This is a genomic window from Streptomyces actinomycinicus, assembly GCF_016741775.1.
Classification (GTDB): domain Bacteria; phylum Actinomycetota; class Actinomycetes; order Streptomycetales; family Streptomycetaceae; genus Streptomyces; species Streptomyces actinomycinicus.
The window spans coordinates 114,059-169,763 of the sequence record NZ_JAERRK010000006.1 but is presented as its reverse complement, the minus strand read 5'-3'; the positions used below and the strand labels follow the sequence as shown (position 1 = coordinate 169,763).

Below are 55,705 nucleotides of genomic sequence, written 5' to 3'. Positions count from 1 at the left end.
CCCGCCTCGTCCTCGGCGGAGAGGCGGGCGCTGCCGGTGTCGGGGCCCATGTCGCGGTCGATCTCGAGGCTGCTGACCCTCCACCCCCGGCCGCCCTTGTCGGCGAGGATCTTCGCCGCCTCCCGCCGCGACCAGGGTGCGTCCTGCACGCCGCCGGTCCGGATGAGGCCGGTCGCGCTGCGTGTGTTGAGCGCGGAGAGATAGGCGTCGACGGCCCGGCGCGCACCGTCGGCCGGGGAGCTGTGGGGCTTCGGCCCGGCCTCCTCGCTCCCCTGTTCCACCGCGCAACCGGACAGGGCCAGCAACGCGAGCGCGGCGACGGCCATGTGGCGAGGGTTCACGGCGGGCTCCTTCTCTCCCTGGGGGAGGCGGGTGTTTCTCCTGTGGGCAGGCGCGTGCTTGTCCGCCGGGGGGTGTGTGCTTCTCCCGCCGGGAGGTGGGTGCTTCTCCTGCCAGGGGGGTGTGTTTCTCCTGCCGGGAGGTGTGCGAGGTGAGGCACACCGCGGTACTGCCCGGGCGGGTCGGTGCGGGGCCGCTCTCGGTGCCGGCCCCCTGATCACGGGCCGACCGGTCGTGGTCAGCCTGCATGAGAGGAGATCAGATCCGGCCGGAGCGTTCCCTTCTGGCTGCATTTGTGTGTGGGAATGTCTGATTCCTCACCGTGTGCCGCTCGGGTCGGGAGTGATGCCCTCGATCGCCGCCTCGGGGGACGGCGCGGGTGCTGCCGAGAGCGTCCTGGTGGCGAACTCCGCCAGCCGGGCCCGCATTTCGTCGCGCGGCAGTCCCTTCTCGCCGGCCAGGTACGTGACGAGGTCGGCCCGGGTGGCGGCCAGCAGGGCGTGCGCGGTGAAGTCGCCGTCGGGCAGGCCCGGGATCCGGTCGAGCAGATCCCGGAGCAGGGCGTGCCAGCGCTCGTAGTGCTCCGTGCGGTACGGGCTGTCGCTGCCCGTCTGTTCCAGGGCCAGGGCGAGGTGGCGGTTGTCGAGCTTGAAGCACAGGACCGCGTCGAGCACGGCGAGCACGCGCCGCAGCGGCTGTGCCGCCGGCCCGAGCGGCGACGGGCCCTCCTCGAGACTTCGCCGGACCGGTTCGAGCCGCGCCTCGTACAGGGCGCGGATCAGGCCGGTGCGGTCGCCGAAGGCGCGGAAGAGCGTTCCCTTGCCGACGCCCGCCGCCGCCGCGATGTCGGCCATGGTCACGTCGTCGGGGTGCTCGCAGGTGGTGAAGAGGGTGTCGGCGGCGGCGAGGACGGCCGCGCGGTTGCGGGCGGCGTCCTTGCGTGGGCTGCGCTCGGCCACGTGGTTCCTCCGTTGCGATCCGGACCGGCGGTCCGTATTGTCATCAGTGAAGCGGACCGCTGGTCCGCATCGTACTGGAACGGAGAGAGCCATGTCTGCGCACGGTCATGCGAACGCCGCACCGGCCGATCTGTACCGCCACAGCCTGCGGCTGCTGCTGGACAAGGACATCGCGGCCTGGGTGGGTCTGTGGGCCGAGGACGCCGTGATGGAGTTCCCCTTCGCCCCACCCGGCCGGCCCCGGCGGCTGGAGGGCCGGGACGCCGTCGCCGCGTACATGCGCCACTACCCCGACCACATCGACCTGCACGGCTTCCCCGACGTGCGGATCCACCGGACCACCGACGCGGAGACCATCGTGGTCGAGATGCGCGGTGTCGGCCGTGTGGTCGCGACGGGAGCCCCCTTCGACATGACCTACATCGCCGTCGTCTCCGTCCGGGACGGACGGTTCACCTCGTACCGCGACTACTGGAACCCCCTCGCCGTCCAGGAACTCGGCCTGGACCTCGCGGCGAGCGACGCCCGGTGAACCCGCCCGGCACCACCTTGGTCACCGGCGCCACCGGCACCACCGGGAGCCGTACGGCCGCCCGGCTGATCGCCGCCGGACACCGTGTCAAGGCCGCCAGCCGGCACGCCACTTCGGTCCCGGGTGCCGAACCGGTCCGCTTCGACTGGTACGACCCCGCCTGCTTCGGCGGCGCCCTCGCCGGAGCCGACCGCGTCTACCTCGTCCCGCCCGTGGGCGAGCCGGACCCCGCCCCGGTCATGCTGCCCTTCCTCCGGCAGGCCCGCGCCGCCGGAGTACGCCGTGCGGTGCTGCTCAGCGCGTCGGCCATCCCCGAGGGAGGCCCGGGCGTGGGTGCGGTGCACCGGGTCCTGCCCGGACTGTTCGACGGGTGGGCGGTGCTGCGGCCCTCCTGGTTCATGCAGAACTTCACCGGCACGCACACGCATGCCCGGAGCATCCGTGAGCACGGCGAGATCCTGACCGCGGCCGGCACCGGCAGGGTCGGTTTCGTCGACGCCGACGACATCGCCGCCGTCGCCGTGCACGCCCTGACCGACGAGCGGGCCCCGGGCACCGACCTCGTCCTGACCGGGCCGGAGGCGCTCAGCCACGACGAGATCGCCGCCGTCGTCACGGAGGTCACCGGGCGGCCCGTGGTCCACCGCCCGCTGACCTACGAGCAGATGCGGGACCGTCTGGCCGCCCAGGTCCCGCTGGAGTTCGCCACGATGCTGGCCGGCATGGACCGCGCCATCGCCGAGGGGGCCGAGGACCGCACCACCGGCACCGTCCGGCAGGTCACCGGCCGCCCGCCGCACAGCTTCCGCGCGGTCGCGGCACGGGAGCTGTCCCGGCACCGGTGACACCCACCGGTACCGGCCGGCGGGTGCGGCGCCCCGGGGCCGGCCGGCGACGGGCAGGGCCGAGTCGGGCACGGGGTGGGGTGCAGAGCCGAGTCGGGCACGGGGTGGGATGCGGGGGGAGTGAGTCGGGCATGGGGTGGGATGCGGGCGGGGCGAGTCGGGTACGGGGTCTGACGTCTTTCGGCCACCGGCTGTACGGTCTCCGAGTTGATGTTCGTACCGGCGCCTGCCACGGCGGGTGCGCGGGGAGTACGGGGGAGGCGGTCGCGGTGACCGGAACCGGTGTGGGTGTGGCGGACGCGGCGGGCCGGGGCACGGGCCGGCTGCCCCGGGTGCGCGGCTTCGGCCAGTGGCCGGTGCAGGGCTCGCCGAAGGAGGAGGGCAAGGCGCTCAGGCAGAGCGTGCCGCGCAGCGCACACCGCACCCTCGACCTGGACGCCGCCCGCCCCGACGCCGTCGCCGCGGTGACCGAGTCCAACGCGGGCCGGCTTCCGGAGCTGACCCCGATCCGGGTGGGCCGGATGGCCGCCACCCCGTTCGCCTTCCTGCGCGGCTCGGCCGGACTCATGGCCCACGACCTCGCCCGCACCCCCATGACCAGGATCGCCGCCCAGATCTGCGGTGACGCCCACGCGGCCAACTTCGGCCTCTACGGCGACGCCCGCGGGGACCTGGTCATCGACCTCAACGACTTCGACGAGACCGTGCAGGGTCCCTGGGAGTGGGACCTGAAGCGGCTCGCGGCCTCGCTCGTTCTCGCCGGACGCGAGGCCGGCGCCGACGAGGACACCTGCCGGGCGGCCGCCCATGACGCGGTCGGCGCCTACCGCCGCACCATGCGTCTGCTCGCCAAGCTGCCGGTCCTCGACGCCTGGAACGCCATCGCCGACGAGGAACTCGTCTCCCACACCGACGCCCACGACCTGCTCGGAACCCTGCAGAGGGTCTCGGAGAAGGCCCGCGCCAACACCAGCGGCCGGTTCGCCGCGAAGTCGACGGAGACGGCGGCGGACGGCGGACGGCGCTTCGTGGACGCCCCGCCGGTGCTGCGGCGGATCCCGGACGCCGAGGCCGCCGCGGTCGCCGCGTCCCTGGAGTCGTACGTCCACACGCTCAGCGAGGACCGGCACCCGCTGCTCGGCCGGCACGCGGTGCACGACGTCGCCTTCCGCGTGGTCGGTACCGGCAGCGTCGGCACCCGGTCGTACGTCGTCCTGCTCCTCGACCACCGTGAGCAGCCGCTGGTGCTCCAGGTGAAGGAGGCCCGCCCCTCCGCGCTCGTCCCGCACCTGGCCACGGCCGGCTTCGAGACGCCGACGGTGGACCACGAGGGGCGCCGGGTGGTGCTCGGACAGAAGCGGATGCAGGTGGTCAGCGACATCCTGCTGGGCTGGACCACCGTCGAGGGGCGCCCCTACCAGGTCCGCCAGTTCCGCAACCGCAAGGGCAGCGTCGACCCGGCCGCCCTCGCCGCCGACCAGGTCGACGACTACGCCCGCATGACCGGTGCGCTCCTGGCCCGCGCGCACTCCCACAGCGCCGACCCGCGCCTGATCGCCGGCTACTGCGGCAAGAACGAGGAACTGGACGAGGCGATCGCCGCCTTCGCCGTCACCTACGCCGACCGCACGGAAGCGGACCACGCAGACCTGGTCAAAGCCATCAGTGCGGGCCACCTCGAGGCGGAACTGGGCGTGTAGCCCGGATCGGGGCGCAAGCCGGGGCGCCGAGCGGGGCCGGGGCTGATCGGGCGGGGCCGGGACCGATCGGGCGGGGCGGGGCTGATCGGGCGGGGCTGGGGCTGATCGGCGGGGCCGGGGCTGATCGGGCGGGGCCGGGGCTGCAAGGGCGCTCGCCGCAACGCCCTGAGGGGCGCGGGGAACTGCGCGAACAACCACGACGGCCCCGCACCCGGCCCACGACCGGCAGCCCCACGGCGAGTCACCGAACCCGGCACCACACCCGTGCGGCAAGCCACCCCACACCGCTGCCCAGGTGTACCCCGGCCGAGCCGAGCGCAGCGGCTACGCTGAGCGGGTGACGCCCCCGAACCCCGAGCCGCCCCAGCCGCCCCGCCCCGAGGAACGTCTGGAACAGGCCGTACGGGCCGCCGAGCAGGCGCTGATCGAGTACGAGATCGCCGTGGAGACCTTCCGCGTCGAGGTCGAGAACTTCTCCCGCCTGCACGAGCAGCGCCTCGGCCCGCTCTACACCCGCATCGAGGAACTGGACGCGGAGATCGCCGAGGCCAGGGCCGCCCGCACCGGTGACCCCGAGGACGCCCGCCGCGCCGCGGAGGCACGCGCCCGCGTGCAGCCCATGCCGGGCGTGGAGGACCTGCTGCACGGCTGGATGGACGGCGACGGCCTGTTCCCGGAGGCCGCAGCGATGCTCACCGACCAGCCCGTACGGCCTCCGCAGCGGGTCCGGCCCAGCGAGGAGGCCCGCAGGCTCTTCCGCGAGCTGGCCCGCAAGGCCCACCCCGACCTCGCGCAGGAGGAAGAGGAGCGCAAGCGGCGCGAGGAGTTCATCACCCGCGTCAACGCCGCCTACGCCCGCGGCGACGAGACCCTCCTGAAGGAGCTGGCCGAGGAGTGGGCGGCCGGCCCGGTACCGCCCGAGCGCCGGCCGAGCCCCGCCGAGGAGCTGTACGCCCGCCTGGAATGGCTGGCCCAGCGCAAGGAACTGCTCAACCTCGTCGCCCGCGAGCTGGAGGAGAGCGCGATCGCCGGCATGCTGCGCCTCGCCCCCGACGACCCCGACGCCCTGCTCGAGGAGATCGCCGGCCGGCTGCACGCCGACATCGCCGGGCGGGAGGCGGAACTGGCGGCCCTGCTGGCACGGGACTGAGCCACGCCGCGCTTCGGGTAGCGTCGGGGACATGAATTTCGGAGCTGGTGTGCCCACGGTCCCGGTCACGGACCTCAAGGACGGCGACTTCCTGCTGGACGTGCGCGAGGACGACGAGTGGCAGGCGGGCCACGCCGCGGGAGCGCTGCACATTCCCGTCAGCGAGTTCGTGGCCCGCTACGGCGAGCTGACCGAGGCGGCGCCGCAGGACGGCCGCGTCCACGTCATCTGCCGCTCCGGCGGCCGCTCGGCCCAGGTGACCATGTACCTGGTCCAGCAGGGCATCGACGCCGTGAACGTCGACGGCGGCATGCAGCACTGGCACGCCACCGGCCGCCCGGTGATCACCGAGGACGGCAAGCCGGGCTTCGTCCTGTAGTCCGGAGCCGCTCCGGTGCGTCAGCCGAGGGGGTGGGCGGCCAGCAGGTCGCCGAGCCTCTCCTCGTACGCCGCCGCCGGCCCGAGCGCCAGCTCCAGCTGCTTGGCCCAGGCGTGGTACCGGTGCAGCGGGTAGTCGGTGTCCGCGCCGAACCCGCCGTGCAGATGCTGCGCCGTCTGCACCACCCGCCGTACGCCCTCCGCCGCCCAGATCTTCGCCACGGCGACGTCCCCGGCGGCGGGCAGCGCCCCCGGCGCGCCCGACGCGATCCGCCAGGCGGCCTGCCACAGGGTGGCCTCCATGGCCCGCAGATCGATGTACCGGTCCGCGGCCTGCACCGCCACCGCCTGGAACGTCGCGATCGGGTACCCGAACTGCTCCCGCTTGCCGGTGTAGTCCCCGGTCATGCGCAGCACCTGCTCGCCCAGCCCCAGCGCCAGCGCGCAGGTGCCGGTCACGAGCAGCGCGTGCAGCCACTCCCAGGCCCCGTCGGCCTCGATCACCTCGTCGGCGTCGATGCGGACGGACTCCAGCCGCAGCTCGGCCAGCCGCTCGCCACTGGTGGAGACCTGCTCGGCGAGCACGAGACCGGCCGTCTCGCGCGGCACCAGCGCGAGCACGGTCCGGTCGGCGGCCTCCTCCTCGGCCCGCGCCGGTACGACGATCAGGTCCGCGTCGTAAGCCCACGGCACCGCCGTCTGCACCCCGTCCAGCAGCCACACCCGGCCGTCCCGTCGCGCGGTGACGGCCCGCTCGGCCGGCTCGTGTCCGGTACGGCCCTGCGCCGCGACGGTCAGCACCAGCTCCCCGCGCCCCGCCCGGGCCAGCAGCCGCTCCGCCTGCTCCTTGCCGCCGTGCGCCCGGACGGCCGCCGCGGCGGCGCTGTGTTCCAGCAGCGGCACCCGGGCGAGCACCCTGCCGGCCTCGCGCAGCACCAGACACAGTGCGATCGCGTCGAGGCCCGCCCCGCCGTGCGCCTCGTCGAGCAGCAGACTCAGCAGGTCGGCGTCGGCCAGCCGCGCCCACAGCGCCCGGTCGAACCCCTCGGCCACGGCGCCGGTGGTGAGCGCCGGACTGGGCACCGCGTCCGGAGCGACACCGGAGAACACCCCCCGCGCCGCCTCGGCCGCCGCCTGCTGCTCCTCGCTGAAGGTGAAGTCCACGGCCTGTCCTCCCGGAGGGTCCAGTCGATCTGACGGACCGTCAAGATAGAACAGGTTCTAGGAGAACGGAACGCCCGCGGAGCGCGCGGATGCTCCGGGAGGGCAACCGCGCGGCGCCGCGACTGCCGGTGGGCCGGGTGTGCCGGGCGCCGCAGGGCCGCTCCGGCCGGGGCGCCGGGTGTTCCGGCTGCCGCGCGGGGCTGCCGCGACCGACGCACCGGGGGTGCCGGTGTGCCGGGTGCGCACGGTGGTGGTGCCTCAGCGGTCGAAGTCCAGTTCCACCTTCTCCGTCAGAGGATGCGACTGGCAGGCCAGGACATAGCCGGCCTCCGTCTCCTCCGCCTCCAGCGCGAAGTTGCGGTCCATGCGGACCTCGCCCGAGACCAGGAAGGCCCGGCACGTCCCGCACACCCCGCCCTTGCAGGCGTAGGGCGCGTCGGGGCGGTTGCGCAGGACCGTGTCCAGCAGGGACTCGCCCTCCTGCACCGGCCAGCTGCCGCCGCGGCCGTCCAGCCGGGCGGTGACGGTGCTGTGCGCCGGTGCCGCGGTGGTGGTCGCCGGGGCCGATCCCCCGTCCACGTGGAAGATCTCCTGGTGGATCCGCGTCCGCTCCACGCCCAGCTCGCGCAGCGCCTGTTCCGCGCCCTGCACCAGCCCGTAGGGCCCGCACAGGAACCAGCCCGCCACCTGCTCCACCGGCAGCAGCGCGGGCAGCAGCCCTGTGAGCCGCTCCCCGTCGAGCCGGCCCGACGGCAGTCCCGCCTGCTGTTCCTCCCGGGAGAGCGCGGTCACCAGCTGAAGCCGCTCCGGGTAGCGGTCCTTCAGATCCGCGACCTCCTCCAGGAACATCGTCGAGGCTGCCGTACGGTCGCTGCGTATCAGGCAGAACCGGGCCCCAGGCTCGCGCGCCAGCAGCGTGGAGACGATGGACAGCACCGGGGTGATGCCGCTGCCGCCGGCCACCGCCGCGTACAGGCCCGGCGCCGGTTCCAGCGTGAAGCGGCCGGCCGGGGTCATGACCTCCAGCTCGTCCCCGACGTTGATCTCCTTCAGCGCGTACGCCGAGAAGGCCCCGTTCTCGACCAGCCGCACCCCCACCCGCAGCGTGCTCGGGCCCTCGCCGGCCGGGTCGGGGGCGGGGGAGCAGATCGAGTAGGTGCGCCGGATCTCCGTGCCGTCGACCCGGCGGCGCAGCGCGAGGTGCTGGCCGGGCGCATGCCGGTACTCCTCACGCAGCTCGGGCGGGACGCTGAAGGTGAGGGCGACGGAGTCGTCGGTGAGCCGGTCGACCGCGGCCACCGGGAGCGGGTGGAAGCGCGCCATCACAACTCCTTGAAGTGGTCGAACGGTTCACGGCAGGCCAGGCAGCGGCGCAGCGCCTTGCACGCGGTGGACGAGAACCGGCTCAGCAGCTCGGTGTCGGCCGAGCCGCAGTGCGGGCAGCGGACCGGTTCGGACCCGGGCCCGCTCTCCGGTGCGTGCGTGCGCGTCGGACCGAGCGTCAGCGGGACCGGTCCGGCGGCGGCCGCACGCGGGGGAGCGATGCCGAACTCCCGGAGCTTACGACGGCCTTCGGCGGTGATGTCGTCGGTCGACCAGGCGGGCGTGAGCACCGTGCGGACGGTGACCTCGCGCATGCCGTGGGCGCGCAGCACCCGCTGGATGTCCAGGCTCATCGTCTCGAGGGCGGGGCAGCCGGTGTAGGTCGGGGTCAGGTCGACCTCCACCGTGTCCGTGCCGTGGACGTGCACCGCACGCAGCACGCCCAGCTCCTGCAGGGTGAGCACGGGCAGCTCGGGGTCGGGAACCGCGCCGGCCAGCTCCAGCAGCTCCGCCTCCAGGGCGGTGGCGGTCACCATGCCGCCCCCGGGTGGCTGCGGTGCAGGTGCTGCATCTCGGCGAGCATCCGCCCGAACGACTCGGTGTGCACGCCTTCCCGGCCGGCGCCCGCCGACCAGGCGCCGGTGCGCGGCCCCTCCGGGACGGTGAGGGTCGCCCGGCCCAGTACGTCGCCGATGTACTCCAGCCAACGGGCCTCCAGGGACGGCCAGTCGGCGTCCAGGCCCTCCACCGGCTGGAACATCTCCCCGGTGAACCGCCACAGCGCGTCGCAGGCCTGCTGCATCCGCTCGCGGCTGGTCTCCGTGCCGTCACCGAGGCGCAGTGTCCACTGCTCGGCGTGGTCGCGGTGGTAGGCGACCTCCTTGACGGCCTTGGCGGCGAGCGGCGCGAACGGGCCGTCACCGGCCGCGAGTTCGGTGTGCAGCAGCTGCTGGTAGACGGAGAAGTACAGCTGGCGGGCGATGGTGTGCGCGAAGTCGCCGTTCGGCTGCTCGACCAGCTGGAGGTTGCGGAAGGCGCGTTCCTCGCGCAGGAAGGCCAGCTCGTCCTCGTCACCGGCCAGCGACAGCAGCACCCGGGCCTGGCCGAGCAGGTCCAGGGCGATGTTGGCGAGGGCGACCTCCTCCTCCAGGGCGGGGGCGTGCCCGGCCCACTCCCCCAGGCGGTGGGAGAGCACCAGGGCGTCGTCGCCGAGGGCGAGTGCGGCGGTCACCGGGACGGTGGCGGGGCCGGTGGCGGTCACAGGTGCTTCACCCCTTCCGGGATCTCGTAGAAGGTCGGGTGCCGGTAGGGCTTGTCGGCGGCCGGCTCGAAGAACGGGTCCTTCTCGTCCGGCGAGGAGGCGGTGATCGCCGTGGCCGGGACGACCCAGATGGAGACGCCCTCGCCGCGCCGGGTGTACAGGTCGCGGGCGTTGCGCAGGGCCAGTTCCGCGTCGGGTGCGTGCAGGCTGCCGGCGTGGGTGTGGGAGAGGCCGCGCCGGGAGCGCACGAAGACCTCCCACAGGGGCCAGTCGGTGGTGCTCATGCTCGCGTCGCTCCCGTCTCACCGGCGCTGCCGGTGTGCTTGGCCGCGTAGGCCGCGGCCGCTTCCCGTACCCACGCGCCCTCGTCGTGCGCGCGCCTGCGCTGGGTGATGCGCTGTTCGTTGCACGGGCCGTTGCCCTTGAGGACCTCGCGGAACTCCGACCAGTCGATCGGTCCGAAGTCGTAGTGCCCCCGCTCCTCGTTCCACCGCAGGTCCGGGTCGGGCAGGGTGAGGCCCAGGGACTCGGCCTGCGGGACGCAGATGTCCACGAAGCGCTGGCGCAGCTCGTCGTTGGAGTGGCGCTTGATCTTCCACTCCATGGACTGCGCGGAGTGCTGGGACTCGTCGTCGGGCGGGCCGAACATCATCAGCGAGGGCCACCACCAGCGGTCCACCGCGTCCTGGGCCATGGCGTGCTGGGCGGGGGTGCCCTTGCTGAGGGCCAGCAGCAGTTCGTAGCCCTGGCGCTGGTGGAAGGACTCCTCCTTGCAGATCCGCACCATCGCGCGGGCGTAGGGCCCGTAGGAGCAGCGGCACAGGGGGACCTGGTTGGTGATCGCCGCGCCGTCCACGAGCCAGCCGATCGCGCCCACGTCGGCCCAGGTCAGGGTCGGGTAGTTGAAGATCGAGGAGTACTTCTGGCGGCCGCTGTGCAGCTTGTCGAGCAGCTCGTCGCGGCTGGTGCCGAGCGTCTCGGCCGCGCTGTACAGGTACAGGCCGTGGCCGGCCTCGTCCTGGACCTTGGCCATCAGGATCGCCTTGCGCCGGAGGGAGGGCGCGCGGGTGATCCAGTTGGCCTCCGGCTGCATTCCGATGATCTCGGAGTGCGCGTGCTGGGCGATCTGCCGGACCAGGGTGGCGCGGTAGGCGTCGGGCATCCAGTCGCGCGGTTCGATGCGCTCGTCGGCGGCCACGGCCGCGTCGAAGGCGTGCTGGTAGGCCGTCGTGTCGACGGTGTCCGGAGCGCCGTCCGCCTCCGTACGGGCCGTGCGCTGCGCGGCTGCTGTCGCCATGCGGTCCCCCTGACCTCGGGCTCTGCTGTTGAACACTGTCCCGACCGATCGTTCGGTCCGTGCGCATCCATGGTGTGCCGGGCCGCCGCGGGGTGTCAACCGCTGTGGAAAACTCCCCGCGCCGCCTGTGGACGAGCCACGGCGGGGGAGGCGGTGCACGGGCCGGGGACGGTGCCGGAGCCGTACGGCGTGGCGAGGACCACCGACGCCGGCCCGTACCCGGGGCTGCGCCCGGGGCCCGTGGCTGAGTACCGTTCCGTGCGGGCGCCCGCACGTGGCGCTCGTGAAGCGTGCGGCGCCTGCGACGGAAGACCGCGCGTCGGAGCCGACCCGCCCGGCCGAGTCACCGGGGCAGGGACGGCGCGCCGAACGACCGAGTAGCACGACCGCGCTGAACGACCGAGCTGAACGCATGAGCCGAAACGGGGGACGGGACGGAATGGACGCGTACGACGAGGACTCGCGGGGCCCACAGGGCCCGGTCGGGTCGGCCGGGACGCGTCTCCCGGAAGAACCCCCGGAAACCCCGGCCTCCGCCCCGCCGGATCCGCCCCGCACCGGCGTCGCCGCGCTCTCCCTGCGCTACCAGGTCGGCGCGGCGCTGGCGCTCGCGGTGGTCGCCGTCGGCGCGGTCGTGCACGTGCTCATGGTGTTCCTCAGCGTCGCCCCCGCCAACACCGTCACCAAACAGCACGGCAAGGCGGTCGAGGAGTGGGTGTACCCGGAGTTCGAGCAGAACTGGAAACTGTTCGCGCCGAACCCGCTCCAGCAGAACATCGCCGTCCAGGTGCGCGCGGAGGTGCGGATGAACGACGGCGGCCTGCGCACCACCGGCTGGACCGACCTGTCCGCCCAGGACGGCGCCGCCATCGACGGCAACCCGCTGCCGAGCCACACCCAGCAGAACGAGCTGCGCCGGGCCTGGGACTTCTTCTCGGCCACGCACAGCACTGACAACCGTCCCGTGGGCATGCGCGGGTCCCTGTCCGAGCAGTACCTGCGCCGGATCGTGGTCATGCGCCTGTACCGGGACGACCCGACGAGCCGGGAAGGCCGGATACGACGCGTGCAGGTCCGATCCAGCACCACCAATGTGCAGCCGCCGGCATGGAGCGGTGAGCGGGTGTCCGACAAGCCCGTCTACCGGCTGCTGCCCTGGTGGTCGCTGACGGCCGACGAGACGGCGGGGGGCGTGCGGTGAACCGGTTCTCCCTAGCGGTGTCGCGCGGTGTCGCCCGGGTCACCGAGGCGGCCCTCGGCCCGTACCAGACGGCCGTGATCAGGATCGGCTTCGCCGCGACCTGGCTGCTGTTCCTGCTGCGCGAGTTCCCGCACCGCCAGGAGCTGTACGGCCCCTCCGGCCCGTGGGGCTGGAACCTCGCCCGGCAGCTGACCCGGGACAACCACGCCTTCACGGCGCTGCTGTGGTCCGACGGGCAGCTGTGGTTCGAGTGCTTCTACACCCTGGCGATCCTCGCGAGCGCGGCGCTGCTGCTGGGCTGGCGCACCCGGACCGCTTCCGTGCTGTTCATGGTGGGCGTGCTGTCGTTGCAGAACCGCAGCGTCTTCATCGGCGACGGCGGCGACAACGTGCTGCACCTGATGTCCATCTACCTGGTCTTCACGCGCTGCGGCCAGGTGTGGTCCCTCGACGCCCGGCGCGCGGCACGGCACGAGGCGGCAAGGGCGCGCGGGGAGCACGTGCCCGCCGACCGGGTCGGCCCGGTGCTGTGGGCGGTGCTGGGGGCGGCGCTCGGCGTCGTCACGCTGACCGGCCGCTTCGACAACGGCAGGCTCGTCCCGGTGCTGCTGTGGACGGCCTGGGTGGTGCTCGGCCTGTGGTGGGCCGTCGGACGCCGGGCGGCCTGGCGGGAGCCGCGGATCCTGCTGGACGTCGTCACCAACGTCCTGCACAACGGCGCCCTGGCCGTGATCATGGCAGAGGCATGTCTGATCTACGCCACGGCCGGCTGGTACAAGATCCAGGGCTCCCGCTGGCAGGACGGCACGGCCGTCTACTACCCGCTCCACCTGGACTACTTCTCGCCCTGGCCGGCCCTCGCCGACCTGATGTCCTCCAGCGGCACGATCATGATGATCGCGGCCTACGTGACGGTGATGGCCCAGGTCGCCTTCCCCTTCACCCTGTTCAACCGGCGGGTCAAGAACGTCCTGCTGGTGCTGATGATGACCGAGCACGCGGTGATCGCGGTCGTCCTCGGCCTGCCGTTCTTCTCGCTGGCGATGATCGCCGCGGACGCCGTCTTCCTGCCGACGTCCTTCCTGCGCAGACTGGGCGCCCTGGCGGAACGTGCGCGCGGGCGGTTCGAGCGGCGCGGCGGCCGTGCGGTGCCCCCGCCGCGCTCCCCGGAGGAGAGCGGTGCGGGCCGCGTAGGGTTCACCGCATGACCGACCCCCTGATCCGCTGGCGCGCGCACGCGGCGGACGCCGTGCTGCTCGACGGCTTCCACGCGCTGAAGCACGCGCTGCGCTTCGGGGCCGAGGTGCCGGTCGCGGTCGCCACCGACCGGGAGGCCGCGCTCGCCCTGGCCGAGCACCTGGCGGGGGACGTACGCGACGCCCTGGACGCCCTCCTGACGGAGGTGCCCGGGCCGGTGTACGACTCCCTCGTCCCGCGTCCCCATCCGACGGGCGTGGCCGCGCTCGCCGTACGGCCGTCCCGCGCGGCCAACCTGCGGACGCTGGCCCGTACGCCGCGCACCGCACCCGTCGTCGTCCTCGACGACCCGCGCAACCTCGGCAACGCGGGCGCCGTGATCCGGCTGGCCGCCGGCTTCGGGGCGACGGGAGTGGTCACCACGGGCACGCTCGACCCCTGGCACCCGACCGTCGTCCGCGGCGGCGCAGGGCTGCACTTCGCCACCGCCGTGGAGCGGCTCGAAGCCGGCGAGCTGCCCGCGGGGCCGATGTTCGCGCTCGATCCGGAAGGCGAAGACATCCGGGGCGTCACGTTGCCGGACGACGCCGTGCTGGCCTTCGGCTCGGAGCGCACCGGCCTGTCGGCCGAGCTGCGCGCGCGTGCCGACCATCTGTTGCGGCTGCCGATGCGCCCCCAGGTCTCCAGCTACAACCTGGCCACGAGCGTGGCCATGACGCTGTACCACTGGAGCGCCGATCCGGGGGCGCACGGCGCCCCGTGAGGGGCGCGCTGCGGTGTCCGGCACGGCGCCCCTCGGGAGAGGGCGTCACGCCTCCCGGCGCACCTCCACCACCCGGAAGCGGTTGGCCACGAACGCGCCGTCGGTGAGGGCCGCGTTGGCCGCCGGGTTGCCGCCCGAACCGTGGAAGTCGGAGAACGCGGCCGTCTGGTTGACGTAGACCCCGCCGGTCAGGTTGAGCGAGAGCTGGGCCGCCTCCTCCAGGCAGACCTCCTCGACGGCCCGCTCGGTCTCGGCGTCCGTGGTGTAGGCGCCGACCGTCATCGCGCCCTTCTCCCGGACCGTGCGGCGCAGCAGCTCCACCGCGTCGCCCACGGAGTCGACCGCGACGGCGAAGGACACCGGGCCGAAGCACTCGCTCATGTAGGCCGCCTCGTCGTCCGGCTTGGCGCCGTCCAGCTTGACGATGACGGGGGTGCGGACCGCCGCGCCCGGGAACTCCGGGTTGGTGATCTCTCGGGAGGCGAGCGCGACTTCGCCGAGCCCGGCCGCGGCCTCCAGGCGGGCCTTGACGTCCGGGTTGACGATCGCGCCCAGCAGGGCGTTCGCGCGCGCGTCGTCACCGAGCAGGCCGTCGACCGCGCGGGCGAGGTCGGCGGTGACCTCGTCGAAGGTCTTGGGGCCCTGGTCGGTGCTGATGCCGTCGCGGGGGACGAGCAGGTTCTGCGGAGTGGTGCACATCTGGCCGCTGTACAGGGACAGCGAGAACGCCAGGTTGGACAGCATGCCCTTGTAGTCGTCGGTGGAGTGCACGATCACCGTGTTGACGCCGGCCTTCTCCGTGTAGACCTGCGCCTGGCGGGCGTTGGCCTCCAGCCAGTCGCCGAAGGACGTCGACCCGGTGTAGTCGATGATCCGGATCTCCGGGCGGGTGGCCAGGGTCTTGGCGATGCCCTCGCCGGGGGTCTCGGCGGCCAGGGCCACCAGGTTCGGGTCGAAGCCCGCCGCGGTCAGCACGTCCCGGGCGACCTGGACGGTCAGTGCGAGCGGCAGCACCGCGCGCGGGTGGGGCTTGACCAGGACCGCGTTGCCGGTGGCGAGGGAGGCGAACAGGCCGGGGTAGCCGTTCCACGTCGGGAAGGTGTTGCAGCCGATGACCAGGCCGATGCCGCGGGGGACCGCGGTGAACGTCTTGCTGAGGGCCAGCGGGTCGCGCTTGCCCTGCGGCTTGGTCCACTCCGCCGTGCCCGGCGTGCGGACCTGCTCCGCGTACGCGTAGGCCACCGCCTCCAGGCCGCGGTCCTGGGCGTGCGGCCCGCCCGCCTGGAACGCCATCATGAACGCCTGGCCGCTGGTGTGCATCACCGCGTGCGCGAACTCGTGCGTCCGGTCGCTGATCCGCTTGAGGATCTCGATGCAGAGCGCCGCCCGGACCTCGGGGCCGGCGTCCCGCCAGGCCCGCTGCCCGGCCTGCATCGCCGGGAGGAGCACGTCGATGTCCGCGTGGGGATAGGTCACGCCCAGTTCGACGCCGTACGGCGAGACCTCACCGCCCACCCAGTCGTCCGTGCCGGGCTGGCCGAGGTCGATGCGGGTGCCCAGCAGAGCGTCGAAGGCGGCCTTCCCCGCAGCCGCGTCCAGGCTGCCGTTCTCGCCGTAGGCCTTGGGGTGTTCGGGGTGCGGGGACCAGTACGCGCGCGTGCGGATCGCTTCCAGGGCCTGGTCGAGCGTGGGCCGATGCTTCTCGATCAGCTCGTGCGTGGTCAGTTCGGCGGCCATGCGGGACCAACTCCTCGTCTGGAGAACTCTTCGTCGAGTTCGGGACCTGGCAGAAAGAGCAGCGGGATGAGACGGTCAGAGCTAGAGTAACCGAACGATCGGTCGGGACAAGAGGGTCCGCCGCATCTGTGGAAAACGTCGTGCGGGAGGATCGCGCACATGACAGCACTCGACCTCAGCAGCCCCGTGGCCGTCGTCGGCACCGGCACCATGGGCCAGGGAATCGCCCAGGTCGCGCTGGTCGCCGGCCACCCGGTGCGGCTGTACGACGCCATACCCGGGCGCGTCCGGGAGGCCGCCGAAGCGATCGGCGCCCGTCTCGACCGGCTCGTGGCGAAGGACCGGCTCACCCCTGACGCCCGGGACGCGGCCCGCGCCCGCTTGGTGCCCGTGGACAGCATGACGGAGCTGGCCGGCTGCGGGCTGGTCGTGGAGGCCGTCCTGGAGCGGCTGGACGTCAAGCAGCGGCTCTTCGCCGAACTCGAGGAGTTCGTCGCCGAGGACTGCCTGCTCGCCACGAACACCTCCTCCCTGTCCGTGACGGCCATCGGCGGCGCCCTGCGCCACCCTGGCCGCTTCGTGGGCCTGCACTTCTTCAACCCGGCGCCGCTGCTGCCGCTGGTCGAGGTGGTCTCCGGGTTCGCCACCGACGTCACGTCGGCCACGCGCGCGTACGAGACCGCCCGGGCCTGGGGCAAGACCCCCGTGGCCTGCGCGGACACCCCTGGCTTCATCGTCAACCGCATCGCCCGCCCCTTCTACGCCGAGGCGTTCGCCGTCCTGGAGGCCCAGGCCGCCGACCCCGCGACCATCGACGCGGTGCTGCGCGACTGCGGCGGCTTCCGGATGGGCGCCTTCGAGCTGACCGACCTGATCGGCCAGGACGTCAACGAGTCCGTCACCCACTCGGTGTGGCAGTCCTTCTTCCAGGACGTGCGCTTCACCCCGTCCCTGGCCCAGCGCCGGCTGGTGGAGTCCGGCCGGCTCGGCCGCAAGAGCGGGCGTGGCTGGTACGACTACGCCGAGGACGCCGAGCGGCCCGAACCGCACACCGCCGACAAGGAGCAGCCGCCCGCCCACGTCGTCGTCGAGGGCGACCTGGGCCCGGCGGCCGAGCTGCTCGCGCTGATCCGTGAGGCGGGCATCCAGGTCCGTGAGGAGGACGAGGACAACGGCACCCGCCTGGTGCTGCCCGGCGGCGGCCGGCTGGTCCTCGCCGACGGCCGGATCTCCGCCGAGTTCCGGGACGTCGTGTACTTCGACCTCGCCCTGGACTACCGCGCGGCCGGCCGTGTCGCCCTGTCCGCCTCCCAGGACACCTCCCCACAGACCCTCGCCGAGGCCACGGGCCTGTTCCAGGCGCTCGGCAAGGAGGTCAGCGTCATCGGTGACGTCCCCGGCATGATCGTGGCCCGCACGGTCGCACGGATCATCGACCTCGCCCACGACGCCGTCGCCAAGGGCGTGGCCACCGAGGAGGACATCGACACCGCGATGCGCCTCGGCGTCAACTACCCGGTCGGCCCCTTCGCATGGGACCGCAGGCTCGGCCGCGAGTTCGCCTTCGACGTCCTGGACGAGATGCACGAGCGCGACCCCTCCGGACGCTACGCCCCCTCCCTCGCGCTCTACCGGCACGCGTACGCCATCGACAAGCGGGAGGGCACCTCATGACCACGGTCAGGCGCGACACGTACACCCCCGAGACGCTGCTCTCGGTCGCCGTGCGGGTCTTCAACGAGCGCGGCTACGACGGCACCTCCATGGAGCACCTGTCCAAGGCGGCCGGCATCTCCAAGTCGTCGATATACCACCACGTCAGCGGCAAGGAGGAACTGCTCCGGCGGGCCGTCAGCCGCGCCCTGGACGGCCTGTTCGCCATCCTGGACGAGGAGCACGCGCGCGCGGGCAGATCCGTGGACCGGCTGGAGCACGTCGTGCGCCGCATGGTCGAGGTGCTCATAGCCGAGCTGCCCTACGTGACGCTGCTGCTCCGTGTGCGGGGCAACACGGAGACCGAGCGCTGGGCGCTGGAGCGCCGACGCGACTTCGACCACCGGGTCGCCGAGCTGCTGAAGGCGGCGGCGGCCGACGGGGACGTACGCGGCGACGTGGAGGTCCGCCTGGCCACCCGGCTGGTCTTCGGCATGATCAACTCGATCGTGGAGTGGTACCGGCCGGACGCGCGGGGCGCGAGCGACCGGGAAGTGGCCGACGCCGTCGTCCGGCTGGTCTTCGCGGGGCTGCGCCGGGACTGACCCCAGCCGCCCGGCCGTCCTCGCGTGGCTGTACGGACCCACTTCAGCCGTCCGGCCGGTCCTTGCGGGGCTGCGCCGGGCCCGCCTCAGCCGTCCGGCTCCAGGTCCTCCTCCTCGAACACCAGCAGCGTGCGGGTGCTGAGCACCTCCGGGATCGCCTGGAGCCGCGTCAGCACCAGCTCGCGCAGCGCCTTGTTGTCGGGCGTGTGCACCAGCAGCAGCACATCGAAGTCGCCCCCCACCAGCGCGATGTGGGAGGCGCCGGGCAGCTGCCTGAGCTGCTCGCGCACCGTCCGCCAGGTGTTCTGGACGATCTTCAGCGTGATGTACGCCGACGTGCCGTGGCCCGCCCGCTCGTGGTCCACGCGCGCGCTGAAGCCACGGATCACCCCGTCCTCGACGAGCCGGTTGATGCGCGCATAGGCGTTGGCCCGCGAGACGTGGACGCGTTCGGCGACGGACCGTACCGAGGCGCGCCCGTCGGCCTGGAGGATCTTCAGGATGTCCTGGTCGATGGCGTCCAGCGGGCGAGGCGGCAGGACGGCGCGCTCCGGTGATCCGTCGGCCATTTGTTCAGGTCCCATGTCCCCCCGCTTCATCGCCGTGGACGTCCTGCGTTCATTGCAGGCTGTGGAGAACCGTTTGTCCACAGCCTGAAGGGGCCTGTAGCCAAAATGTGCCGACGACCGAACAATCGGTAGGTGAGGCGGGTCACAGCCGACACGCCTCCCGTAGCCGCTCCCACGAGGAGGTGCCGTCATGACGGTTCTGGAGCAGCGAGGCGCGTACCGGCCGTCGCCGCCGCCCGCCTGGCAGCCCCGGATGGACCCCGCGCCGCTGCTGCCCGACGCCGAGCCGTACCGCGTCCTCGGCACCGAAGCAGCCGGCAAGGCCGACCCGGACCTGTTGCGCAGGCTCTACGCCCAGCTGGTGCGTGGCCGCCGCTACAACGCCCAGGCCACCGCCCTGACCAAGCAGGGCCGGCTCGCCGTCTACCCGTCCAGCACCGGTCAGGAGGCCTGCGAGGTCGCCGCCGCCCTGGCGCTGGAGGAGCGCGACTGGCTCTTCCCCAGCTACCGCGACACCCTCGCCGTCGTCGCCCGGGGGGTGGACCCCGCGGAGGCGCTCACCCTGCTGCGCGGCGACTGGCACAGCGGCTACGACCCCTACGCCCACCGCGTGGCCCCCCTCAGCACCCCGCTGGCCACCCAGCTGCCGCACGCCGTGGGCCTCGCGCACGCGGCCCGCCTCAAGGGCGACGACGTGGTGGCGCTCGCCATGGTCGGCGACGGCGGCACCAGCGAGGGCGACTTCCACGAGGCGCTGAACTTCGCCGCGGTCTGGCAGGCGCCGGTCGTCTTCCTGGTGCAGAACAACGGCTTCGCCATCTCCGTCCCGCTCGCCAAGCAGACCGCCGCCCCCTCCCTGGCCCACAAGGCCGTCGGGTACGGCATGCCGGGCCGGCTGGTCGACGGCAACGACGCGGCGGCCGTGCACGAGGTCCTCAGCGACGCCGTACGGCACGCGCGCGCCGGCGGCGGCCCGACCCTGATCGAGGCGGTGACGTACCGCATCGACGCCCACACCAACGCCGACGACGCCACCCGCTACCGGGGCGACGCCGAGATCGAGGCCTGGCGCGCCCACGACCCGATCGCACTGCTGGAACGCGAACTCACCACGCGCGGACTGCTCGACGAGGACGGCATCGAGGCCGCCCGGCAGGACGCCGAGACGATGGCCGCCTCCTTGCGGGAACGCATGAACAAGGACCCCGAACTCGACCCCATGGACCTCTTCGACCACGTCTACGCCGAGACCACCGCGCAACTGCGCGAGCAGCGCGCCCTGTTGCGGGCCGAGCTGGAGGCCGAGCAGGAGCAGCACGGCGAGCCCGGCGCACAGGAAGGCGGGGCCCGATGACCACCGTCGCCGTCAAGCCCGCCACCATGGCGCAGGCCCTCACGCGGGCGATGCGGGACGCGATGGCCGCCGACCCGACCGTGCACGTCATGGGCGAGGACGTCGGCACCCTCGGCGGTGTCTTCCGCGTCACCGACGGCCTCGCCAAGGAGTTCGGCGAGGACCGCTGCACCGACACCCCGCTTGCCGAGGCCGGCATCCTGGGCACCGCCGTCGGCATGGCCATGTACGGTCTGCGGCCCGTGGTCGAGATGCAGTTCGACGCCTTCGCCTATCCGGCGTTCGAGCAGCTGATCAGCCACGTCTCCCGGATGCGCAACCGCACCCGCGGCCGGATGCCACTCCCGATCACCGTCCGCGTCCCCTACGGCGGCGGCATCGGCGGCGTCGAGCACCACAGCGACTCCTCCGAGGCCTACTACATCGCGACCCCCGGCCTCCACGTCGTCACCCCCGCCACCGTCGCCGACGCCTACGGACTGCTGCGCCAGGCCATCGCCTCCGACGACCCGGTCGTCTTCCTCGAGCCCAAGCGGCTCTACTGGTCCAAGGACACCTGGAACCCCGAGCAGCCGACGGACGTCGAGCCCATCGGCCGGGCCGTGGTCCGGCGCCCCGGCAGCAGCGCCACGCTCATCACCTACGGCCCGTCGCTGCCGGTCTGCCTGGAGGCGGCCGAGGCCGCCCGGGCCGAGGGCTGGGACCTGGAGGTCCTCGACCTGCGCTCCCTGGTGCCGTTCGACGACGAGACGGTCTGCGCGGCCGTCCGGCGCACCGGCCGCGCGGTCGTCGTCCACGAGTCCACCGGCTTCGGCGGCCCGGGCGGCGAGATCGCCGCCCGCATCACCGAGCGCTGCTTCCACCACCTGGAGGCCCCGGTGCTGCGCGTGGCCGGCTTCGACATCCCCTACCCGCCGCCCATGCTGGAGCGGCACCACCTGCCCGGCGTCGACCGCATCCTGGACGCCGTGGCCCGCCTGCAGTGGGAGGCCGAGGGCTGATGGCTCAGGTGCTGGAGTTCAAGCTGCCCGACCTCGGCGAAGGGCTCACCGAGGCGGAGATCGTCCGCTGGCTGGTCCAGGTCGGTGACGTGGTCACCGTCGACCAGCCGGTGGTCGAGGTGGAGACGGCCAAGGCGATGGTCGAGGTGCCCTGCCCCTACGGCGGTGTGGTCACCGCCCGCTACGGCGAGGAGGGCAGTGAACTGCCCGTCGGCGCCCCGCTGCTGACGGTGGCCGTGGGCGAACCGTCGGCGGAGCCGGAGGGCTCCGGGAACGTCCTGGTGGGCTACGGCACCCAGGCTCCCGCGGCCCGGCGCCGCCGGGTCCGCTCCGCACCGGCGGGCACGGCGGCCGGCACCGGCCCGGCCGACCGGACCGCCGCCCCCCGCAACGGGCACGCCGTACAGCCCGCGGCGGCCCCCGCGACCGCCCACGCACGTGTGACGGCACCGGCAGCCGCACGGCCGCAGGCAACCGCCCCGGCACCCGCCGAGGGCCCGGTGCCCGTGATCTCCCCCCTGGTGCGCAAGCTCGCCCGAGACAACGGCCTGGACCTGCGACAACTGGCCGGTTCCGGGCCGGACGGCCTCATCCTGCGCGCGGACGTCGAGGGTGCGCTGCTGACCGGCACCGCGCCGGCCCGCACGGCCGAGGAGACAGTCGTACGGACCCCCGTGGCGCCCGCTGCCGGGGACGGGACCCGGATCCCGCTCAAGGGCGTGCGCGGCGCCGTCGCCGACAAGCTCTCCCGCAGCCGCCGGGAGATCCCGGACGCGACCTGCTGGGTCGACGCCGACGCGACCGAACTCATGCGCGCGCGGGCCGCGATGAACGCGGCCGGAGGACCGAAGATCTCCGTCCTCGCCATGCTCGCCCGGATCTGCACGGCCGCCCTGGCCCGGTTCCCCGAGCTGAACTCCTACGTCGACACCGAGGCCCGCGAGGTCGTCCGGCTCGACCACGTCCACCTCGGGTTCGCCGCGCAGACCGAACGCGGCCTCGTCGTGCCGGTCGTACGGGACGCCCACGCCCGCGACACCGAGTCGCTGACCGCCGAGTTCGCCCGGCTCACCGAGTCGGCACGCGGCGGGACCCTCACCCCCGGAGAACTCACCGGCGGGACCTTCACGTTGAACAACTACGGAGTCTTCGGCGTCGACGGGTCCACTCCGATCATCAACCACCCCGAAGCGGCCATGCTCGGCGTCGGCCGCATCGTCCCCAGGCCGTGGGTGCACGAGGGCGAGCTGGCCGTGCGCCAGGTCGTGCAGCTCTCGCTCACCTTCGACCACCGGGTATGCGACGGCGGCACGGCGGGCGGCTTCCTTCGGTACGTGGCGGACTGCGTGGAACAGCCGGCGGTGCTGCTGCGCACGATGTGAGGGACGAGCCCGCGCACTCTGTGATGTACGTCGGGTCCGCGAGGCGGGCCCGACGGGACATACTCGGAGGATGACCGACACCGCCCCCGCCGCGACCGCGGCACCCGTGCCGTACGACGCCGTCGTACTGGCCGGCGGCGCCGCGCGGCGGCTCGGCGGTGCCGACAAGCCCGGCCTGCGGATCGGCGGCCGCGCACTGCTCGACCGGGTGCTGGCGGCCTGCGCCGGCGCCCGGACGACCGTCGTCGTCGCCGCGCCCCGGCCCACCGCCCGGCCGGTGCGCTGGGCGCACGAGGAGCCGCCCGGTGGCGGACCGGTCGCCGCGCTGGAGGCCGGCCTGCGGCTCACCACCACCGCACACACCGTCGTCCTCTCCGCCGATCTGCCCTTCCTCCGGCAGGGCACACTCCAGCGACTGCTGACCACCCTTCAGGACACCGGCTGCGAAGGCGTGCTGCTCACCGACGCCGAAGGCCGCGACCAGCCGCTCGTCGCCGCCTACCGCACCGCCGCGCTGCGCCGCGAACTGACCGCCCTCGCCGCCGCGCACGACGGCCTCACCGGGCTGCCCCTGCGCCGGCTCACCGGAACCCTCCGCCTCACCCGTGTCCCGGACCCCCTCGCGTCCTTCGACTGCGACACCTGGGACGACATCGCCGACGCCAGGGCACGCATCAGGGAGCATGGACACGTGCTGGATGAATGGATCTCCGCAGTCAAGGACGAGCTGGGCATCGATCTGGACGTCGACACCGGCGTCCTGCTCGACCTGGCCAGGGACGCCGCGCACGGCGTGGCCCGGCCCGCTGCCCCGCTGACCACCTTCCTGGTCGGCTACGCCGCGGCCCAGGGCGAGGGCGGCCCCGAGGCCGTCGCCGAGGCCGCCCGCAGAGCCGCCGCGCTGGCCCTGCGGTGGGAAGAGGAGGACAACGCGGGCAAGGCCCACAGCAGCGGGGGCCCGAGCGCCCCGGACGCCGGATGACCGCCCCCGGCACCCGGGCCCAGGCGCCCGCCGAGGACACCGACGACCTCGATGTCGAGGAGGCCCTGGCACTGGTGAGGGACGCCCACAGGGAGAACCGGGGCGACGGTGCGGGCGACGGTACGGGCCAGGTCCCGGTACCCGCCGCGCAGACACCCGGCGAACGGCCCGCGGCGCGGCACCGGGCCACCCCTTGGCCCCAGGCCCGCGAGACCGCCGCCCGGGCCGCACGTACCCGCACCCGCCGCGCCCCCGTCTCCGTACCGCTCGGAGAGGCCCTCGGGCTGGTGCTGGCCGCCCCCCTCGACGCGCTCACCGACCTGCCCTCCTTCGACACCTCGGCGATGGACGGCTGGGCCGTCGCCGGTCCCGGCCCCTGGCACGTCCGGGAGGAGGGCGTGCTCGCCGGGCACGCCCAGCCCGAACCGCTCACCGACGGCGAGGCGGTCCGTATCGCCACCGGTGCCCGCATCCCCGCCGACACCACCGCCGTCCTGCGCAGCGAGCACGGGCGTACCGACGCCCAGGGCCGGCTCCACGCCACCCGCGACATGCTCCACGGCCAGGACATCCGCCCACGCGGCCAGGAGTGCCGCAGCGGCGACCAGCTGCTGCCCGTCGGCACCCTGGTCACCCCCGCCGTGCTGGGCCTCGCCGCGGCGGCGGGCTACGACACCGTCACCGCCGTGCCCCGGCCCCGGACCGAAGTCCTGGTCCTCGGCGACGAGTTGCTGACCGAGGGCCTGCCCCACGACGGACTGATCCGGGACGCGCTCGGTCCCATGCTTCCGCCCTGGCTGCGTGCGCTGGGCGCCGACGTCATCGCCGTACGCCGGATCGGTGACGACGCCCGCGCCCTCCACAAAGCGGTCACCGGCTCCACCGCGGACCTGATCATCACCACCGGCGGCACCGCGGCCGGACCCGTCGACCACGTGCACCCGACCCTGGCACGCATCGGTGCCGAACTCCTCGTCGACGGCGTCAAGGTGCGCCCCGGCCACCCCATGCTGCTGGCCCGCACCAAGGACGACCAGCATCTCGTCGGGCTGCCCGGCAACCCCCTCGCGGCCGTCTCCGGCCTGCTGACGCTCGCCGAGCCGCTGCTGCGCACCCTCGCCGCCCACCCCGCGCCCGAGCCGTACACGCTGCCGCTCAAGGAGGCGGTGCAGGGGCATCCGTACGACACCCGGCTCGTCCCCGTGGTGCTGCGCGGCGACCTTGCCGTGCCGCTGCACTACAACGGCCCGGCCATGCTGCGCGGAATCGCCGCAGCCGACGCGCTGGCCGTCGTACCGCCGGGCGGGGCCCGGCAGGGCGAGGAGACGGAACTGCTGGACCTGCCCTGGGCGACGGCCGGAATCGGGGTGTGTTTCACGTGAAACATCCGGGCCATGACGCCATCGCCCGCCAAGCGGACGAGCATCTGGTGACCCATCGGGTGAAACTCCCGAGGAAAGTGGTGGAGCGCCCGATCCGCCAGGTCGTCAAACGGCTGATCATGGCCCTGGTGGTGCTGGTCGTCACCGCGCTGGTCGTCTACGCCGACCGCGACGGCTACGACGACAACGCCGACGGCACCATCGACCTGCTGGACGCCTTCTACTACGCGACCGTCACCCTCTCCACCACCGGATACGGCGACATCACCCCGGTCAGCGACGGCGCCCGGCTCGCCAACATCTTCGTGATCACGCCCCTGCGCGTGCTGTTCCTGATCATCCTGGTCGGCACCACGCTGGAGGTCCTCACCGAACGCACCCGTGAGGAATGGCGCCTGAACCGCTGGAGGTCCACCTTGCGCGATCACACCGTCGTCGTCGGCTTCGGTACGAAGGGGCGGTCGGCCATCCAGACCGTCTGCGGGACCGGGCTCAAGAAGGAGCAGGTGGTCGTGGTCGACCCCAGCTCCAAGGTGATCGACGCGGCGACCGCGGACGGCTACGCCGGGGTCATAGGCGACGCCACTCGCAGCGAGGTGCTGAAACGGGCCGAGGTGCACAAGGCCCGGCAGATCATCGTCGCCCCGCAGCGCGACGACACCGCCGTCCTGGTCACGCTGACCGCCCGCCAGCTCAACCGCGGTGCGAAGATCGTGGCCGCGGTACGCGAGGAGGAGAACGCCCCACTGCTCAAGCAGTCCGGCGCCGACGCGGTCGTCACCAGTTCCGGTGCCGCCGGCCGGCTGCTCGGGCTCTCCGTGCTCAGCCCCGCCGCCGGCATGGTCATGGAGGACCTGATCCAGCAGGGCAGCGGGCTGGACATCGTCGAGCGCCCGGTGGTCCGCAGCGAGGCGGGCAAGAAGCCCCGCGAGACGGACGACCTGGTGGTGAGCGTCGTCCGCGGGCACCGTGTGCTCGGATACGACGATCCGTCCATCGGCACCCTCCAGCTGACGGACCGGCTCATCACCATCGTCCGCGTCACCCCCGGCGCCCATGTCACCCCGGACATCCGCCCCATGTCGCGCGAGTGACCGCCGACCCGGGGAGTAGCGTCACCGGCATGCATGCGATCACGATTCCCCAACCTGGTGGTCCCGAGGCGCTGGTGTGGGACGAGGTCCCCGATCCCGTACCCGGCGAGGGCGAAGTGCTGGTCGAGGTGGTGGCCAGCGCCGTCAACCGCGCTGATGTCCTGCAACGGCAGGGCTTCTACAACCCGCCGCCCGGCGCCTCCCCCTACCCCGGCCTGGAATGCTCCGGCAGGATCGCCGCGCTCGGCTCCGGGGTGTCCGGCTGGGCCGTCGGCGACGAGGTGTGCGCACTGCTCGCGGGCGGCGGCTACGCCGAGAAGGTCGCCGTACCGGCCGGGCAACTGCTGCCCGTGCCCGAGGGCGTCGGCCTGGAGCAGGCGGCGGCACTGCCCGAGGTCGTCTGCACGGTCTGGTCCAACGTGTTCATGGTCTCCCATCTGCGCCCCGGCGAGACCCTGCTGGTGCACGGGGGCTCCAGCGGCATCGGCACCATGGCGATCCAGCTCGCCAAGGCCGTCGGCGTCAAGGTGGCGGTGACCGCCGGCACCAAGGAGAAGCTGGAGCGCTGCGCCGAACTGGGCGCGGACGTGCTCATCAACTACCGCGAGCAGGACTTCGTCGCCGAGATCAAGCAGGCCACCGACGGTGCCGGGGCCGATGTCATCCTCGACAACATGGGCGCCAAGTACCTGGACCGCAACGTCCAGGCCCTCGCCGTCAACGGACGTCTAGCGATCATCGGCATGCAGGGCGGGGCCAAGGGGGAGCTGAACATCGGCGCGCTGCTCAGCAAGCGGGCCGCCATCAGCGCGACCTCGCTGCGCGCCCGGCCGCTGGAGGAGAAGGCGGCCATCGTCGCCGCCGTACGCGAGCATGTGTGGCCGCTGTTCACCGGTGGTCATGTGCGACCGGTGGTCGACCGCGCTCTGCCGATGCCTCAGGCGGCCGAGGGACACCGCCTGGTGGAGGAGAGCGGTCACATCGGCAAGGTGCTGCTGGTGGCGCCGTAGCGCGGGGCGAACCGGTCAGTTCTCCCAGTGCGGGCAGTTCTCCCGGTGCGGCCAGTTCTCGAGGCGGTCAGTTCTCGTGGGCGGGCAGTCCTTGTGGGCGGTCAGTTCTCGTGGGCGGTCAGTTCTTGCGGAGTCTCAGACCGAGGAGGGCCAGACCGAGGCCCAGGCCTATGAGAACCAGGCCGCTGCCCAGCGGGAGGATGCGCAGGACGGGTTCCGTGGCGGTCTCGTCCTGCTGGGCCGCCTGCTGGGCCCCCTGCTGGTCCGCGGGCTGCGCCGGGGGCTGCGCGGGGTCGAGACCGGCCTCAGCGGGCGGCTGGGAGGCCGCCGGCGTCTCCGCGGTCTCCGGCTCCTGCGGCTGCACGGTGGCGGGGACCGGGTCGTCGTCGCCCTCCACCTCGGCCGCGGGCCCGTCCGGCCGTCCCGGCCGCATCCGTCCCTCTCCGGCCCTGCTGCCCGCCCGGGAGGGCTCGGCGACAGCGACGGAGGCATAGGGGCGGACGGACGCCGATGCGGAGTCGGACGGCATGGGCAGGCCGGGGGGCGAGTCCCGCTGCGCGGGGTCGGCGAAGGCCGAGGGCCCCTGATCCGGGCGGTCGTGGCCGGGGTGCCCCGGCTCCGGCTCGGGGGCGTGCGCCGGTGACGCGCCGTGGGCGACCGGGCCGGCGTGGGTGACACGGCTGGTGTGGGCGGCGGTGCTGCCGTGGGTGACAGAGCTGTCGTGGGTGACAGGGCTGTCGTGGGCGGCGGTGCTGCCGCGCGCGACGGTGCTTCCGTACACGGGCAGGGCCGCCGCCGCGAGGACGAGCAGCAGTCCGATGCAGCGCGGTGTGAGTCTCAGGCGTGGAGCCACGTCGGCGACCTCCCGGAGCCAGGTGACATGACCGATGGATGACCGACGGGAATAAGCCTCACATTCGCCGATCAATCGGGCATTCCGGATTGGGCCGTCGGGTCTAAACGGTGGATCAGCCCCACGAGGGGGCACCACGGTGATGAGGTGGTGGCGTGCGAGAGAATGGCGGCATGGAGATGCCGAGGAACGAACGGTCGCCGGAGAATCCCCAGATCCTCGTCGTGGGTCAGGACGGGATGGCGCTCGGCGGCGGCGGGGACGAGGACTTCCGTGAGACCCCGGTGACGGAGCAGGTGGAACAGCCGGCCAAGGTCATGCGGATCGGCAGCATGATCAAGCAGCTTCTGGAGGAGGTGCGTGTAGCTCCCCTGGACGAAGCCAGCCGGGTGCGGCTGAAGGAGATCCACGCCAGCTCGGTGAAGGAGCTGGAGGACGGGCTGGCCCCGGAGCTGGTCGAGGAACTGGAGCGGCTCTCCCTGCCCTTCACCGACGAGGTGACCCCGAGCGACGCGGAACTGCGGATCGCCCAGGCACAGTTGGTGGGGTGGCTGGAAGGACTCTTCCACGGGATCCAGACGACGCTCTTCGCCCAGCAGATGGCGGCGCGGGCCCAGCTGGAACAGATGCGCCGCGCGCTCCCGCCGGGCATGTCCGGTCACGAGGGCGGCGACGAACACCACCCGGGCGGTCGCTCGGGCGGCCCGTACCTGTAGGCCCAACCCTCTCGTCCCGCCGCGAGGCGACGAGGTAACGAAGCGAAGTCACGAGGCCACGAAGTCACGAGGCCACGAAACCACGGGGCCACGAAACCACGGGGCCACGACAAACGAGGGGCCCGGCGGTCACCCGCCGGGCCCTCACTGCGTCCGTCGCCGATTCACTGCGTCCGTCACCGGTTCACTGCGTCCGTCACCGCGTCACTGTGTCTGCCGTCGCAGCACAGGCCTGCCGTCGCAGCACTGGTCCGCCGTCACCTCACTGCGGCGGATTGCCCGTCGACACGTTCAGCTCGATGCTGCCCACGTCGTCCGGGTCGACGTCGGTGCCCGGCTGGGGGAACTGCTTCAGCACGGCCCCGTCGGGCCACGTGTTGTCGTCCTCGTGGTCGATGGTCCACTTCCAGCCCGCGGCCTGCAGGCACTCCTTCACGGAGTCCATGTCCTTGTACCGGAAGTCGGGCATCTCGACCTTCTTGGGGTCGGTGTAGGACTCCCGCGGTTCGGTGCACTCGTCCTTGTCGATCTTGCGGGAGTGGTCCGGCGCCCGGTAGCCCTCCCGGTGGGACGAGGACGCCGAGGCCCCCGAGCCACCGCTGCCCTTGATGTCGTCACCGGCGTTCTTCAGTGTCAGCGCGACGATCACGCCGACGACGACGACGGCCACCACCGCGACCGAACCGATGACCACCGGCTTCTTCTTCGAGCCCCCGCCGGCGGGCCGCCCGGCCTGCGGCGAGATGGTGTAGGGCGGCGGGGTCGGGGCGGCGGCCTGCGGCCCGTAGCCCACCGGAGGCGGCGTCTGGTAGCCGCCCTGCTGCGGGTAACCGTAGGAGGGGGCGGGCGTCTGGGGCGCGGGCGTCTGGTGTCCGTACGGGTTCGGGGCCGGAGCCGGCTGGTACGGCGTCTGCACCGGTCCGGGCGGCGCCGGGGTCGCCTGGCCGACCGGCGGGAACACCGCGGAGCCGACACCCGAGCCGCTCTGCACCGGCCCGGCGCCCGGCACGATGCTCGGCGGTGCCGCCTGGAGGGAAGCCGCGATGCGCAGGCACTCGTCGCGCATGGCCTCGGCGGTCGGGAAACGCTCGTTCGGGTTCTTCTTCAGCGCGCGGGCGACCAGCGCGTCCACCGCGGGCGGCAGCGAACGGTTGACCGTGGAGGGCGCGACCGGCTCCTCCTGCACATGTGCGTACGCGATCGCCAGCGGCGAGTCCGCGTCGAACGGCAGCCGCCCGGTGACCAGCTGGAACAGCATGATGCCGACCGAGTACAGGTCGGAGCGGGCGTCCACGCCACGGCCGAGGGCCTGCTCGGGCGAGAGGTACTGCGGGGTTCCGACGACCATGCCGGTCTGGGTCATCGAGGTGACGCCGGACTGCATGGCGCGGGCGATGCCGAAGTCCATGACCTTGACCACGCCCCGCTTGGTCACCATCACGTTGCCCGGCTTGATGTCCCGGTGGACCAGCCCCATCTCGTGGCTGATCTCGAGGGCCGCCAGCACGTCGGCGGTGACCTTCAGCGCCTTGTCGGCGGGCATCGCGCCGTACTGGCGGATGTCCTCCTCCAGAGCCGAGCCCAGCGGCCGGCCCTCGACGAACTCCATGACGATGTACGGCGTCGCCATGCCGCCCAGGTCGTCCTCGCCCGTGTCGAAGACGGAGACGATGTTGGTGTGCGTGAGCTTGGCCACGGCCTGCGCCTCGCGCCGGAAGCGCTCGCGGAAGGCCTGCTCCCGGCCGAGTTCGGTGTGGAGCGTCTTGATCGCGACCTGGCGGTCCAGTACCGAGTCGTACGCCAGGTGCACCGAGGCCATGCCACCCTCGCCCAGCAAGTCGCGCAGCTGGTAGCGGCCACCGGCCAGCGCCTGCCCCGCGTACCGGCCGTGTGCGCCGTCCTGGCTCATCTCTCCGCGTCCCCCACTGGCCGTGCGGCGCCGTCATCCAGCGAACAGGCCTTGATCGAATGTGTCATTCCCGGCCAAGTCTGCCCGAGGGCACTGACACGTCAAGCTCGGTGCCCGTTCCGTGACCGTACGAGCAAGAAGCGTCGCGCAAGCGTTACAGGGGACGTACGACCGGCACACAGAATTTGCACGACAGCGCGTGCTAGAGGTTTCATGACCGGTCCGTCTCAGGTCGGTCCCGGATCCGGTTCCGAACCGGTGGCCCCCGCGGAGGCTGTAGCGTGGCCGACGGAGACCGTGACAACACCGCGCGCACCGCGGGCAGAAACGACGGCGAGGACTGATGGCACAGCAGCAGCGCTCTCAGGGCCCGTCCGACCCCGAGGCGACTGGCGGCGGAATGTCAGACGCGCCCGAGATGTGGGGCAACGGCGGGCTCGTCGGCGACGGGCGGTACCGGCTCACCCACCGGCTCGGCCGGGGCGGCATGGCCGAGGTGTTCGCGGCGGAGGACGTCCGCCTCGGACGCACGGTCGCGGTCAAGCTGCTCCGCGCGGACCTGGCCGAGGATCCGGTCTCCAAGGCCCGCTTCACACGCGAGGCGCAGTCGGTCGCCGGTCTCAACCACCACGCGATCGTCGCCGTGTACGACTCCGGCGAGGACGTCGTGGGCGGCCAGTCCGTGCCGTACATCGTGATGGAGCTGGTCGAGGGCCGCACCATCCGTGATCTGCTGCTGAACGCCGAGGCGCCGGGCCCCGAGCAGGCCCTGATCATCGTCTCCGGCGTCCTGGAGGCCCTCGCCTACTCGCACCAGCACGGCATCGTGCACCGCGACATCAAGCCGGCCAACGTCATCATCACCGACAGCGGCGCCGTCAAGGTGATGGACTTCGGCATCGCCCGCGCCCTGCACGGCGCCTCCACGACGATGACCCAGACCGGCATGGTCATGGGCACCCCGCAGTACCTCTCCCCTGAGCAGGCGCTCGGCAAGGCCGTCGACCACCGTTCCGACCTGTACGCGACCGGCTGCCTGCTGTACGAACTCCTCGCCCTGCGTCCGCCGTTCACCGGCGAGACCCCGCTGTCGGTGGTCTACCAGCACGTCCAGGACATCCCGACCCCGCCCTCCGAGTACTCCGACGGCTGCCCGCCGGAGCTGGACGGCCTGGTCATGCGCTCACTCGCCAAGGAACCCGACGACCGGTTCCAGACGGCCGAGGAGATGCGCGGCATGGTCCAGTACGGCCTGCAGATGCTGTACGACCAGGGCGGCCACACCGGCACCTGGAACACCGGCCCGGTCGAGGCGCACGACGGCCGGCACACCCCGGCGGGCGGCTTCGCCGGCACGACCGTCATGCCGCACCCGACGGACGTCTCGGGCACCTCGCAGATCCCGCAGCCGATCCTGCCCGTGGGCTACGGCGGCGGTGACGACGGCGGCTTCGAGGGTCACGGGAACAAGGGCAGCGGGCGCGGCAAGCTGTGGATCCTCGCCGTTCTCGCGGTCATCGCGATCACGGCGGGCGTCGCGCTGGCGCTCAAGAACACGGGCGGCCACGCCGGCAACGGCACCGACACCAAGCCGACGACGACCCACTCCAAGAACACGAAGCACGAGAAGCCTTCGCCGAGCCCGTCCGACGACGACACCGGCCAGACCGACGACTCCTCCGAGGACACCGGCTCGGACACGGGCACGGGTTCGGACCTGCCGACGGCGACCACGCCGTCGTACAGCCCCCCGCAGTCGGCCAGTTCCAGCCCGAGCGACGAGCCGTCGGACCCGGAGCCCTCGCAGTCGGAGCCCTCGGACCCCGCGGACGGCGGCACGGAGGGCGGCGGTGTCATCGGCGGGGCCGCGGACGGGGGCACCACGGACGGGACCACCGACGGCGGTACCACGGACGGCACCACCACCGACGGGGCCACCGCCGACGGCGGCGCGGGTGACACCGCCGGTTGAAGTACACCCACGCCGGCCGGGACGACGTCGCCCGACGTGACCGGTCGACCCTGATCTCGTCCCCGGGCCGGCCCCTGGCCGGCCCGGCTCACTGCACGAACGCGTCGCACACGGCGTCGTACTCGCGCGTCCACCACACCGCGAGCGCCGACGCGGCCGGGAACTGGCAGTCCGCGCGCGTGTCACCGCGCTCGTAGTGCCAGCGCAGCATCCAGAAGTCGTTCAGCCGTTCCCACCACACCCGGTGCACGGCCGCCGCCAGTTCCGAGGGCGTGGCGCCGGCCGCACGGCGGTACGCGCGCGCGTAGGCCCGCACTTTCGGCAGGTCCAGGGTTCCGGCGGGCCGTACGAAGAAGATCACGGCGGCGCGTACGGCCTCCTCCGCGCGCGGCTGCACGCCGAGCCGGTCCCAGTCCACGATGGCGGCCGGGGCGCCGTCCTTGTAGAGCAGGTTGAACGGGTGGAAGTCGCCGTGCACCCAGCCCACCGGACCGCCGCGCGGGGGGCGCCGCTCGGCGTGCTGCTCCAGCAGCGCCCGGCGTTCCAGCAGCCGGTGCCGGGCCAGCTCGTCGAAGGCGTCGGCCGGTCGGTGCCGGCGCACATGGGCGAGCAGGTCGTCGATGAGGGCGAAGGTGTCGGCCGGGTCGGCGCTCTCCACGGGGTGCGGACCGGTCGCCGGGCGGGTGCGGCCCTTGGGCGGCATCACACGCTCCAGACAGGCGTGTACGGCGCCCAGGAGCGCCCCCAGGCGTGCGCTCTCCCCCCGGGTGAGCTGGCCGCCGTGCCGGTGCCTGCCGTCGATCCAGGGGTGCAGGGCGTACGCGTGGCCGCCCACGACGGCGACCGTACGGCCCTCGCGGTGCGCGAGCGGCTGGGCGACCGGGACGCCGAGGTCGGCGAGGCGCTGGGTGGCCCGGTGCCGGCGTTCGATGGCGGCGGGGTCGGCGGTGTCCGGGTCGAAGTGGTGCTTGAGGAAGTAGCGGCCGCGCGTGGTGGAGAGCCGGTAACCGCGGTTGAGGAGGCCCTGGTCGACCGGTTCACAGGTGAGGGCGGTACCCGCGGCGTACAGGCGCAGCAGGGCGCCCAGAGGGGGCGCATGGGGTGCTAGGGGTGGTACACAAGAGCGCGGCACGCCGCAGATGTTAGGGCACGCGCAGCCCCTGTGAGCTGCGGGTTGTCACACGCAGTCGCCGACGGTCGCTTTCGGTCACCAAGTGGGCTTTTCCGCCTGCGTGCGGGTGACAAAGGCCGCTGCCCGGAACGTCGACGATGCCGGTTTCGCGAGCGGGACCGAGCCGTAATTCTTGATCATCTTTTCGGCGGGGTGCGGCCGTTCACCGATCTGCTGTTTGGCCGGTCTTCGCCGATCAGTTCGAGAATTCCGTGTTCTTGATCGGTGAGCCGGTTCCTTTCCGTCGTGGGTGCGCGTGCCGCCCCCCGTACCGGCCCGGCCGACCCTCACGATGCAGAAATACCCTGATATTTACTTCTTCGTGCACGAGGTCAGTCTCACATGCGACTCTTCCCGTGACCTGGGTGAGCGGGATAACGTGCGTTTGCTCCGGACGCCGCAACGCTGTGACCAGCACGCTTGCCACCTCCCCTGCATTTACTTGGAAATCCAAGCAAAATCGCAGGTCAAACGGGGTTTCACAGAAATGTGGAGCACTGGGTAACGTAATGGTTGCAGGGCGCTCGCCGGGGCACCTGTCACGCCTGTTCCCGGCCGAGTGGCACCCACCCCGTGCCCGGTGGTCGAACACAGGTGAGCCGCACTGGCCTACCGGCAACCCCGGGGGCCGGAACGACGGAGGAGCACACGTGAGCGTGGAGAGCAGTGCCGCGCGCAAGCCGCGACGCAGCGCCGCAGGCAAGGCCGGCACCACCGGCAGCGGGACCGGCACGGCCGGCGACGCGACCGGAGCCACCGGCACCAAGCGCACCACCCGCAGCACCGCCAGGAAGAGCACCGAGCCCGATCTCGTGCAGCTCCTGACGCCGGAGGGCAAGCGGGTCAAGAACGCCGAGTACGACGCCTACGTCGCCGGCATCACCCCCGAACAGCTCCGCGGCCTGTACCGCGACATGGTGCTCACCCGGCGCTTCGACGCCGAGGCCACCGCCCTGCAGCGGCAGGGCGAGCTGGGCCTGTGGGCCTCCCTGCTGGGCCAGGAGGCCGCCCAGATCGGCTCGGGCCGGGCCCTGCGCCACGACGACTACGTGTTCCCGACCTACCGCGAGCACGGTGTGGCCTGGTGCCGCGACGTCGACCCGACCAACCTGCTCGGCATGTTCCGCGGCGTGAACAACGGCGGCTGGGACCCGAACGGCAACAACTTCCACCTGTACACGATCGTCATCGGCTCGCAGACCCTGCACGCTACCGGCTACGCGATGGGCGTGGCCAAGGACGGCGCGGACTCGGCGGTCATCGCCTACTTCGGCGACGGCGCCTCGAGCCAGGGCGACGTCGCTGAATCGTTCACCTTCTCCGCGGTCTACAACGCCCCGGTCGTGTTCTTCTGCCAGAACAACCAGTGGGCGATCTCCGAGCCCACCGAGAAGCAGACCCGGGTGCCGCTGTACCAGCGCGCCCAGGGCTACGGCTTCCCGGGCGTCCGCGTCGACGGCAACGACGTCCTCGCCTGCCTCGCCGTCACCAAGTGGGCCCTGGAGCGCGCCCGCAGCGGCGAGGGCCCCACCCTCGTGGAGGCGTTCACCTACCGCATGGGCGCCCACACCACCTCCGACGACCCCTCCCGCTACCGCGGCGACGAGGAGCGGCTGGCCTGGGAGGCGAAGGACCCGATCCTGCGCCTGCGCCGGTACCTGGAGGCGTCGAACCACGCGGACGAGGGATTCTTCACGGAACTCGAGACCGAGTCCGAGGCGTTGGGCAAGCGGGTGCGCGAAGCGGTCCGCGCCATGCCCGACCCGGACCACTTCGCCATCTTCGAGAACGTGTACGCGGACGGGCACGCGCTCGTCGACGAGGAGCGAGCCCAGTTCGCCGCCTACCAGGCGTCGTTCGCGGACGCAGAAGGGGGTCACTGAGATGGCCGAGAAGATGGCGATGGCCAAGGCCATCAACGAGTCGCTGCGCCGCGCCCTGGACACCGACCCCAAGGTCCTGGTCATGGGCGAGGACGTCGGCAAGCTCGGCGGTGTCTTCCGGGTCACGGACGGCCTCCAGAAGGACTTCGGCGAGAGCCGGGTTATCGACACCCCGCTCGCCGAGTCCGGCATCGTCGGCACCGCGATCGGCCTGGCCCTGCGCGGCTACCGCCCGGTGGTGGAGATCCAGTTCGACGGCTTCGTCTTCCCGGCCTACGACCAGATCGTCACCCAGCTCGCCAAGATGCACGCCCGCTCGCTGGGCAAGGTCAAGCTGCCGGTCGTCGTCCGCATCCCCTACGGCGGCGGCATCGGCGCGGTCGAGCACCACTCCGAGTCCCCCGAGGCGCTGTTCGCGCACGTGGCCGGCCTGAAGATCGTCAGCCCGTCCAACGCCTCCGACGCGTACTGGATGATGCAGCAGGCCATCCAGAGCGACGACCCGGTGATCTACTTCGAGCCCAAGCGGCGCTACTGGGACAAGGCCGAGGTCGACTTCGAGGCCATTCCCGCCCCGCTGCACAAGGCCCAGGTGGTCCGCGAGGGCACCGACCTCACCCTGGCCGCCTACGGCCCGATGGTGAAGCTCTGCCAGGAGGTCGCGGCGGCCGCGGCCGAGGAGGGCAAGTCCCTGGAGGTCCTGGACCTGCGCTCGGTCAGCCCCCTCGACTTCGACGCCGTCCAGGCCTCGGTGGAGAAGACCCGCCGCCTGGTCGTGGTCCACGAGGCGCCGGTGTTCTTCGGTTCCGGCGCGGAGATCGCCGCGAGGATCACCGAGCGCTGCTTCTACCACCTGGAGGCACCGGTCCTGCGGGTCGGCGGCTATCACGCCCCGTACCCGCCGGCCCGCCTGGAGGAGGAGTACCTGCCGGACCTGGACCGCGTGCTCGACGCCGTCGACCGCTCGCTGGCGTACTGAGGAGAGGGTCGTGACGACGATGACGGATGCGTCCGTACGCGAGTTCAAGATGCCCGACGTGGGCGAGGGACTCACCGAGGCCGAGATCCTCAAGTGGTACGTCCAGCCGGGTGACACGGTCACCGACGGCCAGGTGGTCTGCGAGGTGGAGACCGCCAAGGCGGCGGTGGAACTCCCCATCCCCTACGACGGCGTGGTCCGCGAGCTGCGCTTCCCCGAGGGCACCACGGTGGACGTGGGCACGGCCATCATCGCCGTGGCCGTGGCCGGAGCTGCCGCCCCTCAGGCCCCGGCCGAGCAGCCGAAGCCGGTGGCCGAGGAGCCCGAGGCCAAGCCGGAGGGCCGCCAGCCGGTCCTCGTCGGCTACGGCGTGGCGACCTCCTCCACCAAGCGCCGCCCGCGCAAGGGCCCCGAGGTGACCGTCCCGGCGGCCGCCGGGGCGATCCAGACCGAGCTGAACGGGCACGGCGGCCCGGTCGCCGAGAAGGCCCGCCCGCTGGCCAAGCCGCCGGTGCGCAAGCTGGCCAAGGACCTCGGTGTCGACCTGGCCGCGATCACCCCGTCCGGCCCGGACGGTGTCATCACGCGTGACGACGTCCACGCGGCGGCCCGGCCCGCGGCGGCCGAGCCGGCCGCCCCGGTCGCGGCGGCCCCCGCCGCCCCCGCCGTCCCGGCGCAGGTGGCGTCGTACGACACGGAGCGGGAGACCCGTATCCCGGTCAAGGGCGTCCGCAAGGCGACCGCGCAGGCGATGGTCGGCTCGGCGTTCACGGCGCCGCACGTCACCGAGTTCGTGACGGTGGACGTGACCCGCACGATGAAGCTGGTCGAGGAACTCAAGCAGGACAAGGAGTTCCAGGGGCTGCGGGTCAACCCGCTGCTGCTGATCGCCAAGGCCTTGCTGGTCGCCATCAAGCGCAACCCGGACATCAACGCGTCCTGGGACGAGGCCGGCCAGGAGATCGTGCTCAAGCGCTACGTCAACCTGGGCATCGCGGCGGCCACACCTCGTGGGCTGATCGTCCCGAACATCAAGGACGCGCAGGCCAAGACGCTTCCGCAGCTGGCCGAGTCGCTGGGCGAACTGGTGTCGACGGCCCGCGAGGGCAAGACCTCCCCGGCGGCGATGCAGGGCGGCACGGTGACCATCACCAACGTCGGCGTCTTCGGCGTCGACACCGGCACGCCGATCCTCAACCCCGGCGAGTCGGCGATCCTCGCGGTCGGCGCGATCAAGCTCCAGCCGTGGGTCCACAAGGGCAAGGTGAAGCCGCGTCAGGTGACGACGCTCGCGCTCTCCTTCGACCACCGCCTGGTGGACGGGGAGCTGGGTTCCAAGGTGCTGGCCGATGTCGCGGCGGTCCTGGAGCAGCCGAAGCGGCTGATCACCTGGGCGTGAGGGCGTTCGCCGGGTGACCTCGGCGCAGGAGGGGCCGGCCGCGACACACCGTTGCGACCGGCCCCTCCTTTTGCCGCGCCCCGAAGCCTTGCTCACCGTCGGACAGCTGGGCCCACCCGGGGCACGACAACCGCTCACCGGGATCCCGGAACCCGGCGGAAAGCGCCGGGAACCTTTCGCGCCGGCCGCGCCTCCTGACCCGGCGACGCGGGCCCGACGGGGGGCCGCACCGACCCGAGAGGGGTCAGGGATGGGTTCGAACGACGTGTACACCGACGCGGGTGCCGCAATCGTGTCCGGACGTCCGCTGCCGGAGGACGGTAACGCGGTGCACCGGCACGTGGCCGTACGCGGCACTCGGCTGCATCTCGCCGAGTACGGCGGCTCCGGCACCCCGCTGCTCATGCTTCACGGCTTCCCGCAGCACTGGTTCGCCTGGCACAAGGTCACCGGGCAGCTGGCCGGCGAGTACCGGCTGCTCTGCCCGGACCTGCGGGGCTTCGGCTGGTCCGGACTCACCCGGCGCGGGTACGACATGGACTCCCTGGCGGACGACGCCCTCGCCCTGCTCGACGCGCTGGGGATCCGCGGGCCGGTCGGGCTCGTCGGGCACGACTGGGGAGCACATCTGGGCTTCCGGCTCTGCCTGCGGGCGCCGGAGCGGTTCACCGGGTACCTGGCGCTGAACATGTCCCACCCCTGGCCGCGGCACCGGGCGGTCCTGCCCAACCTGTGGCGGCTGTGGTACACCGCGTTCGTCGAGTACCCGGTAATCGGGCGTGCCGTACTGCGCCACCGGCCCGGCTTCACCCGTTTCCTGCTGCGGCACCAGGTGGCCGATCCGGCCGTGTGGACGGAGGCCGAGCTGTCCGAGTACGCCGCCGCCACCTCGGTCGGCGCCGCTGCCGTGCAGTCCCTGTTCTGGCAGTACGTGCTGCACGACATCCCCGCCCTCGTCCGCGGCACCTGGCGGCGGCACCGGCTCGTCGTGCCGACGCTGCTGCTCGGCGGGGAACGGGACGCCGTGGTCGTACCGTCGATGCTGGCGGGCGCGGAGCCGTACGCCGACGACCTGAGGGTGCGGCTGGTGCCCGGCGCCGGCCACTATCTGCCGCAGGAACGGCCGCGGGAGGTGGCGGAAGCCATCCGCGAGCAGTTCCGGCCCTGAAGGACTCCGGCGGTCCGCGGTCTGCGGTCTGCGGTCTGTGGTCTGTCTGCGGTCTGCGGATTGGTGTATGCCGTCCGCGAGTTCGTAGGTCCGAGGGTCCGCGGTCCGCGGTCCGGTGTTCTTGGCTAGCGCACCGCCGCCCGCTCGGCCACGCGTCGTAGGAACGCCCGCCCGCGCCGTTCGCCGAGCAGGTGGCCGTAGAGCCACTGGACCGGGCGGAGCGCGGCCGGGCGGGTGGCGCCCAGGACGGCGAAGCGGGTGCCCCCCGCCTCGGGCACCGCTGCCATGCCGCCCACCACCCGCCGAGACTGCATCAGGCACCAGCCGGGGGAGAGCCGTACCTCGAAGGTCTCCGACAGGCCCGAACGGCCCACCGCGACCGCCTCTTTGCGGTCGGCGTCGCCCGGCGGTACGCGGAACTCCCGCAGGAACGGCAGGAGATACGGCAGTTCGGTCTGCAAGTCGGCGGCGATCGCCCACACCCGGTCGTAGGACAGGGGGAGGAACTCCTCGGCGTACAGGCCGGCGTGCAGACCCTCAGCCAGTACCCGAAGCCGCCGTACGGGATCGACGCTCATCGTGACCACGCTTTCCGGAAGGAGGTACGGGCCCGGTGCAACCGGGATTTGACCGTGCCCCGGGCCACCCCGAGGTGTTCGGCGACCGCGGCCTCGTCCAGCCCCTCCAGCTCGCGCAGCACCAGGACCGCGCGGTGCCGGACGGGCAGCCGGGCCAGGGCGTCCCGGACGTCGGCGGACAGCTCGCCGTCGGTGCCGGCGCGCAGTCCGCCGAGGCGTGCGAGGTCGACCGGGTCGGCGGGCTCCTCGGCACCGGTACGGCGTGCGACGCGTACCGCCTCGCGCACGGTGACGGTACGCACCCAGGCGTAGAAGGCCCGGGGGTCGCGCAGTCCGCGCAGGCCCTTGAACACGGCGAGCAGGGATTCCTGGACGGCGTCGGCGGCGTCGTGCGGCGCGATCGGACGGCACAGCCGGGTCACGTACGGGGTCACGAGCGCCAGCAACTCGTCCATGGCCAAGGCGTCGCCGTTCTGTGCGGCCGGGACCAGCACGGCGGCCGTCTCCCACGGCTCCGCGCGGCTCTCATCCGCCCCCTGGACGCACATCGGCGTCAGCCTAGCCGGGCACCGCACCATAGGCGCCGGGGAACCGGCCGTACGACGCCTCGTACACGTTCAAGACCTACGGCCGGCTGCCCTGACCCGGGGGCGGAGCCGCGACCGGTGGCCGGATGAAGCCGAAGGGCCCGCCGCTGGGTGCGACAGGCCCTTTCGGTCCGGAAGGGTGTGGCGTCAGCCGAGCTTGGCGAAGCCGTAGCCGAGGAGCTTCTTCGCGTCCGTCTCACGCTGGGTGATGGAGCTGGAGGCGAGGACGGTGCCGATGACCGTCTTGCCGTTCCGGGTCGCGGCGAAGACCAGGCAGTACTTGGCCTCGGGGCCGGAGCCGGTCTTCACGCCGATGGTGCCGCTGTAGCTGCTGAGAAGACCGTTGGTGTTCTTCCAGGCGGCCATCGTGCGGGTGCCGCCCGACTTGGTCTGGGTCTTCGCGGTGTACGACTTCGTCTTGACGATCGTGCGGAACGTGGAGTTCTTCATCGCACTGCTGGCGATCTTCGTGAGGTCGCGCGGCGTCGAGTAGTTGGACCCGTTGCCGATGCCGTCGAAGGAGTCGAAGTGGGTGTTGTTCAGGTGCAGGCTCTTGGCGGCGCTGTTCATCTTGCCGATGAAGGACTTCACGCGCGCGTCCACGGTGGAGCCGGAACCGAACTTGTCGGCGAGCGCGTAGGCGGCGTCGCAACCGGACGGCAGCATCAGCCCGTACAGCAGCTGTCGGACGGAGACCTTGTCCCCGACGATCAGGTGCGCCTGGGAGGCGTTGTTCCGGACGACGTAGTCGCTGTAGATCTTCTTGATCGTGACCTTGCTGTCGAGGTTCAGGTTCGACTGCGCGAGCACGACCTTCGCGGTCATGATCTTGGTGGTGGAGCCGGTGGACCGCTTGGTGTCGGCTGCCTTGGTGTACAGCGTCGAGCCGTTCGCGTCGTTCATCACGTAGCCGCCCTTGGCCACGATCGAGGGCGTGGTGACGGCCTGTGCGGGCGCTGTGGTGAGGGCACCGGTGGCGAGCAGCGCGCCGGAGGTGACGGCGACCGCGGCGGCTCTGCGGAGGCGGTTGCCCTTAATGCCGGTAATCAAAGTGATATACCCCGAATGTCTTGAATGCCCCTTGAGTGCGGCCCAGTTGAGGTGGCATGGGGGAGGGGGCCGCACATGTGTGACACGTAAGTAGCACAGAAGGTTGTGCGGGCGCTGGGAGAGGCCTTCGTCACGTCCGGATGATGGACGGAGCTGTCACTTGCGTACGTGTTGTATCTATCCTGTCGGCATGAAGACGGCCGTCGAGCAGCCCGCCCCGCAGTCCCTCAAGCCACCGCCCGCCGCCGACCGCGTGTACGCCCACGTCAAGCAGGGGGTGCTCGACCGCCGCTACGAGGGCGGCACCCTCCTTACCGAGGGTGAGCTTGCCGAGGCCGTCGGGGTCTCGCGCACGCCCGTCCGGGAAGCGCTGCTGCGGCTGGAGGCCGAGGGACTGATCCGGCTCTACCCGAAGAAGGGCGCCCTCGTCCTGCCCGTCTCGGCGCAGGAGATCGCCGACGTGGTGGAGACCCGGCTGCTGGTCGAGGAGCACGCGGCCCGCAAGGCCGTGCCCGCCCCGCCGGGCCTGCTGGAGCGGCTCACCGAGCTGCTGGAGCGGCAGAAGGCACAGGCCGCCGCCGGTGATCTGGCAGCCGCCGCGGTCACCGATCGCTGTTTTCACGCCGAGATCGTGCGCAGCGGGGGCAACGAGATCCTCTCCCGGCTCTACGACCAGCTGCGCGACCGGCAGCTGCGGATGGGTGTCGCCGTCATGCACTCGCACCCCGACCGGATCGCCAAGACGCTCTCCGAGCACGAGGAGATCCTGGAGGCGCTGCGCGCCGGCGACGCGGAGGAGGCCGTCGGGGTCGTGCACCGCCATGTGAGCTGGTTCTCGCACCTCGCACGGGGTGAGGTCCGATGAGCGCTCCGGCGCGCAATGCCACCCTTCCGGGTGACCCGCCGGGCGGACGCCGGGCCGTCGCCGTGTGGTCCGTGGGCGTCGCCGTCTACTTCGTCGCCGTCATCTTCCGTACGTCGCTGGGGGTGGCCGGGCTCGACGCCGCCGACCGCTTCCACGTGAACGCCTCCGCCCTGTCGACGTTCTCCATCCTCCAGCTGCTGGTCTACGCGGGCATGCAGATACCCGTCGGCCTGCTGGTCGACCGGCTCGGCACCAAGAAGGTGCTGACCATCGGGGCGGTGCTGTTCACCGCCGGGCAGCTGGGCTTCGCCTTCTCCCCGTCGTACGGCACCGCGCTCGCCTCCCGGGCCCTGCTGGGCTGCGGCGACGCGATGACCTTCATCAGCGTGCTGCGGCTGGGGTCCCGCTGGTTCCCGGCCCGGCGCGGGCCGCTGGTCGCGCAGCTCGCGGGGCTGGTCGGCATGGCGGGCAACCTGGTCTCCACCCTCGTCCTGGCCCGGCTGCTGCACGGCATCGGCTGGACCCCGGCGTTCGCGGGCAGCGCGCTGGCCGGAGCGGGCGTCCTCGTGCTGACCCTGCTGTTCCTGAAGGACCACCCCGAGGGGTACGAGCCGGAGCCCTCCCCGCACCAGGGCGCGGCTTATGTGCGCCGGCAGATCGCGGCGTCCTGGCGGGAGCCCGGCACGCGGCTCGGGATGTGGGTGCACTTCACCACCCAGTTCCCGGCGATGGTGTTCCTGCTGCTGTGGGGGCTGCCGTTCCTGGTGCAGGCGCAGGGGCTCAGCAGGGCCACGGCCGGTGAGCTGCTCACCCTCGTCGTCCTGTCCAACATGGTGATCGGGCTCGTCTACGGCCAGATCGTCGCCCGGCACCATGCGGCCCGGCTGCCGCTGGCGCTCGGCACGGTGGGGGCGAGCGCACTGCTGTGGGCGGCGACCCTGGTGTATCCGGGGGAGCACGCGCCGATGTGGCTGCTGGTGGTGCTGTGCACGGTGCTCGGGGCGTGCGGGCCGGCGTCGATGATCGGTTTCGACTTCGCGCGGCCGGCCAACCCGCCCGAGCGACAGGGCACCGCGTCCGGCATCACCAACATGGGTGGGTTCATCGCCTCCATGACGACGCTGTTCGCGATCGGTGTGCTGCTGGACGCCACCGGGGACGACTACACCGTGGCCTTCTCGGCCGTGTTCGTGCTGCAGGCGGTCGGGGTGAGCCAGATCCTGCGGTTGCGGGGGCGTGCTGTCCGGCGGGAGCAGGAGCGGTTGGTGGCCAGCCGGGTGGAGACGGTGCACGTGCCGGCGGTCTGAGCCGGGTTTCTCCCACCCGCGCAGCACCCGTTTCCAGTCGGCCGAGTGGCCGGACGACCCGCCGGGGTGCTCGCCGTCGGCGGCTGCCCCCGGTGAACCGGTGGACGCGCTTCTCGGCCGGCTCGTCGTGCGGCCGGATCCGTTTCGGTGTGCGTTCGGGCCGTCTCGTCCTGTGGTCCGGGCCGTCTCGTCGTGCGGTCGGATCCGGGGTGGTCCGCGGGCCTGCCGCTACGGCGTCACCGTGAAATGACGCAGGATGGCTGCCGTGAGGTCCTGGTCGCCCTCCGTCTTCACCCGGTCCGCCGCTGCCTCGGGGGTCACGCGGCCGCAGGCCAGGCGGACGTAGGTCTCCCAGTCGAGGGTGAGGGCGGCGGCGGGGCCGAGGGCGGGGGCCGTCTCCAGGGTGCCGCGGCCCTGGATGTCGACGCGGACCGTGCGCAGGAACTCGATCGGGCCGTGCACGTCGAACACGACCGCCGAGCTGCGCGGGGCGCCCGCGTCCTTCGCGACGACCTTGGGCAGCGCCTCCAGCAGGACGTCCCGGGCGACGTGGGCGCCCGGCGAGTCCAGGTTGCCGGGGCGGCCGAGGGCCGTGCGCAGGTCCTGTTCGTGCACCCACACGTCGAACGCCCGCATCCGGTAGGACTGTTCCAGGGTGACCTCGCTGCCCAGCACGCCGCGCACCATGGTGCCGGGGTCACGGGACTCGTTGCGCAGCTGGCGGTTGCGGCGGATGACCGTGTACTCCAGCTCGGCCGTCATCTCGGGCGCCGTGTGGTGGCGGCGGACGTCGACCTGCATCTCCATGTAGCGCTGGTGCTCGGTGGCGACGTGGAACAGGTCGCGCGGCAGGGAGTGGATGGGGCGCGGGTCGCCGAGCATCTCGCAGTCGAGGCCGATGACATGGGACACGACGTCCCGCACCGACCAGCCGGGGCAGGGCGTCCGCCGGTTCCACTCGCCCTCGACGAGCGACTGCACCATCTCGGATATCGCTTCGATGGAGTGCGTCCAGGCGTCGGCGTAGGGCTGGAGGGTGGGATGCAGACTCACGAACAGGACCCCTCGGCGGTCGGTACACGGGCAGGTGGTGGCGGCGTTGCCAGCGGGCGGCGGCTACACGGCGGCGGGTGTCTTGAAACGCTAAGTTACGCTGCTTGAAGGCACCCCGGCAGTGCTTTCGTGTGACGATCGTAGGCCTGTGTGGACGACTCGAATGCCAGGACGGTGGTAGTGTGCGCGCCTCGCTGATCCAGATCGCCGTGGACGAGGGCGAATCCGTGGACTCACGGCGGCGGCGTGCCGCCGGGCTCGTGCGGGAACAGGCCGGGTCCGACCTGGTCGTGCTGCCCGAACTCTGGACCACCGGTGCCTTCGCCTACGAGGAGTTCGGCCGGGAGGCGGAGCCGCTGGAGGGGCCGACGTACGAGGCGATGGCCAAGGCGGCGAGCGAGGCGGGCGTGTGGCTGCACGCCGGTTCCATCCCCGAGCGCGCGGCATCCGGCGGCGGCCCCGCCGCCGGGGACGGCTCCCTCTACAACACGACGCTCGTCTTCTCCCCTTCCGGTGAGCTGGCCGCGGTGTACCGCAAGATCCACCGCTTCGGCTTCGACAAGGGCGAGGCCGTGCTGATGGACGCGGGGCGTGATCTGGTGACGGTCCGGCTGCCCGGCACCACGCTGGGCGTGGCCACCTGCTACGACCTCCGTTTCCCCGAACTCTTCCGTGGCCTGGTCGACGCCGGCGCCGAGACGCTGGTGATCTCGGCGGGCTGGCCCGAGCGGCGACGCGCGCACTGGACGCTGCTGGCTCAGGCGCGGGCGGTGGAGAACCAGGCGTTCGTGCTCGCCTGTGGAACGGCCGGGACCCACGCGGGAGTTCCGCAGGCGGGTCACTCGATCGTGGTGGACCCGTGGGGCGAGGTGCTGGCCGAGGCCGGTGCCGGCGAGGAGGTCCTCACGGTCGACCTCGACCCGGCGAAGGTGGCCACGACCCGTGACCAGTTCCCCGCGCTGAAGGACCGCGTCCTGGGTCTGGAGCCACCCGGGCACCGGCGTTAGCCCCTGCCGGCCACAGGTGCGTCAGCCCCCGCCGGGCGCAGACGCAGGCGTCGGCTCCACCCTCATGGCCGGTCGTGGGCCCCGTCCCCGCGGTCAGTCCTCCTCCCCCTCCTTCTCGGCGAGGTGGATCACACAGACCGCGACCGCGATCAGCAGTGCGGGGTCGGCGTCCTCCCGTACGACGTCCACGCCGTACGTGTCGCGGACACTCAGCCACCGGCGGGAGATCACCGCGAGGAGTTCGCCGTCGTACTCGACGGCGAACTCGCGGTCCATGATCTTGCCGCTGACGTCCAGTTCGGTGCCGTCCACCAGGGACACCCGGTAGTGGTTGCGCAGCAGGGACAGCCGTTTGCGCTTGATCCGGGCCAGGGCCTCGCCGTCCCGTTCGATCACCATCGTGTCGCGCAGGGCGAACATCTTCTGGTGGATGTCGATCAGGACGTGCCCGTGGGCGTCCTTCAGCTCGAAGGTGTCGCGCAGCCGCATCGCCTTGCCGTCGACGAGGTATACCTTCCGGCCGTGTTCGTCCTCGATCCACCAGTCGTCACCGATGCCGAGGATCCGGTCGCGTACGAGGAATCTCATACCGGTCATGCTTCCCCGGCACCGGTTGATCGTCACGGAACCATCACATTCGGCGGAGAGAAGCGGTACTTCAAGCGGGATGTGCCGGGAGGGATCAAGAAGTGGTGAGACGGATCAAGCGGGCAGGCCTCGTGGTCGTCGGTGCCGCGCTGATGGCGGCCGCCTCCGGGTGCCACGGCGATGCGCCCTGCGCCGGATACGGCGTCGTCTCGGGTGTCGGTGTGCTGTTCGACCACCGGGGATACGGCGATCTGACCGGCGGTTCCTACCAGTTGTGCGCGCGGGGCGAGTGCGTGAAGGGTGCGCTGCGGCGGGAACGCATCACGAACGTGCGCCTTTCGCTGCCACGGGACGTGGACCCCGGCTCCGGCCCGATCCGCTTCCGGGTCACCCGAAAGGGCGAGGGCAAGGCGGTCATCGACACGTCTGTCGACGCAAGGCTCATCCATCAGACCGACGGCTGTGGCAGCAACGCCTACAGCCGCGGTCTCGCCTTCACCAAGGCGACCGGCCTGACCACGAAGATCCCGAAGTCGCTGTCGGACGCCTGGATGAAGCAGATCAGATCACTGGCGACCGCATCTCCGGACCCGTCCACGCCGTCCTGACCGGCCGTTTCGCCGATCCGGGCACCCCGAGCCCGGCTCCCTCGGCACCCGCGCTGCGTTCGTGGCGCTCGTCATGACGGAGCCGGGCTCTCCGGTTCCCGGACGACGGCCGCCTGCACGGGCACCGCCCCGAACCGCCTGCGGTAGGCCGACGGGCTCAGCCCCGTCTCCCGTCGCAGCCGGGCCCGCAGGTTGGCCGCCGTACCCAGACCGCTGCGCGCCGCGACGACGTCCAGCCGCTCCTCGCCCCGCTCGATCAGCCGGCACGCCAGTGCCACGCGCTCCCCGGTGAGCCAGGCCAGCGGGGTCGTACCCAGCTGGGCGCGGAAACGGCGGTGGAGCGTGGCGGGGCTGACCGCCGCGCGGGCCGCCAGGCCGGCCACCGTCAGCGGCTCGCCCAGCCGTTCCTGCGCCCAGGCCAGCAGCGGCCCGAGCGACTCGTCCGGCACCGCGGGCACCGGCCGCTCCACGAACTGCCGCTGGCCGCCGTCGCGGTGCGCGGCGAAGACCAGCCGCCGGGAGACGTGGTTGGCGATCTCGACGCCGTGGTCCCGGCGCACCAGGTGCAGGCCCAGGTCGAGCGCGGAGGCGCTGCCCGAGGCGGTGAGGATGTCGCCGTCGTCCACGAAGAGCACGTCCGGCTCCAGGCGTACCTGCGGGAACCGGGCCCGGAAGGCCTCCGCCCACATCCAGTGGCAGGCTGCCCGGCGCCCGTCCAGCAGTCCGGCCTCCGCGAGTGTGAACGCGCCCGAGCAGAAGCCGACGAGCCGGGCGCCCCGCGCGTGTGCCCGGCGTACCACCTCCAGGACGCGCTCCGAGCGGGGCACCTCGGTGTCCGGCCGGTTCGGCACGATCAGCGTGTCGGCGGACTCGGCGGCCTCCAGCCCGGCGACCCCGATGAGCGTGAAGAAGCCGTCCCGCATCCGGATCTCCGGACCGGCCGCGCACAGCCGGAAGTCGTACAGGTCCCGCCCCAGCTCGGGCCGGGCGAGCCCGAAGATCTCGATGGCGCAGCTCATCTCGAAGGGGTTGGAGTTGTCGTCGACCACCAGCACGACACGGTGAGAGGATCGTTGCGGCATATGCGATTTCTAGCACTCGTACGACGGCCCGGCCGGCCGCACGATGAACGCATGGAACCGATCTCCCTGAGCGACGCCCTCGCCTCCTTCACCGAGCGGTGGAGCCCCCGCATCGTCACCGCCGTCAACGACTACGACGTGCGCGTGGCGAAGGTCGAGGGCGAGCACGTCTGGCACGTCCACGAACACACCGACGAGTTCTTCCTCGTCCTCGCCGGCGAACTCCACATCGGCCTGCGCGAACCGGCCGGCGAGCGCACGGTGGTCCTGCCGAAGGGTTCGGTGTTCACCGTCCCGCGCGGCACCGAGCACAAGCCGTACGCGCCCGTGCCCACCGAGATCCTGCTGTTCGAGCCCACCGGAACCCTGACCGTCGGCGACCGGCACGACGAGGTCCCCGGGCACGTGGACGCGACGACCGGCCACGCACTCTCCTGACCGGACACGAGGACACACCTCGCCTGACCGGACACCGGGACACGCCTCGCCTGACCGGACGCTGGAATCCACCTCTCCCGACCGGACACCGGAATCCACCGGGACATCAGGTGCACGCAAGGTGAATTCGCTGTGGGGCGGGGCAAGTCGGCCGACCCACAGGTGAACTCGGGAGTCGAACGTGCGAAGTCGGCCTGCACGTCCGTCCGTTCGTCCCGGAGGAGTCCACCATGCCCGACGGCAAGGACACCGTCACCGGCGGAGCCGGCCCCGACACCCTCTCCGGCGGCCCCGGCCGCGACGTGATCCACCAGGACTGAGCGTTCTGCCGGAAACGGTCGCCGGAGCCGGCTGGCACCCTTGGACCATGACCGACTCCACACCCCGCCGACGTGCCCGTGTCCGCGCCCCCGAGCTGGTCGGCAAGGGCGGATGGATCAACACCGGCGGCAAGGAGCTGAAGCTGGCCGATTTCCGGGGCCGCGTGTTGATCGTGGACTTCTGGACCTTCTGCTGCATCAACTGCCTGCACGTCCTGGACGAGCTGCGCGAGCTGGAGGAGAGGCACCGGGACACGGTCGTGGTGATCGGGGTGCACTCGCCGAAGTTCGCGCACGAGGCCGATCACCGGGCGGTCGAGGATGCCGTGGAGCGGTACGGGGTGGGGCATCCCGTGCTGGACGATCCCGAACTGGCCACGTGGAAGCAGTACGCGGTCCGGGCATGGCCGACGCTCGCCGTGATCGACCCCGAGGGCTACGTCGTCGCCCAGCACTCGGGCGAAGGGCATGCGCACGCCATCGAGCGGCTGGTGGGCGAACTGGTGGCCGAGCACGGGGCGAAGGGGACGCTGCGGCGCGGCGACGGGCCGTACGTGCCGCCGGAGCCCGAGCCGACGAGCCTGCGCTTCCCCGGCGGGGCGCTGCTGCTGCCCTCGGGGAACTTCCTGGTCAGCGACACCACCCGGCACCAGCTGGTGGAGCTGGCCGAGGACGCCGAGACCGTCGTGCGCCGTATCGGCTCGGGGGCGCGGGGGTTCGGCGACGGCGGTCCGGCGGCGGCGTCCTTCAACGAACCGCAGGGGCTCGCGCTCCTCGGCGACGGCTCGGTGGTGGTCGCCGACACCGTCAACCACGCCCTGCGCCGCCTCGACCTCGCCACGGGTGCCGTGTCCACCCTGGCGGGCACCGGCAAGCAGTGGCGGAAGGGTTCGGCGACCTCCGGGCCGGCCCGCGAGGTGGACCTCTCCTCCCCGTGGGACGTGGCCGTCTTCGACGGCCGGGTGTGGATCGCCATGGCGGGCGTCCACCAGCTGTGGACGTACGACCCGGCGGCGCGGACGGTCGCCGTGGCCGCCGGCACCACCGACGAGGGCCTCGTGGACGGGCCCGCCGCCGAGGCCTTCTTCGCCCAGCCGTCCGGACTCGCGGCCACCGCCGACCGGTTGTGGCTCGCCGACTCGGAGACGAGTGCCCTGCGCTGGGTGGACCGGGAGGGGTACGTGCACACCGCCGTCGGGACCGGGCTGTTCGACTTCGGGCACCGGGACGGACAGGCCGGTCAGGCGCTGTTGCAGCATCCGCTGGGGGTCACCGCGCTGCCGGACGGTTCGGTCGCGGTCGCCGACACCTACAACCACGCCCTGCGCCGCTACGACCCCGATACGGGCGAGGTCACCACGCTCGCCACCGATCTGCGCGAGCCCAGCGGCGCCGTCCTCGTCGGCGCGGACATCGTGGTCGTGGAGTCGGCCCGGCACCGGCTGACCCGGCTGCGGCTTCCGCAGGAGGCGGTGCGGCCGGCGTCGGCGGACCGCCGCAGGCGGCGTGCCACGATCGAGGTGGCCCCCGGGCGCCTGCGGCTGGAGGTGCTCTTCCGGGCCCCGGCCGACCGGAAACCGGACACGCGGTACGGCCCGTCGACCCGGCTGCTCGTCTCCTCGGCCCCGCCCGAGCTGCTGCTCAAGGGCGAGGGAGCGGGCACGGAGCTGTCCCGTGAGCTGGAGCTGGATCCGGCGGTCACGGAGGGCGTGCTGCACGTCTCCGCGACGGCGGCGTCCTGCGACGACGCTCCCGCCGGGGGCGCCACCCGGCCGACGACGGGCGGTGAGCACCCCGCCTGTCACGTCCACCAGCAGGAGTGGGTCGTCCCGGTCCGCCTCGCCGAGGGCGGCGCGGACCGCCTGCCGCTCGTCCTGGCGGGCCCGGACGAGCAGGAGGCGGCGGCTCAGACGCCGTAGCCGTCGCTGTAGCCGTCGACGCGGTGGGTGTGGTGGTGGTGGGGTTCCTCCTCCACCACCGGTGTCGTCGGCGGGACCACGACCCGCCGGCGCCGTGCGATGCCGCTGAAGGTGGCCACTCCGATCAGACCCACGGCCATCAGGATCAGGCCGACGACCGTGAGGTTGACGCCCTGCATGTCCCAGTCGGTCGCGAACGTGAGAATGGCTCCCACGGCGATGAGGATGATGCATCCGCCGAGACCCATGAGGTTTCGCCTCCCCTTCCGGTTCCGGAATCTCCGGTGCCGTCCGGGTACCCGGCGTGGCCCGGACTAGCCCTCCAGGAACGCCGTCAGCGCGTTCGCCAGCAGGAACGGGTCGTCGGCGCCGCACAGTTCGCGGACGCTGTGCATGGAGAGGATCGCGACGCCGATGTCGACGGTGCGGATGCCGTGCCGGGCCGCGGTGATGGGGCCGATGGTGGTGCCGCACGGCATGGAGTTGTTCGACACGAAGGTCTGGAAGGGCACGTTCGCCTTCTCGCAGGCGGCGGCGAACACCGCACGGCCCGAACCGTCCGTGGCGTAGCGGTTGTTGACGTTGACCTTGAGGATCGGCCCGCCGTTGACCCGCGGGTGGTGCGTGGGGTCGTGCCGCTCGGCGTAGTTGGGGTGGACGGCGTGACCGGTGTCGGAGGACAGGCAGACGGTGCCGGCGAAGGCCCGGGCGCGGTCCTCGAACGAGCCGCCGCGGGCGAACACCGAGCGCTCCAGCACGGATCCGAGCAGCGGGCCGTCCGCGCCGGTGTCCGACTGGGAGCCGTTCTCCTCGTGGTCGAAGGCGGCGAGCACGGGGATGCGGGTGAGCGCCGCACCGGAGGTCGCGGCGGCGGCGAGCGCGGCGACACCGGCGTGCACGGAGAGCAGGTTGTCCATGCGCGGGCCGGCCACCAGCTCCCGGTCCCGGCCGAGGTGGGCCGGCGCCTCCACGGGGTGCGTCATCAGGTCCCAGCCGGCGACCGAGCCGGCCGCGAGCCCGGCCTCCTGCTCCAGGTAGGCGATCAGGTCGCCGTCCTGCACATCGCCGCCGAGGCCCCACACCGGCTGCAGGTGCCGCTGCTTGTCGAGCTTGAGGCCCTCCGCGGAGACGGAGCGGTCCAGGTGGATGGCGAGCTGGGGCACGCGCAGCAGCGGGCGGTCCACGTTCACCAGCACCGAGGAGCCGTCGCGCAGGGTGAGCCGGCCGGCCAGGCCCAGGTCCCGGTCAAGCCAGGAGTTCAGCAGCGGGCCGCCGTAGATCTCCACGGCGACCTGGCGCCAGCCGTGCGCGCCGGTGTCGGGGCGGGGCTTGACCCGGAGGTTCGGGGAGTCGGTGTGGGCGCCGATGATGTGGAACGGGGTGTGCGGCTCGGCGCCGTCGGGGACGTACCAGGCCACGATCGCGCCGCCGCGCAGCACGTACTTGCCGCCGCTCGTCCCGTCCCAGGCGTCCGTCTCGGCGACCTGCCGGAAGCCTGCCTTCTCCAGCCGCTCGGCGGTGTTCGCCACGGCGTGGTACGGCGACGGGCTGGCCGCCAGGAAGGACATCAGGTCGTCGGTGTGGCCGCGGTCGAAGCGGGCTGGTGCGCTCATGGGATTCACCTTAACGACGTGCACGGGCCCGCTCCCGGAAAGAGAGCGGGCCCGTGCGAGGAATCGACGGGGACGTCCGGAACGTCCAGGAGGAGGGCGTCTAGAAGGCGGCCTCGTCCAGCTCCATGAGGTCCAGCTCGACCGTGCCGGCGACCTTGCGGGCGAGGGTGACGCCCGGCAGGACGTTCGCCGCGAAGAACTTCGCCGCGGCGATCTTGCCGGTGTAGAAGGCCTTGTCCTTCGCCGAGGCGGTGGCCAGCTTCTCCGCGGCGACCGCGGCGCCCTTGAGGAGCAGGTAGCCGACGACGACGTCACCGGAGGCCATGAGCAGGCGGGTGGTGTTCAGGCCCACCTTGTAGATGTTCTTGGTGTCCTGCTCGGTGGCGGCGAGGTCGGTCAGCATCAGGCCGACGATCGCCTCCAGCTCCACGGCGGCCTTGGCGAGGTGCTCGCGGGCGCCGGCCAGCTCCTCGCCGCCGGTGCCGAGCGCGAGGAACTTCTTGATGTCCTCGGCGAGGGAGTTCAGCGCGGCGCCCTGGTTGCGGACGATCTTCCGGAAGAAGAAGTCCTGGCCCTGGATGGCCGTGGTGCCCTCGTAGAGGGTGTCGATCTTGGAGTCCCGGATGTACTGCTCGATCGGGTACTCCTGCAGGAAGCCGGAGCCGCCGAAGGTCTGCAGCGACTGGGCGAGCTGCTCGTAGCCCTTCTCGGAGCCGTAGCCCTTGACGATGGGCAGCAGCAGGTCGTTCAGCGCCTCTTCGGCGGAGGCGTCCTCGCCGTTGGCCTCCTTGATCTGGATCGCGTCCTGGATCGAGGCGGTGTACAGCACGAGGGCGCGCATGCCCTCCGCGTACGCCTTCTGCGTCATGAGCGAGCGGCGCACGTCGGGGTGGTGCGTGATGGTGACCTTGGGCGCGGTCTTGTCCATGAAGTTGGCCAGGTCCGGGCCCTGGACGCGCTCCTTGGCGTACTCCAGCGCGTTCAGGTAGCCGGTGGACAGCGTGGAGATCGCCTTCGTACCGACCATCATGCGGGCGAACTCGATGATGCGGAACATCTGGCGGATGCCGTCGTGCTTGTCGCCGATCAGCCAGCCCTTGGCGGGGTGCTTGTCGCCGAAGGTCATCTCGCACGTGTTGGAGGCCTTCAGGCCCATCTTGTGCTCGACGTTGGTGGCGTAGACGCCGTTGCGCTCGCCCAGCTCGCCGGTCTCGAAGTCGAAGAGGTACTTCGGGACGAGGAAGAGGGAGAGGCCCTTGGTGCCGGGGCCGGCGCCCTCGGGGCGGGCGAGCACGTAGTGGAGGATGTTCTCGGACATGTCGTGCTCACCGGAGGTGATGAAGCGCTTCACGCCCTCGATGTGCCAGGAGCCGTCCTCCTGCTGGACCGCCTTGGTGCGGCCGGCGCCCACGTCCGAGCCGGCGTCCGGCTCGGTGAGGACCATGGTGGAGCCCCACTGCTTCTCGGTGGCGACCTGGGCGATGTGCTTCTGGACCTCGTTGCCCTCCTCGAAGAGGATGCCGGCGAACGCGGGACCCGAGGAGTACATCCAGACGGCCGGGTTGGCGCCCAGGATCAGCTCGGCGTAGGCCCAGATGAGGGAGCGGGGCGAGGTGGTGCCGCCGATCTCCTCGGGCAGGCCGAGCCGCCAGTACTCGGAGTCCATGAAGGCCTGGTAGCTCTTCTTGAAGGACGCCGGGACGGGCGCGGTGTTGGTCTCCGGGTCGAAGACGGGCGGGTTGCGGTCGGCGTCGGCGAAGGACTCGGCCAGCTCGTTCTCGGAGAGGCGGGTCAGCTCCTCCAGGACGCTCTTGGCGGTCTCGACGTCCATCTCCTCGAACGGGCCGGTGCCGTACACCTTGTCGCGTCCCAGTACTTCGAAGAGGTTGAACTCGATGTCGCGGAGATTCGACTTGTAGTGCCCCATGGCGACGGCTCCGTAGAGAGATCGGCGAGGCACTGACTCCTCGCACCTAGTTCACGTACCAACAAGTAGCTCCGATGATGCTACCCGTCGGTAATAAGAAGCAACCCCTGCCGGTGCAAGTGTGAGAAGGGTCTACCCGCCCGTGCCCGTGAACAGGGTGGCCCCGGTCCGGCGGCTCGGTGAAAGACGGGTGACCGGCCGGTATCCCGCCTGCCGGGGAGCGCCGCCGCTGCCGTGGCCCGCTCTCGGTACGCTTGCGCCATGTACGGATACGGCCAGCCGATGGACGGGGGCGCTGCCCAGCAGCAGTACGCCTCGTCGCAGCAGCAGATGCCGGGCGGTGTCGGCGGGTACGGCCAGCAGCCGCCGCTCTACCCGGAGCCGTCCCCGCCCTCGCTCGCGGACGCCGTGCGCGCCTTCACCACCGGGCAGATGGCCGCCGAGGACTTCCAGCAGATCTTCGCCACCTCGAAGGTGTACTGCCCGCGCGGCGACACACCCGGCTTCCTGGCCCTGCACAACACCCAGCAGCCGGTGATCCCGATGTTCACCTCGCTCAAGGAGCTGCGCCGGTACGCGGGCAAGGAGTCCAAGTACTTCGTCATCACCGGCGCCGAGGTGATCGACCTGCTGCCCACCGGCTACGGCTTCGTCCTGGACATGGAGGGCGAGCACCGGATGGTCTTCGACGCGAAGGCGGTCGAGCAGATGGTCGACTTCGCGATGCGCCGTATGTACGGGGGCTGAGCCGAACGGGGCCGAGCGCCCCAGACCGAGATCCGGCAGGCGGACCACGGGCCCGGAGGGAATTCCCTCCGGGCCCGTTCTGTTGGGACTGGCAAGAAGTTCAATGCTCAACTAATGTGGGCGTACCAAGGAGGTACCCACCATGCCTGCAGTGACCGTCGAGAACCCGCTGACCCTGCCCCGCGTGACCGCCCCGGCCGACGCGGTGCCCCGCCCCGTGCTCGCCGTCACGACCGCCCCGAGCGGATTCGAGGGTGAGGGCTTCCCGGTGCGCCGCGCGTTCGCCGGGATCAACTACCGCCATCTCGACCCGTTCATCATGATGGACCAGATGGGCGAGGTGGAGTACGCGCCGGGCGAGCCCAAGGGCACCCCCTGGCACCCCCACCGCGGCTTCGAGACCGTCACCTACATCATCGACGGGATCTTCGACCACCAGGACTCGCAGGGCGGTGGCGGCACCATCACCAACGGCGACACCCAGTGGATGACGGCCGGCTCGGGCCTCCTCCACATCGAGGCGCCGCCGGAGCAGCTGGTCATGTCGGGCGGCCTGTTCCACGGGCTCCAGCTGTGGGTGAACCTCCCGGCCAAGGACAAGATGATGGCGCCGAGGTACCAGGACATCCGCGGCGGCAACGTCCAGCTGCTGACGTCCCCCGACGGCGGCGCACTGCTGCGCGTCATCGCCGGTGAACTGGACGGGCACCAGGGCCCCGGCATCACGCACACGCCGATCACGATGATCCACGCGACGCTGGCGCCGGGCGCGGAGATCACGCTGCCGTGGCGTGAGGACTTCAACGGCCTCGCCTACGTCCTCGCGGGCCGCGGAGCCGTCGGTGCCGAGCGCCGGCCGGTCCACCTGGGCCAGACCGCCGTCTTCGGCGCCGGTTCCTCGCTCACCGTCCGCGCGGACGAGAAGCAGGACTCCCACACCCCCGACCTGGAGGTCGTCCTCCTCGGCGGACAGCCGATCCGTGAGCCGATGGCCCACTACGGCCCGTTCGTCATGAACACCAAGGACGAGCTGATGCAGGCCTTCGAGGACTTCCAGAAGGGCCGGCTCGGCACGATCCCGGCGGTGC

The 55,705-nt window shown here is 72.1% G+C and carries 54 protein-coding genes (2 of these 54 cut by a window edge); 32 read left to right on the top strand and 22 right to left on the bottom strand.

Features of this window, described 5'->3' with window-relative positions; genetic code table 11:
• Together JK359_RS14645 and JK359_RS14640 are read right to left on the bottom strand one after the other, a co-directional pair.
• Window positions 1–341, bottom strand: the 5' portion of a protein-coding gene (locus JK359_RS14645) for a hypothetical protein (RefSeq protein WP_201835678.1). The gene continues 127 nt to the left of window position 1, outside the view; the window shows 341 of its 468 coding nt (coding positions 1–341); it begins with the start codon at window positions 339–341; the stop codon falls past the left edge of the window.
• Window positions 342–656: 315 nt separating this feature from the next.
• A complete protein-coding gene (locus JK359_RS14640) occupies window positions 657–1,298 on the bottom strand; it encodes a TetR/AcrR family transcriptional regulator (RefSeq protein ID WP_201835676.1) in 642 nt (213 codons plus the stop codon).
• Window positions 1,299–1,389: 91 nt separating this feature from the next.
• Between JK359_RS14640 and JK359_RS14635 the strand changes: the two genes are divergently transcribed.
• From JK359_RS14635 to JK359_RS14615, 5 genes are all read left to right on the top strand, one after another.
• Window positions 1,390–1,830, top strand: coding sequence for a nuclear transport factor 2 family protein (locus JK359_RS14635; RefSeq protein ID WP_201835674.1), 441 nt, complete (start codon window positions 1,390–1,392; stop codon window positions 1,828–1,830).
• Window positions 1,827–2,675, top strand: coding sequence for an NmrA family NAD(P)-binding protein (locus tag JK359_RS14630; protein ID WP_201835672.1), 849 nt, complete (start codon window positions 1,827–1,829; stop codon window positions 2,673–2,675). Before JK359_RS14635 ends, JK359_RS14630 begins: the two co-directional genes overlap by 4 nt.
• A gap of 269 nt (window positions 2,676–2,944) precedes the next feature.
• Window positions 2,945–4,375 carry a DUF2252 domain-containing protein gene (locus JK359_RS14625; RefSeq protein WP_201835670.1) on the top strand — a complete coding sequence of 477 codons (1,431 nt, stop codon included), beginning with the start codon at window positions 2,945–2,947 and terminating at the stop codon, window positions 4,373–4,375.
• Window positions 4,376–4,712: 337 nt separating this feature from the next.
• Window positions 4,713–5,525, top strand: a complete 813-nt coding sequence (locus JK359_RS14620) for a hypothetical protein (RefSeq protein ID WP_201835668.1) — start codon at window positions 4,713–4,715, stop codon at window positions 5,523–5,525.
• A gap of 49 nt (window positions 5,526–5,574) precedes the next feature.
• Window positions 5,575–5,904, top strand: coding sequence for a rhodanese-like domain-containing protein (locus JK359_RS14615; protein ID WP_201836037.1), 330 nt, complete (start codon window positions 5,575–5,577; stop codon window positions 5,902–5,904).
• Window positions 5,905–5,924: 20 nt separating this feature from the next.
• On the opposite strand, the gene JK359_RS14610 is transcribed toward JK359_RS14615, so the two are convergent.
• From JK359_RS14610 to paaA, 6 genes are all read right to left on the bottom strand, one after another.
• Window positions 5,925–7,067: an acyl-CoA dehydrogenase family protein gene (locus tag JK359_RS14610; protein ID WP_201835665.1), complete on the bottom strand. Its 1,143-nt coding sequence runs from the start codon at window positions 7,065–7,067 to the stop codon at window positions 5,925–5,927.
• A gap of 258 nt (window positions 7,068–7,325) precedes the next feature.
• Entirely contained in the window at window positions 7,326–8,390 is a 1,065-nt protein-coding gene (locus tag JK359_RS14605; protein WP_201835663.1) for a 2Fe-2S iron-sulfur cluster-binding protein, read from the bottom strand.
• Entirely contained in the window at window positions 8,390–8,926 is a 537-nt protein-coding gene (paaD, locus tag JK359_RS14600; RefSeq protein WP_201835661.1) for a 1,2-phenylacetyl-CoA epoxidase subunit PaaD, read from the bottom strand. The genes JK359_RS14605 and paaD overlap by 1 nt, the downstream gene beginning before the upstream one ends.
• Entirely contained in the window at window positions 8,920–9,621 is a 702-nt protein-coding gene (paaC, locus tag JK359_RS14595) for a 1,2-phenylacetyl-CoA epoxidase subunit PaaC (RefSeq protein WP_201836036.1), read from the bottom strand. The genes paaD and paaC overlap by 7 nt, the downstream gene beginning before the upstream one ends.
• 26 nt (window positions 9,622–9,647) lie before the next feature.
• A complete protein-coding gene (gene paaB / locus JK359_RS14590) occupies window positions 9,648–9,935 on the bottom strand; it encodes a 1,2-phenylacetyl-CoA epoxidase subunit PaaB (protein WP_190016117.1) in 288 nt (95 codons plus the stop codon).
• Window positions 9,932–10,948, bottom strand: coding sequence for a 1,2-phenylacetyl-CoA epoxidase subunit PaaA (gene paaA / locus JK359_RS14585; RefSeq protein ID WP_201835659.1), 1,017 nt, complete (start codon window positions 10,946–10,948; stop codon window positions 9,932–9,934). Before paaA ends, paaB begins: the two co-directional genes overlap by 4 nt.
• Before the next feature lie 439 nt (window positions 10,949–11,387).
• Here paaA and JK359_RS14580 point away from each other — a divergent pair, with 439 nt between their 5' ends.
• Genes JK359_RS14580 through JK359_RS14570 form a run of 3 tightly spaced genes read left to right on the top strand, consistent with a single transcriptional unit; the run spans window position 11,388 to window position 14,109 of the window.
• Complete coding sequence (locus tag JK359_RS14580; protein WP_201836034.1) at window positions 11,388–12,149, top strand: DUF5819 family protein; 762 nt, start codon at window positions 11,388–11,390, stop codon at window positions 12,147–12,149.
• Entirely contained in the window at window positions 12,146–13,357 is a 1,212-nt protein-coding gene (locus JK359_RS14575) for an HTTM domain-containing protein (protein WP_201835657.1), read from the top strand. The genes JK359_RS14580 and JK359_RS14575 overlap by 4 nt, the downstream gene beginning before the upstream one ends.
• Window positions 13,354–14,109: a TrmH family RNA methyltransferase gene (locus JK359_RS14570; protein WP_201835655.1), complete on the top strand. Its 756-nt coding sequence runs from the start codon at window positions 13,354–13,356 to the stop codon at window positions 14,107–14,109. The genes JK359_RS14575 and JK359_RS14570 overlap by 4 nt, the downstream gene beginning before the upstream one ends.
• A 45-nt stretch (window positions 14,110–14,154) precedes the next feature.
• Here the strand turns inward: JK359_RS14570 and paaN are convergent, their stop codons facing one another.
• Window positions 14,155–15,846 carry a phenylacetic acid degradation protein PaaN gene (gene paaN, locus JK359_RS14565; protein ID WP_201835654.1) on the bottom strand — a complete coding sequence of 564 codons (1,692 nt, stop codon included), beginning with the start codon at window positions 15,844–15,846 and terminating at the stop codon, window positions 14,155–14,157.
• A 159-nt stretch (window positions 15,847–16,005) separates the two neighbouring features.
• On the opposite strand from paaN, the gene JK359_RS14560 reads away from it, so the two are divergent.
• Both JK359_RS14560 and JK359_RS14555 read left to right on the top strand, forming a co-directional pair.
• On the top strand, window positions 16,006–17,520 hold the full coding sequence (locus JK359_RS14560) for a 3-hydroxyacyl-CoA dehydrogenase (protein WP_201835653.1): 1,515 nt from the start codon (window positions 16,006–16,008) through the stop codon (window positions 17,518–17,520).
• Window positions 17,517–18,104, top strand: a complete 588-nt coding sequence (locus tag JK359_RS14555) for a TetR/AcrR family transcriptional regulator (RefSeq protein WP_201835652.1) — start codon at window positions 17,517–17,519, stop codon at window positions 18,102–18,104. Before JK359_RS14560 ends, JK359_RS14555 begins: the two co-directional genes overlap by 4 nt.
• An 86-nt stretch (window positions 18,105–18,190) precedes the next feature.
• On the opposite strand, the gene JK359_RS14550 is transcribed toward JK359_RS14555, so the two are convergent.
• A complete protein-coding gene (locus tag JK359_RS14550) occupies window positions 18,191–18,688 on the bottom strand; it encodes an Lrp/AsnC family transcriptional regulator (protein WP_372445405.1) in 498 nt (165 codons plus the stop codon).
• Window positions 18,689–18,863: 175 nt separating this feature from the next.
• Between JK359_RS14550 and pdhA (JK359_RS14545) the strand changes: the two genes are divergently transcribed.
• The 7 genes from pdhA (JK359_RS14545) to JK359_RS14515 all read left to right on the top strand — a co-directional run bounded on the left by pdhA (JK359_RS14545) (window position 18,864) and on the right by JK359_RS14515 (window position 26,878).
• Window positions 18,864–20,027, top strand: a complete 1,164-nt coding sequence (pdhA, locus tag JK359_RS14545) for a pyruvate dehydrogenase (acetyl-transferring) E1 component subunit alpha (RefSeq protein WP_201835651.1) — start codon at window positions 18,864–18,866, stop codon at window positions 20,025–20,027.
• Window positions 20,024–21,028, top strand: a complete 1,005-nt coding sequence (locus JK359_RS14540; RefSeq protein ID WP_201835650.1) for an alpha-ketoacid dehydrogenase subunit beta — start codon at window positions 20,024–20,026, stop codon at window positions 21,026–21,028. Before pdhA (JK359_RS14545) ends, JK359_RS14540 begins: the two co-directional genes overlap by 4 nt.
• A complete protein-coding gene (locus JK359_RS39845; RefSeq protein ID WP_201835649.1) occupies window positions 21,028–22,410 on the top strand; it encodes a dihydrolipoamide acetyltransferase family protein in 1,383 nt (460 codons plus the stop codon). The genes JK359_RS14540 and JK359_RS39845 overlap by 1 nt, the downstream gene beginning before the upstream one ends.
• Window positions 22,411–22,480: 70 nt before the next feature.
• On the top strand, window positions 22,481–23,392 hold the full coding sequence (locus JK359_RS14530; RefSeq protein ID WP_201835647.1) for an NTP transferase domain-containing protein: 912 nt from the start codon (window positions 22,481–22,483) through the stop codon (window positions 23,390–23,392).
• Window positions 23,389–24,774, top strand: coding sequence for a molybdopterin molybdotransferase MoeA (locus tag JK359_RS14525; RefSeq protein ID WP_201835646.1), 1,386 nt, complete (start codon window positions 23,389–23,391; stop codon window positions 24,772–24,774). The genes JK359_RS14530 and JK359_RS14525 overlap by 4 nt, the downstream gene beginning before the upstream one ends.
• Entirely contained in the window at window positions 24,771–25,868 is a 1,098-nt protein-coding gene (locus tag JK359_RS14520; RefSeq protein ID WP_201835645.1) for a potassium channel family protein, read from the top strand. Before JK359_RS14525 ends, JK359_RS14520 begins: the two co-directional genes overlap by 4 nt.
• A gap of 29 nt (window positions 25,869–25,897) precedes the next feature.
• Entirely contained in the window at window positions 25,898–26,878 is a 981-nt protein-coding gene (locus JK359_RS14515) for an NAD(P)H-quinone oxidoreductase (protein WP_201835644.1), read from the top strand.
• A gap of 118 nt (window positions 26,879–26,996) precedes the next feature.
• Here the strand turns inward: JK359_RS14515 and JK359_RS14510 are convergent, their stop codons facing one another.
• A complete protein-coding gene (locus JK359_RS14510) occupies window positions 26,997–27,731 on the bottom strand; it encodes a hypothetical protein (protein ID WP_201835643.1) in 735 nt (244 codons plus the stop codon).
• A 173-nt stretch (window positions 27,732–27,904) separates the two neighbouring features.
• Between JK359_RS14510 and JK359_RS14505 the strand changes: the two genes are divergently transcribed.
• On the top strand, window positions 27,905–28,447 hold the full coding sequence (locus tag JK359_RS14505) for a bacterial proteasome activator family protein (protein WP_201835642.1): 543 nt from the start codon (window positions 27,905–27,907) through the stop codon (window positions 28,445–28,447).
• Between the two features lie 262 nt (window positions 28,448–28,709).
• On the opposite strand, the gene JK359_RS14500 is transcribed toward JK359_RS14505, so the two are convergent.
• On the bottom strand, window positions 28,710–30,356 hold the full coding sequence (locus tag JK359_RS14500; protein WP_201835641.1) for a protein kinase domain-containing protein: 1,647 nt from the start codon (window positions 30,354–30,356) through the stop codon (window positions 28,710–28,712).
• 343 nt (window positions 30,357–30,699) lie between these two features.
• Here JK359_RS14500 and JK359_RS14495 point away from each other — a divergent pair, with 343 nt between their 5' ends.
• Complete coding sequence (locus tag JK359_RS14495; protein ID WP_201835639.1) at window positions 30,700–32,328, top strand: protein kinase domain-containing protein; 1,629 nt, start codon at window positions 30,700–30,702, stop codon at window positions 32,326–32,328.
• An 88-nt stretch (window positions 32,329–32,416) separates the two neighbouring features.
• Here the strand turns inward: JK359_RS14495 and JK359_RS14490 are convergent, their stop codons facing one another.
• The gene (locus JK359_RS14490) at window positions 32,417–33,460 is read right to left on the bottom strand and encodes a phosphotransferase (RefSeq protein WP_201835637.1); all 1,044 of its coding nucleotides are present in this window, start codon (window positions 33,458–33,460) and stop codon (window positions 32,417–32,419) included.
• 689 nt (window positions 33,461–34,149) lie between these two features.
• Here JK359_RS14490 and pdhA (JK359_RS14485) point away from each other — a divergent pair.
• The 4 genes from pdhA (JK359_RS14485) to JK359_RS14470 all read left to right on the top strand — a co-directional run bounded on the left by pdhA (JK359_RS14485) (window position 34,150) and on the right by JK359_RS14470 (window position 38,928).
• On the top strand, window positions 34,150–35,382 hold the full coding sequence (gene pdhA / locus JK359_RS14485) for a pyruvate dehydrogenase (acetyl-transferring) E1 component subunit alpha (RefSeq protein ID WP_201835636.1): 1,233 nt from the start codon (window positions 34,150–34,152) through the stop codon (window positions 35,380–35,382).
• 1 nt (window position 35,383) lies between these two features.
• A complete protein-coding gene (locus JK359_RS14480) occupies window positions 35,384–36,361 on the top strand; it encodes an alpha-ketoacid dehydrogenase subunit beta (RefSeq protein ID WP_201835635.1) in 978 nt (325 codons plus the stop codon).
• A gap of 10 nt (window positions 36,362–36,371) precedes the next feature.
• Window positions 36,372–37,760, top strand: coding sequence for a dihydrolipoamide acetyltransferase family protein (locus JK359_RS39840; protein ID WP_201835634.1), 1,389 nt, complete (start codon window positions 36,372–36,374; stop codon window positions 37,758–37,760).
• 250 nt (window positions 37,761–38,010) lie between these two features.
• The gene (locus JK359_RS14470) at window positions 38,011–38,928 is read left to right on the top strand and encodes an alpha/beta fold hydrolase (protein ID WP_201835633.1); all 918 of its coding nucleotides are present in this window, start codon (window positions 38,011–38,013) and stop codon (window positions 38,926–38,928) included.
• 125 nt (window positions 38,929–39,053) lie between these two features.
• Here JK359_RS14470 and JK359_RS14465 read toward each other — a convergent pair whose 3' ends face one another.
• From JK359_RS14465 to JK359_RS14455, 3 genes are all read right to left on the bottom strand, one after another.
• Complete coding sequence (locus JK359_RS14465) at window positions 39,054–39,506, bottom strand: hypothetical protein (protein WP_201835632.1); 453 nt, start codon at window positions 39,504–39,506, stop codon at window positions 39,054–39,056.
• Window positions 39,503–40,054, bottom strand: coding sequence for an RNA polymerase sigma factor (locus JK359_RS14460; protein WP_201835631.1), 552 nt, complete (start codon window positions 40,052–40,054; stop codon window positions 39,503–39,505). Before JK359_RS14460 ends, JK359_RS14465 begins: the two co-directional genes overlap by 4 nt.
• Before the next feature lie 186 nt (window positions 40,055–40,240).
• On the bottom strand, window positions 40,241–41,143 hold the full coding sequence (locus tag JK359_RS14455) for a D-alanyl-D-alanine carboxypeptidase family protein (RefSeq protein ID WP_201835629.1): 903 nt from the start codon (window positions 41,141–41,143) through the stop codon (window positions 40,241–40,243).
• A gap of 190 nt (window positions 41,144–41,333) precedes the next feature.
• Between JK359_RS14455 and JK359_RS14450 the strand changes: the two genes are divergently transcribed.
• Window positions 41,334–42,008 (top strand): GntR family transcriptional regulator, encoded by a 675-nt coding sequence (locus JK359_RS14450; protein WP_201835627.1) that lies wholly within the window; start codon window positions 41,334–41,336, stop codon window positions 42,006–42,008.
• A complete protein-coding gene (locus tag JK359_RS14445; protein WP_201835625.1) occupies window positions 42,005–43,315 on the top strand; it encodes an MFS transporter in 1,311 nt (436 codons plus the stop codon). The genes JK359_RS14450 and JK359_RS14445 overlap by 4 nt, the downstream gene beginning before the upstream one ends.
• Before the next feature lie 228 nt (window positions 43,316–43,543).
• Here the strand turns inward: JK359_RS14445 and JK359_RS14440 are convergent, their stop codons facing one another.
• Window positions 43,544–44,368, bottom strand: a complete 825-nt coding sequence (locus JK359_RS14440; RefSeq protein WP_201835624.1) for a maleylpyruvate isomerase family mycothiol-dependent enzyme — start codon at window positions 44,366–44,368, stop codon at window positions 43,544–43,546.
• A gap of 182 nt (window positions 44,369–44,550) precedes the next feature.
• Here JK359_RS14440 and JK359_RS14435 point away from each other — a divergent pair, with 182 nt between their 5' ends.
• On the top strand, window positions 44,551–45,375 hold the full coding sequence (locus JK359_RS14435) for a carbon-nitrogen family hydrolase (protein ID WP_201835623.1): 825 nt from the start codon (window positions 44,551–44,553) through the stop codon (window positions 45,373–45,375).
• 93 nt (window positions 45,376–45,468) lie between these two features.
• Here the strand turns inward: JK359_RS14435 and JK359_RS14430 are convergent, their stop codons facing one another.
• The gene (locus JK359_RS14430) at window positions 45,469–45,963 is read right to left on the bottom strand and encodes an LURP-one-related/scramblase family protein (RefSeq protein WP_201835622.1); all 495 of its coding nucleotides are present in this window, start codon (window positions 45,961–45,963) and stop codon (window positions 45,469–45,471) included.
• A 104-nt stretch (window positions 45,964–46,067) separates the two neighbouring features.
• Here JK359_RS14430 and JK359_RS14425 point away from each other — a divergent pair, with 104 nt between their 5' ends.
• The gene (locus JK359_RS14425; protein WP_307788110.1) at window positions 46,068–46,571 is read left to right on the top strand and encodes a hypothetical protein; all 504 of its coding nucleotides are present in this window, start codon (window positions 46,068–46,070) and stop codon (window positions 46,569–46,571) included.
• Window positions 46,572–46,642: 71 nt separating this feature from the next.
• Here JK359_RS14425 and JK359_RS14420 read toward each other — a convergent pair whose 3' ends face one another.
• Window positions 46,643–47,653, bottom strand: a complete 1,011-nt coding sequence (locus JK359_RS14420; protein ID WP_201835620.1) for a helix-turn-helix domain-containing protein — start codon at window positions 47,651–47,653, stop codon at window positions 46,643–46,645.
• Window positions 47,654–47,704: 51 nt separating this feature from the next.
• On the opposite strand from JK359_RS14420, the gene JK359_RS14415 reads away from it, so the two are divergent.
• From JK359_RS14415 to JK359_RS14405, 3 genes are all read left to right on the top strand, one after another.
• Window positions 47,705–48,091, top strand: a complete 387-nt coding sequence (locus JK359_RS14415; protein ID WP_236677839.1) for a cupin domain-containing protein — start codon at window positions 47,705–47,707, stop codon at window positions 48,089–48,091.
• Window positions 48,092–48,321: 230 nt separating this feature from the next.
• Complete coding sequence (locus JK359_RS40370) at window positions 48,322–48,411, top strand: hypothetical protein (RefSeq protein ID WP_201835618.1); 90 nt, start codon at window positions 48,322–48,324, stop codon at window positions 48,409–48,411.
• A gap of 47 nt (window positions 48,412–48,458) precedes the next feature.
• Window positions 48,459–50,330 carry an NHL domain-containing thioredoxin family protein gene (locus JK359_RS14405; protein WP_201835617.1) on the top strand — a complete coding sequence of 624 codons (1,872 nt, stop codon included), beginning with the start codon at window positions 48,459–48,461 and terminating at the stop codon, window positions 50,328–50,330.
• Here the strand turns inward: JK359_RS14405 and JK359_RS14400 are convergent.
• The 3 genes from JK359_RS14400 to JK359_RS14390 all read right to left on the bottom strand — a co-directional run bounded on the left by JK359_RS14400 (window position 50,318) and on the right by JK359_RS14390 (window position 53,870).
• Complete coding sequence (locus JK359_RS14400) at window positions 50,318–50,578, bottom strand: DUF6458 family protein (protein WP_201835614.1); 261 nt, start codon at window positions 50,576–50,578, stop codon at window positions 50,318–50,320. The genes JK359_RS14405 and JK359_RS14400 overlap by 13 nt on opposite strands.
• Window positions 50,579–50,644: 66 nt before the next feature.
• Entirely contained in the window at window positions 50,645–51,943 is a 1,299-nt protein-coding gene (locus JK359_RS14395) for a M18 family aminopeptidase (RefSeq protein ID WP_201835612.1), read from the bottom strand.
• Between the two features lie 100 nt (window positions 51,944–52,043).
• Window positions 52,044–53,870 carry an acyl-CoA dehydrogenase gene (locus JK359_RS14390; protein WP_201835610.1) on the bottom strand — a complete coding sequence of 609 codons (1,827 nt, stop codon included), beginning with the start codon at window positions 53,868–53,870 and terminating at the stop codon, window positions 52,044–52,046.
• A gap of 261 nt (window positions 53,871–54,131) precedes the next feature.
• Here JK359_RS14390 and JK359_RS14385 point away from each other — a divergent pair, with 261 nt between their 5' ends.
• Window positions 54,132–54,617 carry an SseB family protein gene (locus tag JK359_RS14385; RefSeq protein WP_201835608.1) on the top strand — a complete coding sequence of 162 codons (486 nt, stop codon included), beginning with the start codon at window positions 54,132–54,134 and terminating at the stop codon, window positions 54,615–54,617.
• Window positions 54,618–54,759: 142 nt separating this feature from the next.
• Window positions 54,760–55,705, top strand: partial view of a pirin family protein gene (locus JK359_RS14380; RefSeq protein WP_201835606.1) — the 5' portion only. It continues 26 nt past the right edge of the window; 946 of the gene's 972 nt are visible here — the first part of the coding sequence; it begins with the start codon at window positions 54,760–54,762; its stop codon lies beyond the right edge, outside the window.

Excerpts from the sequence above, each read along its gene's own strand:
- JK359_RS14445 (WP_201835625.1), top strand. The coding sequence starts at position 42,005 with ATGAGCGCTCCGGCGCGCAATGCCACCCTTCCGGGTGACCCGCCGGGC.
- JK359_RS14430 (WP_201835622.1), bottom strand. The coding sequence starts at position 45,963 with ATGAGATTCCTCGTACGCGACCGGATCCTCGGCATCGGTGACGACTGG.
- JK359_RS14390 (WP_201835610.1), bottom strand. The coding sequence starts at position 53,870 with ATGGGGCACTACAAGTCGAATCTCCGCGACATCGAGTTCAACCTCTTC.
- JK359_RS39845 (WP_201835649.1), top strand. The coding sequence starts at position 21,028 with ATGGCTCAGGTGCTGGAGTTCAAGCTGCCCGACCTCGGCGAAGGGCTC.
- JK359_RS14570 (WP_201835655.1), top strand. The coding sequence starts at position 13,354 with ATGACCGACCCCCTGATCCGCTGGCGCGCGCACGCGGCGGACGCCGTG.
- JK359_RS14395 (WP_201835612.1), bottom strand. The coding sequence starts at position 51,943 with ATGAGCGCACCAGCCCGCTTCGACCGCGGCCACACCGACGACCTGATG.
- JK359_RS14465 (WP_201835632.1), bottom strand. The coding sequence starts at position 39,506 with ATGAGCGTCGATCCCGTACGGCGGCTTCGGGTACTGGCTGAGGGTCTG.
- JK359_RS14525 (WP_201835646.1), top strand. The coding sequence starts at position 23,389 with ATGACCGCCCCCGGCACCCGGGCCCAGGCGCCCGCCGAGGACACCGAC.
- JK359_RS14605 (WP_201835663.1), bottom strand. The coding sequence starts at position 8,390 with ATGGCGCGCTTCCACCCGCTCCCGGTGGCCGCGGTCGACCGGCTCACC.
- JK359_RS14515 (WP_201835644.1), top strand. The coding sequence starts at position 25,898 with ATGCATGCGATCACGATTCCCCAACCTGGTGGTCCCGAGGCGCTGGTG.
- JK359_RS14405 (WP_201835617.1), top strand. The coding sequence starts at position 48,459 with ATGACCGACTCCACACCCCGCCGACGTGCCCGTGTCCGCGCCCCCGAG.
- JK359_RS14470 (WP_201835633.1), top strand. The coding sequence starts at position 38,011 with ATGGGTTCGAACGACGTGTACACCGACGCGGGTGCCGCAATCGTGTCC.
- JK359_RS14560 (WP_201835653.1), top strand. The coding sequence starts at position 16,006 with ATGACAGCACTCGACCTCAGCAGCCCCGTGGCCGTCGTCGGCACCGGC.
- JK359_RS14555 (WP_201835652.1), top strand. The coding sequence starts at position 17,517 with ATGACCACGGTCAGGCGCGACACGTACACCCCCGAGACGCTGCTCTCG.
- paaN (WP_201835654.1), bottom strand. The coding sequence starts at position 15,846 with ATGGCCGCCGAACTGACCACGCACGAGCTGATCGAGAAGCATCGGCCC.
- JK359_RS14505 (WP_201835642.1), top strand. The coding sequence starts at position 27,905 with ATGGAGATGCCGAGGAACGAACGGTCGCCGGAGAATCCCCAGATCCTC.
- JK359_RS14495 (WP_201835639.1), top strand. The coding sequence starts at position 30,700 with ATGGCACAGCAGCAGCGCTCTCAGGGCCCGTCCGACCCCGAGGCGACT.
- pdhA (WP_201835651.1), top strand. The coding sequence starts at position 18,864 with ATGACGGTTCTGGAGCAGCGAGGCGCGTACCGGCCGTCGCCGCCGCCC.
- JK359_RS14415 (WP_236677839.1), top strand. The coding sequence starts at position 47,705 with ATGGAACCGATCTCCCTGAGCGACGCCCTCGCCTCCTTCACCGAGCGG.
- JK359_RS14500 (WP_201835641.1), bottom strand. The coding sequence starts at position 30,356 with ATGAGCCAGGACGGCGCACACGGCCGGTACGCGGGGCAGGCGCTGGCC.
- paaD (WP_201835661.1), bottom strand. The coding sequence starts at position 8,926 with ATGGTGACCGCCACCGCCCTGGAGGCGGAGCTGCTGGAGCTGGCCGGC.
- JK359_RS14580 (WP_201836034.1), top strand. The coding sequence starts at position 11,388 with ATGGACGCGTACGACGAGGACTCGCGGGGCCCACAGGGCCCGGTCGGG.
- paaA (WP_201835659.1), bottom strand. The coding sequence starts at position 10,948 with ATGGCGACAGCAGCCGCGCAGCGCACGGCCCGTACGGAGGCGGACGGC.
- JK359_RS40370 (WP_201835618.1), top strand. The coding sequence starts at position 48,322 with ATGCCCGACGGCAAGGACACCGTCACCGGCGGAGCCGGCCCCGACACC.
- JK359_RS14400 (WP_201835614.1), bottom strand. The coding sequence starts at position 50,578 with ATGGGTCTCGGCGGATGCATCATCCTCATCGCCGTGGGAGCCATTCTC.
- JK359_RS14450 (WP_201835627.1), top strand. The coding sequence starts at position 41,334 with ATGAAGACGGCCGTCGAGCAGCCCGCCCCGCAGTCCCTCAAGCCACCG.
- paaB (WP_190016117.1), bottom strand. The coding sequence starts at position 9,935 with ATGAGCACCACCGACTGGCCCCTGTGGGAGGTCTTCGTGCGCTCCCGG.
- JK359_RS14530 (WP_201835647.1), top strand. The coding sequence starts at position 22,481 with ATGACCGACACCGCCCCCGCCGCGACCGCGGCACCCGTGCCGTACGAC.
- JK359_RS14385 (WP_201835608.1), top strand. The coding sequence starts at position 54,132 with ATGTACGGATACGGCCAGCCGATGGACGGGGGCGCTGCCCAGCAGCAG.
- JK359_RS14460 (WP_201835631.1), bottom strand. The coding sequence starts at position 40,054 with ATGTGCGTCCAGGGGGCGGATGAGAGCCGCGCGGAGCCGTGGGAGACG.
- JK359_RS14540 (WP_201835650.1), top strand. The coding sequence starts at position 20,024 with ATGACCACCGTCGCCGTCAAGCCCGCCACCATGGCGCAGGCCCTCACG.
- JK359_RS14635 (WP_201835674.1), top strand. The coding sequence starts at position 1,390 with ATGTCTGCGCACGGTCATGCGAACGCCGCACCGGCCGATCTGTACCGC.
- JK359_RS14480 (WP_201835635.1), top strand. The coding sequence starts at position 35,384 with ATGGCCGAGAAGATGGCGATGGCCAAGGCCATCAACGAGTCGCTGCGC.
- JK359_RS14550 (WP_372445405.1), bottom strand. The coding sequence starts at position 18,688 with ATGGGACCTGAACAAATGGCCGACGGATCACCGGAGCGCGCCGTCCTG.
- JK359_RS14420 (WP_201835620.1), bottom strand. The coding sequence starts at position 47,653 with ATGCCGCAACGATCCTCTCACCGTGTCGTGCTGGTGGTCGACGACAAC.